General features: G+C 44.0%; 51 protein-coding genes, 7 tRNA genes, 1 pseudogene and 1 riboswitch (2 of these 60 running past the window's edge). Of the genes and pseudogenes, 19 read left to right on the plus strand and 40 right to left on the minus strand.

The features are described from left to right. The 3 genes from FC26_RS05795 to FC26_RS05805 form a co-directional block, all read right to left on the minus strand. A protein-coding gene (locus FC26_RS05795; RefSeq protein ID WP_057778668.1) for an ATP-dependent Clp protease ATP-binding subunit crosses the window boundary here: on the minus strand, positions 1-510 show its 5' end (the start). It extends 1,965 nt beyond the left edge of the window; the window shows 510 of its 2,475 coding nt (coding positions 1-510); its start codon is at positions 508-510; its stop codon lies off the left edge, out of view. 18 nt (positions 511-528) lie between these two features. After that, positions 529-996, minus strand: coding sequence for a CtsR family transcriptional regulator (locus tag FC26_RS05800; RefSeq protein ID WP_057778670.1), 468 nt, complete (start codon positions 994-996; stop codon positions 529-531). 148 nt (positions 997-1,144) lie between these two features. Further along, positions 1,145-3,970 (minus strand): YhgE/Pip domain-containing protein, encoded by a 2,826-nt coding sequence (locus tag FC26_RS05805; RefSeq protein ID WP_057778672.1) that lies wholly within the window; start codon positions 3,968-3,970, stop codon positions 1,145-1,147. A gap of 360 nt (positions 3,971-4,330) precedes the next feature. Between FC26_RS05805 and FC26_RS05810 the strand changes: the two genes are divergently transcribed. Both FC26_RS05810 and FC26_RS05815 read left to right on the plus strand, forming a co-directional pair. Beyond that, complete coding sequence (locus FC26_RS05810; protein ID WP_057778674.1) at positions 4,331-4,600, plus strand: ACT domain-containing protein; 270 nt, start codon at positions 4,331-4,333, stop codon at positions 4,598-4,600. A gap of 11 nt (positions 4,601-4,611) precedes the next feature. Continuing rightward, a complete protein-coding gene (locus tag FC26_RS05815; protein ID WP_057778676.1) occupies positions 4,612-5,955 on the plus strand; it encodes a PFL family protein in 1,344 nt (447 codons plus the stop codon). A 320-nt stretch (positions 5,956-6,275) separates the two neighbouring features. Here the strand turns inward: FC26_RS05815 and FC26_RS05820 are convergent, their stop codons facing one another. From FC26_RS05820 to FC26_RS05835, 4 genes are all read right to left on the minus strand, one after another. Beyond that, positions 6,276-7,649 (minus strand): sugar porter family MFS transporter, encoded by a 1,374-nt coding sequence (locus FC26_RS05820; RefSeq protein ID WP_057778678.1) that lies wholly within the window; start codon positions 7,647-7,649, stop codon positions 6,276-6,278. An 841-nt stretch (positions 7,650-8,490) separates the two neighbouring features. Next, positions 8,491-8,564: transfer RNA gene (locus FC26_RS05825), tRNA-Pro, on the minus strand. A 4-nt stretch (positions 8,565-8,568) separates the two neighbouring features. Further along, positions 8,569-8,642: transfer RNA gene (locus tag FC26_RS05830), tRNA-Arg, on the minus strand. Positions 8,643-8,657: 15 nt separating this feature from the next. After that, positions 8,658-8,729, minus strand: a tRNA-Gly gene (locus FC26_RS05835). 349 nt (positions 8,730-9,078) lie between these two features. Here FC26_RS05835 and FC26_RS05840 point away from each other — a divergent pair. Further along, positions 9,079-10,386, plus strand: a complete 1,308-nt coding sequence (locus tag FC26_RS05840) for an MFS transporter (RefSeq protein WP_191978882.1) — start codon at positions 9,079-9,081, stop codon at positions 10,384-10,386. A 116-nt stretch (positions 10,387-10,502) separates the two neighbouring features. Here FC26_RS05840 and FC26_RS05845 read toward each other — a convergent pair. The 8 genes from FC26_RS05845 to FC26_RS05880 all read right to left on the minus strand — a co-directional run bounded on the left by FC26_RS05845 (position 10,503) and on the right by FC26_RS05880 (position 16,212). Next, positions 10,503-10,575, minus strand: a tRNA-Thr gene (locus FC26_RS05845). 10 nt (positions 10,576-10,585) lie between these two features. Beyond that, a tRNA-Leu gene (locus FC26_RS05850) sits at positions 10,586-10,668 on the minus strand. A 37-nt stretch (positions 10,669-10,705) separates the two neighbouring features. Then, a tRNA-Val gene (locus FC26_RS05855) sits at positions 10,706-10,778 on the minus strand. Between the two features lie 91 nt (positions 10,779-10,869). Beyond that, positions 10,870-11,535: a potassium channel family protein gene (locus tag FC26_RS05860; RefSeq protein ID WP_057778682.1), complete on the minus strand. Its 666-nt coding sequence runs from the start codon at positions 11,533-11,535 to the stop codon at positions 10,870-10,872. 23 nt (positions 11,536-11,558) lie between these two features. Further along, positions 11,559-12,959 (minus strand): TrkH family potassium uptake protein, encoded by a 1,401-nt coding sequence (locus FC26_RS05865; RefSeq protein ID WP_083483761.1) that lies wholly within the window; start codon positions 12,957-12,959, stop codon positions 11,559-11,561. 103 nt (positions 12,960-13,062) lie between these two features. Continuing rightward, positions 13,063-13,704, minus strand: a complete 642-nt coding sequence (locus FC26_RS05870) for a deoxynucleoside kinase (protein ID WP_057778684.1) — start codon at positions 13,702-13,704, stop codon at positions 13,063-13,065. Between the two features lie 168 nt (positions 13,705-13,872). Next, positions 13,873-15,345 (minus strand): amino acid permease, encoded by a 1,473-nt coding sequence (locus FC26_RS05875; RefSeq protein ID WP_057778686.1) that lies wholly within the window; start codon positions 15,343-15,345, stop codon positions 13,873-13,875. A 120-nt stretch (positions 15,346-15,465) separates the two neighbouring features. After that, positions 15,466-15,643, minus strand: a riboswitch (Lysine riboswitch). Positions 15,644-15,687: 44 nt separating this feature from the next. Further along, positions 15,688-16,212, minus strand: a complete 525-nt coding sequence (locus FC26_RS05880; RefSeq protein ID WP_057778687.1) for a GNAT family N-acetyltransferase — start codon at positions 16,210-16,212, stop codon at positions 15,688-15,690. Positions 16,213-16,255: 43 nt separating this feature from the next. Here FC26_RS05880 and FC26_RS05885 point away from each other — a divergent pair, with 43 nt between their 5' ends. Continuing rightward, a complete protein-coding gene (locus FC26_RS05885; protein WP_057778689.1) occupies positions 16,256-17,068 on the plus strand; it encodes a lp_1002 family arylesterase in 813 nt (270 codons plus the stop codon). Between the two features lie 54 nt (positions 17,069-17,122). Here FC26_RS05885 and FC26_RS05890 read toward each other — a convergent pair whose 3' ends face one another. The 6 genes from FC26_RS05890 to FC26_RS05915 form a co-directional block, all read right to left on the minus strand. Further along, positions 17,123-17,302, minus strand: a complete 180-nt coding sequence (locus tag FC26_RS05890) for a PspC domain-containing protein (protein ID WP_057778691.1) — start codon at positions 17,300-17,302, stop codon at positions 17,123-17,125. An 82-nt stretch (positions 17,303-17,384) separates the two neighbouring features. Next, positions 17,385-18,050: a phosphatase PAP2 family protein gene (locus FC26_RS05895; protein WP_057778693.1), complete on the minus strand. Its 666-nt coding sequence runs from the start codon at positions 18,048-18,050 to the stop codon at positions 17,385-17,387. 73 nt (positions 18,051-18,123) lie between these two features. Beyond that, the gene (locus FC26_RS05900) at positions 18,124-18,588 is read right to left on the minus strand and encodes a threonine/serine exporter family protein (RefSeq protein ID WP_057778695.1); all 465 of its coding nucleotides are present in this window, start codon (positions 18,586-18,588) and stop codon (positions 18,124-18,126) included. Positions 18,589-18,597: 9 nt separating this feature from the next. Then, on the minus strand, positions 18,598-19,353 hold the full coding sequence (locus tag FC26_RS05905) for a threonine/serine exporter family protein (RefSeq protein WP_057778697.1): 756 nt from the start codon (positions 19,351-19,353) through the stop codon (positions 18,598-18,600). A 156-nt stretch (positions 19,354-19,509) separates the two neighbouring features. Then, complete coding sequence (locus FC26_RS05910; RefSeq protein WP_057778700.1) at positions 19,510-19,710, minus strand: cold-shock protein; 201 nt, start codon at positions 19,708-19,710, stop codon at positions 19,510-19,512. A gap of 183 nt (positions 19,711-19,893) precedes the next feature. Then, positions 19,894-20,553, minus strand: a complete 660-nt coding sequence (locus FC26_RS05915; protein ID WP_057778702.1) for a metal-dependent transcriptional regulator — start codon at positions 20,551-20,553, stop codon at positions 19,894-19,896. Between the two features lie 195 nt (positions 20,554-20,748). On the opposite strand from FC26_RS05915, the gene FC26_RS05920 reads away from it, so the two are divergent. Then, entirely contained in the window at positions 20,749-21,663 is a 915-nt protein-coding gene (locus tag FC26_RS05920) for a cation diffusion facilitator family transporter (RefSeq protein ID WP_057778704.1), read from the plus strand. Between the two features lie 84 nt (positions 21,664-21,747). Here FC26_RS05920 and FC26_RS05925 read toward each other — a convergent pair whose 3' ends face one another. Further along, positions 21,748-22,206 (minus strand): universal stress protein, encoded by a 459-nt coding sequence (locus FC26_RS05925; protein ID WP_057778706.1) that lies wholly within the window; start codon positions 22,204-22,206, stop codon positions 21,748-21,750. 184 nt (positions 22,207-22,390) lie between these two features. Here FC26_RS05925 and FC26_RS05930 point away from each other — a divergent pair, with 184 nt between their 5' ends. From FC26_RS05930 to FC26_RS05945, 4 genes are all read left to right on the plus strand, one after another. Beyond that, positions 22,391-22,621 carry a hypothetical protein gene (locus tag FC26_RS05930; protein ID WP_057778708.1) on the plus strand — a complete coding sequence of 77 codons (231 nt, stop codon included), beginning with the start codon at positions 22,391-22,393 and terminating at the stop codon, positions 22,619-22,621. Positions 22,622-22,990: 369 nt separating this feature from the next. After that, on the plus strand, positions 22,991-24,574 hold the full coding sequence (locus FC26_RS05935) for an Nramp family divalent metal transporter (RefSeq protein ID WP_057778710.1): 1,584 nt from the start codon (positions 22,991-22,993) through the stop codon (positions 24,572-24,574). A 19-nt stretch (positions 24,575-24,593) separates the two neighbouring features. Next, positions 24,594-25,052, plus strand: coding sequence for a universal stress protein (locus FC26_RS05940; protein WP_057778712.1), 459 nt, complete (start codon positions 24,594-24,596; stop codon positions 25,050-25,052). Positions 25,053-25,225: 173 nt separating this feature from the next. Then, complete coding sequence (locus tag FC26_RS05945; RefSeq protein ID WP_057778714.1) at positions 25,226-26,140, plus strand: glycosyltransferase family A protein; 915 nt, start codon at positions 25,226-25,228, stop codon at positions 26,138-26,140. A 76-nt stretch (positions 26,141-26,216) separates the two neighbouring features. On the opposite strand, the gene FC26_RS05950 is transcribed toward FC26_RS05945, so the two are convergent. From FC26_RS05950 to FC26_RS05975, 6 genes are all read right to left on the minus strand, one after another. Continuing rightward, positions 26,217-27,161: a Ppx/GppA family phosphatase gene (locus FC26_RS05950; RefSeq protein WP_057778716.1), complete on the minus strand. Its 945-nt coding sequence runs from the start codon at positions 27,159-27,161 to the stop codon at positions 26,217-26,219. Positions 27,162-27,163: 2 nt separating this feature from the next. Further along, positions 27,164-29,329, minus strand: coding sequence for an RNA degradosome polyphosphate kinase (locus tag FC26_RS05955; protein WP_057778719.1), 2,166 nt, complete (start codon positions 29,327-29,329; stop codon positions 27,164-27,166). Beyond that, the gene (locus FC26_RS05960) at positions 29,326-30,852 is read right to left on the minus strand and encodes a Ppx/GppA phosphatase family protein (protein WP_338045553.1); all 1,527 of its coding nucleotides are present in this window, start codon (positions 30,850-30,852) and stop codon (positions 29,326-29,328) included. The genes FC26_RS05955 and FC26_RS05960 overlap by 4 nt, the downstream gene beginning before the upstream one ends. 54 nt (positions 30,853-30,906) lie before the next feature. Next, positions 30,907-31,224, minus strand: a complete 318-nt coding sequence (locus FC26_RS05965; RefSeq protein ID WP_057778721.1) for a hypothetical protein — start codon at positions 31,222-31,224, stop codon at positions 30,907-30,909. A 373-nt stretch (positions 31,225-31,597) separates the two neighbouring features. After that, the gene (locus tag FC26_RS05970) at positions 31,598-32,305 is read right to left on the minus strand and encodes a VIT1/CCC1 transporter family protein (protein WP_057778722.1); all 708 of its coding nucleotides are present in this window, start codon (positions 32,303-32,305) and stop codon (positions 31,598-31,600) included. A gap of 42 nt (positions 32,306-32,347) precedes the next feature. After that, positions 32,348-33,034 carry a VIT1/CCC1 transporter family protein gene (locus FC26_RS05975; protein WP_057778725.1) on the minus strand — a complete coding sequence of 229 codons (687 nt, stop codon included), beginning with the start codon at positions 33,032-33,034 and terminating at the stop codon, positions 32,348-32,350. 221 nt (positions 33,035-33,255) lie between these two features. On the opposite strand from FC26_RS05975, the gene FC26_RS05980 reads away from it, so the two are divergent. After that, complete coding sequence (locus FC26_RS05980; RefSeq protein ID WP_057778727.1) at positions 33,256-33,717, plus strand: Fur family transcriptional regulator; 462 nt, start codon at positions 33,256-33,258, stop codon at positions 33,715-33,717. A gap of 58 nt (positions 33,718-33,775) precedes the next feature. On the opposite strand, the pseudogene rnjA reads toward FC26_RS05980, so the two are convergent. Both rnjA and FC26_RS05990 read right to left on the minus strand, forming a co-directional pair. Then, positions 33,776-35,461: pseudogene (gene rnjA / locus FC26_RS05985) on the minus strand (ribonuclease J1); the annotation flags it as partial. Between the two features lie 293 nt (positions 35,462-35,754). Then, entirely contained in the window at positions 35,755-36,195 is a 441-nt protein-coding gene (locus FC26_RS05990; protein WP_057778729.1) for a MerR family transcriptional regulator, read from the minus strand. Positions 36,196-36,446: 251 nt separating this feature from the next. Here FC26_RS05990 and FC26_RS05995 point away from each other — a divergent pair, with 251 nt between their 5' ends. Together FC26_RS05995 and FC26_RS06000 are read left to right on the plus strand one after the other, a co-directional pair. Further along, entirely contained in the window at positions 36,447-37,880 is a 1,434-nt protein-coding gene (locus FC26_RS05995; RefSeq protein WP_057779088.1) for an MDR family MFS transporter, read from the plus strand. Next, a complete protein-coding gene (locus tag FC26_RS06000; protein WP_057778731.1) occupies positions 37,880-38,602 on the plus strand; it encodes a DUF4811 domain-containing protein in 723 nt (240 codons plus the stop codon). Before FC26_RS05995 ends, FC26_RS06000 begins: the two co-directional genes overlap by 1 nt. 376 nt (positions 38,603-38,978) lie before the next feature. Here FC26_RS06000 and FC26_RS06005 read toward each other — a convergent pair whose 3' ends face one another. Beyond that, positions 38,979-39,857 (minus strand): RluA family pseudouridine synthase, encoded by an 879-nt coding sequence (locus tag FC26_RS06005; RefSeq protein ID WP_057778733.1) that lies wholly within the window; start codon positions 39,855-39,857, stop codon positions 38,979-38,981. Positions 39,858-39,959: 102 nt separating this feature from the next. Here FC26_RS06005 and FC26_RS06010 point away from each other — a divergent pair, with 102 nt between their 5' ends. Continuing rightward, positions 39,960-40,601: an SDR family oxidoreductase gene (locus FC26_RS06010; RefSeq protein ID WP_057778735.1), complete on the plus strand. Its 642-nt coding sequence runs from the start codon at positions 39,960-39,962 to the stop codon at positions 40,599-40,601. Positions 40,602-40,757: 156 nt separating this feature from the next. Next, the gene (locus tag FC26_RS06015; RefSeq protein ID WP_157061083.1) at positions 40,758-41,270 is read left to right on the plus strand and encodes a hypothetical protein; all 513 of its coding nucleotides are present in this window, start codon (positions 40,758-40,760) and stop codon (positions 41,268-41,270) included. Between the two features lie 78 nt (positions 41,271-41,348). On the opposite strand, the gene FC26_RS06020 is transcribed toward FC26_RS06015, so the two are convergent. From FC26_RS06020 to FC26_RS06045, 6 genes are all read right to left on the minus strand, one after another. Next, positions 41,349-42,323, minus strand: coding sequence for a beta-galactosidase small subunit (locus tag FC26_RS06020; protein ID WP_057778739.1), 975 nt, complete (start codon positions 42,321-42,323; stop codon positions 41,349-41,351). Next, a complete protein-coding gene (locus FC26_RS06025) occupies positions 42,307-44,193 on the minus strand; it encodes a glycoside hydrolase family 2 TIM barrel-domain containing protein (RefSeq protein ID WP_057778741.1) in 1,887 nt (628 codons plus the stop codon). Before FC26_RS06025 ends, FC26_RS06020 begins: the two co-directional genes overlap by 17 nt. A 101-nt stretch (positions 44,194-44,294) precedes the next feature. Continuing rightward, positions 44,295-45,635, minus strand: coding sequence for an MATE family efflux transporter (locus FC26_RS06030; RefSeq protein WP_083483764.1), 1,341 nt, complete (start codon positions 45,633-45,635; stop codon positions 44,295-44,297). A gap of 129 nt (positions 45,636-45,764) precedes the next feature. Beyond that, a tRNA-Asp gene (locus FC26_RS06035) sits at positions 45,765-45,838 on the minus strand. An 89-nt stretch (positions 45,839-45,927) separates the two neighbouring features. Continuing rightward, a complete protein-coding gene (locus tag FC26_RS06040) occupies positions 45,928-46,653 on the minus strand; it encodes an SDR family NAD(P)-dependent oxidoreductase (RefSeq protein ID WP_057778745.1) in 726 nt (241 codons plus the stop codon). A 15-nt stretch (positions 46,654-46,668) separates the two neighbouring features. Next, the gene (locus tag FC26_RS06045; protein WP_057778746.1) at positions 46,669-47,232 is read right to left on the minus strand and encodes a cysteine hydrolase family protein; all 564 of its coding nucleotides are present in this window, start codon (positions 47,230-47,232) and stop codon (positions 46,669-46,671) included. Positions 47,233-47,459: 227 nt separating this feature from the next. Here FC26_RS06045 and FC26_RS06050 point away from each other — a divergent pair, with 227 nt between their 5' ends. The 3 genes from FC26_RS06050 (at position 47,460) to FC26_RS06060 (ending at position 51,116) form a co-directional block, all read left to right on the plus strand. Next, a complete protein-coding gene (locus FC26_RS06050) occupies positions 47,460-48,881 on the plus strand; it encodes a DHA2 family efflux MFS transporter permease subunit (RefSeq protein ID WP_057778748.1) in 1,422 nt (473 codons plus the stop codon). Between the two features lie 127 nt (positions 48,882-49,008). Next, positions 49,009-49,545 carry a PadR family transcriptional regulator gene (locus tag FC26_RS06055; RefSeq protein ID WP_057778750.1) on the plus strand — a complete coding sequence of 179 codons (537 nt, stop codon included), beginning with the start codon at positions 49,009-49,011 and terminating at the stop codon, positions 49,543-49,545. A gap of 17 nt (positions 49,546-49,562) precedes the next feature. Beyond that, positions 49,563-51,116, plus strand: coding sequence for an MFS transporter (locus tag FC26_RS06060; RefSeq protein WP_057778752.1), 1,554 nt, complete (start codon positions 49,563-49,565; stop codon positions 51,114-51,116). 43 nt (positions 51,117-51,159) lie between these two features. Here the strand turns inward: FC26_RS06060 and FC26_RS06065 are convergent, their stop codons facing one another. Both FC26_RS06065 and FC26_RS06070 read right to left on the minus strand, forming a co-directional pair. After that, positions 51,160-51,630, minus strand: a complete 471-nt coding sequence (locus tag FC26_RS06065) for a glutathione peroxidase (protein WP_057778754.1) — start codon at positions 51,628-51,630, stop codon at positions 51,160-51,162. Positions 51,631-51,743: 113 nt separating this feature from the next. After that, positions 51,744-52,328: a peptidylprolyl isomerase gene (locus FC26_RS06070; RefSeq protein WP_057778756.1), complete on the minus strand. Its 585-nt coding sequence runs from the start codon at positions 52,326-52,328 to the stop codon at positions 51,744-51,746. Between the two features lie 295 nt (positions 52,329-52,623). Between FC26_RS06070 and FC26_RS06075 the strand changes: the two genes are divergently transcribed. After that, a complete protein-coding gene (locus FC26_RS06075; RefSeq protein ID WP_057778758.1) occupies positions 52,624-55,551 on the plus strand; it encodes an LTA synthase family protein in 2,928 nt (975 codons plus the stop codon). A 26-nt stretch (positions 55,552-55,577) separates the two neighbouring features. Then, positions 55,578-56,078 (plus strand): methylated-DNA--[protein]-cysteine S-methyltransferase, encoded by a 501-nt coding sequence (locus tag FC26_RS06080; protein ID WP_057778760.1) that lies wholly within the window; start codon positions 55,578-55,580, stop codon positions 56,076-56,078. A 184-nt stretch (positions 56,079-56,262) separates the two neighbouring features. Here the strand turns inward: FC26_RS06080 and recQ are convergent, their stop codons facing one another. Beyond that, positions 56,263-57,671, minus strand: the 3' portion of a protein-coding gene (recQ, locus tag FC26_RS06085; protein ID WP_057778762.1) for a DNA helicase RecQ. 349 nt of this gene lie beyond the right edge of the window; only the last 1,409 of its 1,758 coding nucleotides appear in the window; its start codon lies beyond the right edge, outside the window — the gene reads right to left on this strand; its stop codon occupies positions 56,263-56,265.

Raw genomic sequence — 57,671 nt, forward strand, 5'->3', positions numbered from 1 at the left:
CAAGGTTGGTGTGCCCTGTGGTTGAGGGTTCTTAGCCCGATTATTCTGATGACGTTTCGTCGTATCAGCAACCCCTAACCGTCGTAGCACGTTTTTACGTGTTTGGTTTAAATCGACATTTAAGTTTAATAGGATGCGTGAAGATAGAATGCTATCGTCGGTTAACAATGCAAGGAGCAAGTGCTCGGTGCCAATTTTAACAGCCCCTAAACGCTTGGCTTCATCCCCCGCCGCAGCCAAAATTTCCTTTGCCTTTGGTGAGTATGGGAGATAGGTATCCTTATCAATATTTGTTAAGGTACCATAACCGGTGAATCGCTCAATTTCTTCGCGGATATCATCTTCAGTAATCGAAAACTGTTGTAACACCTTATTAGCAATCCCGTTTTGTTCAATACTCAATGCTAGTAACAGATGTTCAGTTCCCACAGCTTGGTGCTTAAAATACTTTGCCTGTTCCTGTGCCAGTACCAAAACGTTTTTAGCACTTGGTGTAAATAGGTTATCCATCGCAATTCCCCTCTTTCTCTAACTTTCGTAACGCAGTCGATTCAACAACGAAATCAAAATGTTGGCTCGTAACGCATTCTCGAGTTGCCGATCACTAATTGAATAGGTGGACTTTTCAATCGCCACCACCATCAAATCAGCTTCACGACGACTCACGACCCCCTCATCATACAACGTTTGAATAATTGAGACGGCATCTCGTTCACTAATTGAATTGCCGATTACTTTAATTAATGAATTTAACACACTCACATCATCAAGTAAATTGACTTTCTCAATGCGAATATAGCCGCCACCGCCGCGTTTACTCTCAACCATGTATCCATTTTGAATCGTAAAACGAGTCTTTATCACGTAGTTGATTTGTGACGGGACAACGTCGAATAAGTTAGCAATCTCTGAGCGCCTGATTTCAACATGTTCTGAATCGGCCAAAATAGTCTTTAAGTAACGTTCAATGACATCAGAAATATTTTGACCTTCCATTATTGATTCCCCATTCTTTGACTAATGTTGACTAATATTATACAAAGTCTAACACTAAATGCAAATAGATTTGTCTCAATCCCGGAAAATAATAGCCGTACTCCCTAATTTAGCGAGTACGGCTACTGTTTTTCAAAGAACGTTTACTTTATTTTTCTTCAGGTTCTTCATTATCGGTTAATCGTTTTGCAACAAGGAAATCAATCAGGTACGCGATTCCGGCGAGCACTACGGTAAAGAGTAACAGGAAGGCAATGGCAAGTAAGACATTGTAGTTTGTTCCATTAATCAATGCATCGAAACCGTGGATTGCATGCGTCATTGGTAAGATGCTTGCGATACCTTGGTAGAAGCTCGAGAGCATTGCGTTAGGGAATACCTGTCCCGTAATAATGATCTGGAGAAGCGCCAGCAAGACCGCAAACAAGACACCAACACGGCCAAACATGTGATAAAGCGTCATGCAGATCGCGGTAAAGAGAACCGAAACGATCAACGAGAAGAACGTTAACCCAAACCAGCTAGCAACGCTCACACCGAGAACGGCCAACAAGACATCCGCAATCACGGCTTGCGCAACGGCCGTTAAGCCAATTGCCAGAAGTGGTTCTTCAAACAGTGTGTGACGTTTCCGTCTTTCTGGAGTGAAGAGTCCCAGTTGGGTCACCACAGCCCCTAAGAAGAGAACTAGGGCCAACATCAATGGTGCAAATGTGTTCTTCAGGCTTTCGCTTGTGGCCCCCTCTTCTTTATTGCTGATTGGCGTTGCGAGATGGTTAACATTGCTTGAACCAGCATGGATTGTTCCGATTTGATCGGCACCATCTTGTAAGGCCTTATTCAAGGTGCTAACACCATCTGCCGCTGTATCCGTTCCATCAAGTAATTGATGAGAACCACTTGCTAATTGATCGGCACCAGATTTCGCAGTGACCGTGGCGTCATAAATTTGACTCGTTCCACTACGAAGTTGTGAACTAGCACCCGTCAATTGGTTACCACCAGAAACAATCTGGTCGCCACCAGAAACAAGTTGCGCCACCCCAGAGATCAGAGCAGGAGCAGAAGCAGCAAGCGTTGCGTTCCCAGTTGCAAGTTGTGCCGCGCCACTAACTAATGCACTCGTATTTGCATTCAACTGATTACCACCGGCAACTACTTGTGAACTACCAGCAAATAGTTGCTTAACACCACTTGCAAGAGTTGGTGCTTGATTAGCCAGCTCTGAATTACCAGAAGCTAATTGTGAAGCACCAGAAGTCAATTTAGAAACCGTACTACTGTCGGTTAATTTATCGAATCCTTGTTCTTGCAATTGATTTAAGGCCGGTGTTAAGGCCTTTGAATTTGCCAAAACGGTGTTCAATTTTGAAATAGTATCCGATGAAAGCAGTGGATCCGTTTCATCAAATAATGAATTAGCTTCCGTTTCAATGTTTTGTACCTTTTTAAGCATCGCCTCGGCATCAGCAGTGGTTAAATTAGCACTCCCGAGTTCCGTACTAAATTCATCCAATGCAGTAGTTGACTTATCACTGACCATCTTGTAAGCATTGGCAGTATTCTTAGCATCGCTACCTAATGTAGTGGTAGCTTTCGTCTCAGCTGCCGCAGCGCTTTGTAAAGCAGCTTTCTGATCAGGATCTGAAACATTCGCAATAGCAGCTTGCAGGGCACTCTGCGCACTCGTAACATTACCCTGATCAGTTGCGATCTGTGTTGGTGTTTTCGCAATCATGTTGGCAAGCTTCATCTGTGCTTGAAGACTGCTAATCTGTGTTTTAGCCGAACTAATCTTATCCAAAAGTGGTGCTAGTTCAGTTAATGTGTTCAGTCCATCTTGCAAACTAGACATGTCCGACTTCAACTGAGCAGTATCTGTTTGCGCCTTTTGCATTGTCGACGTCATACTATCAATGCTGCTGACGATCTTATCATTAGCAGCAACTGCAGCACGAACCTTGGCAAATTCAGTATTAACTGAATTAACACCAGTCGTATACTGACTGATTCCATCAGACAACTGTGTCGATCCATCTGCCAATTGCTTCGTCCCACTGACTAATGAACCAGTCTTGCTGTTCAATTGCCCCAAGCCATCATAGATCTGTTGATTACCAGAAGTTAACTGTGAAACCCCATCAGTATACTGCTTAACCCCACTGGATAACGTCTTCGATCCAGTTGCCAGCTGTGCAGTACCACTAACCAATGGTTCCGCGCTTTCCTGCAAAGTATGCAGACCAGCAGCCAGTTGCTTATCCGCTGCTGTTAATGTATCTACCCCAGTGGTATACGTATCAACACCATCTTTGAGCGTCTTAGCACCAGATTCAAACGTGACCATATTAGTCGAAAGTAAATCTAAGTTCCGGGTAATTTCGGTTTGACCGTCTTTCAACTGCGTCATCCCATCATCAAGCTGTTGTGTCCCACTGGCAGCTTGCTTAGTCCCATTGCCAAGCTTCTTCAAACTACTCAACAGGGTCTGACTATAAACCTTTTGTACTTTGGTCTTCACTTGTGATTGAACGGTGTCTGCCACCGTTGTGGTCACCATTGAAGATAAAAAGTTATTCCGTTTTGATTCATGAAGCTTAATCAAGCTAACCTTCGGATTCTTTGCCATTAATGTCGTTGCATTCTCTGAAAAGTTCTTCGGTAGTTCGATTTCTAAGTAAGCATCCCCGTCTGCAAGTTGCTTCTTAGCCGTTTTTTCACTCACAAATTCCCATTTAACTTGGTGATCCTTCTTTAAGGTATTCACCACTTGTTGACCAACATCAATCAGTTGACCATTACTTTCTGCGGGTTGATCTTTGTTCACCACAGCAACCGGAATGTTCTTTGTCGCAGCATGTTGTTCGTATTGAATAAAGTTAAAAATTGCTATTAACAATACTGCGGGTACCAGCACAGCTAGTACAATATACGCAATCCGACGCATACGTGGAGTCCCAAAATTACTTAGCATTCTTTGTCCTCCGTTTTCTCAGTTCAAAATCTTCGTTTGACATTTCGATTAATGCCGTGAACCGTTTATTACATTATCGGTTCACCCCGTGAATGTCAATACTTGATTTAACGGGATTTAGTCACATATTTTTAATAGTTTCGTGTATCAATAATTATTTATCTAAGTTATATCAGTGCATTAAAATTTTACTAAGTCACAATAAAAAATTGTAAATTTATTCAAAAAAAATTCAAATTTCTGGGAAAGTCGTTCGCTTTAGAACGATTTCAAGATAATTTAATCATTTTCTCATTTTATGGTTTATCTTCGTCATTTTTTCTTTATAATGGTACTAATTCACATAAGGGAGCCTACATCATGAAAGTTATTATCACCGTCGTCGGCAACGATAAAGTCGGCATTGTTGCAGCCGTTAGTCAAGAACTTGCTCAATTGCACGTTAATATCATCGATATGTCCCAGACCCTCATGCATGGCAGTTTCACAATGATGCTGATGGGTGAATTCGCAGCAGACACAACTTCATTCGACAGTCTCCAAAAAGCACTCAATCAATTAGGAGACCAAATCGGTGTTTCCATCCATCTTCAACGTCAAGAATTATTCGACGCCATTCAAAAAATCTAAGGGGTTAACGCATGGAAACGAGACAAATTCAAGATACCATCCAGATGATTGAAGAAGAACACCTCGATATTCGTACAATCACCATGGGAATTTCACTTCTCGACTGCATCGATAGCAATAGCGATCGTGCTTGTCAGAGAATCTACGATAAAATCACAGCTAAGGCTCAAAATCTGGTACAAGTCGCTGAAGATATTCAAAAGGAATATGGCGTTCCGATCGTCAATAAGCGAATTTCGGTCACTCCAATTGCCCTCATTGCGGCGGCTAGTGAAACTACCAACTACGTTAAGTATGCACAGACACTTGATAAAGCGGCCACCGATTTAGGCATCGATATTATTGGTGGCTTTTCCGCACTGGTTCAAAAGGGGTATCAGTCTGGCGATCGCAACCTAATCAGCTCTATTCCAGAAGCATTAGACGCGACAAGCCGAGTTTGCAGTTCCATTAACGTTGGCTCAACGCGTTCCGGTATTAACATGGATGCCGTGGCCGAAGTCGGCCAAATCGTCAAACAAATTGCAGCAATCGATCCCCAAAAGTGCATGAATCTGGTGGCCTTTTGTAATGCCGTAGAAGACAACCCATTTATGGCTGGCGCCTTTCACGGTGTTGGCGAAGCCGATTGCGTGATTAACATGGGCATTAGTGGCCCCGGCGTTGTTAAACGGGCCCTTGAACAAGTTAAAGGGGCTTCCTTTGATGTCGTTGCTGAAACCATCAAGAAAACCGCATTTAAAGTTACCCGTGTCGGCCAATTCGTTGGTCAAATTGCTTCCCAACGGTTAGATGTCCCCTTTGGCATCGTCGATCTCTCCCTCGCACCAACTCCTGCTCGTGGTGACTCAGTAGCCGAAATTCTCGAAGAAATTGGGCTGGATAGCGTTGGTGCCCCCGGTACAACGGCCGCACTAGCCATGCTTAATGACGCGGTCAAAAAGGGTGGCATTATGGCCTGTAGCCATGTCGGTGGTCTCTCCGGTGCTTTCATCCCCGTTTCTGAAGATGCTGGTATGATCAAGGCCGTTCAAGCTGGCCGCCTTAGCATCGAAAAACTGGAAGCCATGACAGCCGTTTGTTCCGTTGGTCTCGATATGATCGCGGTTCCCGGTGATACTACCGCGCAGACCATCAGCGGTATCTTAGCTGATGAAGCGGCCATTGGGATGATTAACAATAAAACCACCGCTATTCGAATCATCCCCGCAACTGGTAAAAAAGTCGGTGATGATATTAACTTTGGTGGCCTATTTGGGCACGCACCGGTAATGGCGGTTAGCGAAAGTCAGCCAACCGCATTCATCGCTCGTGGCGGTCGAATTCCAGCTCCCATCCATTCATTTAAAAATTAACTTCGCTGCACGGCAAACAAATACGCCCGCTCTTCCTTACAGAAGAACAGGCGTATTTGTTTGGTTCCATTTTAGAAGCAAAAAGACCCGCGATGCGAGTCCTACAAAAGTTAGTTGATAATAAATGTTCTGAACAATAATGTGCTAAATCCTTGATATCAAGAAAACAGCAGATAGAAAAGTCCTTTCGCTCTAGACTTATCAATAGAGGAAAAGTTCTTTTTAGCGAAACATAATACGTCGTTACCGTACATCCTATTTAAGTCAATTAGCACAGAACACAAAAGGAGCTACATAGCGCGTTTCTCTCAGTTCACGTATTACTGCTTCACGTCTTCCTTGTTACGCATTTCCATTTCAATTTGCTCGAGGGTTTTTCCCCGTGTCTCAGGAACCATGTAAATAACAAAGAAAATCGAAACAATCGCAAAGAAGGTAAAGACGGCAAACGGGCCACCAACGTTATTGTGAAAAATACTCAACAGAACCAAAAAGAACTGTGACACAATGAAATTACCAATCCAGTTAGCCGCCGACCCAATTGAATTACCGACACCTCGGACGTTCAGTGGGAAAATTTCGCCGATCATTAACCAGCAAATGGGGCCCCATGATACAGCAAACCCGAAAATGTACACAGCAATTAGAATCATCGTGGGTATAGCAGCAGATTGGACACTCAACGTAAAATTAAGAACGGACAGTGTCCCAATCGCCAGTGCCATCACGATCGAACCGAATAGAAGAATCGTACGCCGATTGAACCGATCCATGATCTGGTAGGCTAAAATCGTGCAGACAAAGTTAACAATCCCAATACCTACTGAAATCCAAATAGCATTGCTTTCAGCAAATCCAAATCCCTTAATAAACACCTGTGGCAAAAAATAGATTACAGAATTAATTCCCACTAATTGCTGCAAAAACATCAAACCAATTGCCACGATAACCGCGGGCCGCGCAAATGTGAACAGTTCTTTTAGCCCGCCCTTCGGTTGGTTGGCAACCTGCTGAATATCAGCCAATTCTTGGTCTGGATCCTGGTCCGTGTTGGCACGTAGCCCTCTTAGAACATCATGGGCCTCACTGACCTTGCCTTTCTCCACCAAAAACCGTGGTGACTCGGGTAAAATTAATGATCCAACAAACAAAATAGCGGCAGGAATCAGTGCCGAACCAAGCATCCAGCGCCAGTCACGCATCCCGAGTAGGTTATGATGCAAAAATCCCAGATTAGAGACATACGCCAGCAAAATCCCAAGCGTTATCATTAATTGAAACATGGTCCCTAATGAACCACGGTGCGGGGCATCGGCCAACTCAGCCAGGTACGCCGGCGTTAAGGCTGATGCAGATCCTACGGCAAACCCAAGAATAATTCGTGCCACGACCATTGATACAAAACCGGCTGCCGTCATTGACAATCCCGAACCCATCAAAAACAAAATTGAAGCAAATAATAAAAGACGCTTACGACCGAACTTATCTGATAGCGAGCCAATTGATAGTGCACCGATTGACGAGCCAATCAACACCGACGACGTAATAAAACCAGTTTGTTCTACGTTCAGACTAAAATCGCTTTCGATCAACGATGATGCACCGGAAATAATACCAGTATCAAATCCAAATAATAATCCACCTAACGCACCAAAAACAAAAATAAAGAAAATACTCAAGTGTCGCGTTTGCATAAAATCTCTCCTCACGTTAGTTCCGCTACAACTTACTAACGAAGCATTATTATAATCACTTTTCACGTTTGTGCAACCGGTTTCATATTTAAGTCCATGCCATCCTGATTTTCACATCAGTTGGTATAGTTACAGACAATTTCGGAATTCAAATAATTGATTGAACACTGCTTTTTCATTATTTGCATATTCTTTCTACCATTATTTCAATTGTTTGCAAATGCCATTTTCGTGAATAATTACACTTGAGAGGACACACGCTTTTTAAATCCCTTTACTAGTAAAAAATAATTGATCTGATGAATTGTTTATTTTTTTATTTACCTGATCAATTATCCTTATTTATCAAGGTAAAGCACGTTTTATATTAGTTAAATTAATTGGTCTAGTATCGTAAAAAAATTTAATTTTAGTAAATTTAACGAAGCTGTCACCTAGTTTATCGTTTAAATTATGCAAATTTGGTAAAATATGCATTTTTCATGACAGTGGTGTCAAAAACCAATTTTTTGACAATACTATGAGAATTTATTCCGTGAACTACCGCTTGGTTCACGCAGTCACAAGATCCACATTCAAGCGAGCATTATACACGTGGGACGCAAAAAGAAAGCCAAACCGAAATCATCCAATCAACATATTCAAATTGGTATTGGTATTGGCAGTTGTTTATCTCAGTACGTACCGAAGCTTGCTTAGTATTTAGTTGCCGCTCTTAGCAATAATTGATACCCGCATTCATAGCGCCAATCCAATAATCAATTCACGTGCTTCACAAAAGCACAAAAAAACCGCCATTCCAACGTTTGTAACGTTGAATGACGGCTTAGGAATTAGCGTATCGGGAATACACGATTCGAACGTGCGACCTCAGCGTCCCGAACGCTGCGCTCTACCAAGCTGAGCTAATTCCCGATGATGCACCCAGTAGGAGTCGAACCTACAACCTTCTGATTCGTAGTCAGACACTCTATCCAATTGCGCTATGGGTGCATAAGAAAATAAAAAAGCGGAAGACGGGATTCGAACCCGCGACCCCCACCATGGCAAGGTGATGTTCTACCACTGAACTACTTCCGCATGAAATTAACCGTTTGTCAAACAATAACCATCCGACCTGTATAATATTACATTATTTCCTATGTATCGTCAATACTTTTTTAGAGAAAGTACGTATTTATTCTCAAAATCGAGTCTTTTTTTAAAGCAACCAACTAACAGTTGACGAAAAAGTAATGTAACCGTTTCACATTGTTATCTTAAGTTATTTACTACTGGGAACAAATTATTAATAGTTTCAGTCAAAAATTAACTCGTTTTCTAAAATTGTTTCTCCTGACATCCTCGTGTAAAATTGATTCTAATGCAATTTTAATTTTTCTAACAGTATTTTAATTCAGATTGGAGTGGTTCGATGGCATTACACGCTATCCGCAGTGAAAAACAAATTGCGGCAAATATCTTTAAAGGCTCTTTAGGAAACATGATCGAATGGTTCGATTGGTACGTTTATGCGTCCTTTGCAATCTACTTCTCCGCTGCTTTCTTTCCGGCAGAAAATAAAACTGCTGAGCTCCTTTCAACAGCCGCTGTTTTCGCCGTTGGCTTTTTCATGCGGCCCCTTGGCTCCTTTATTATGGGTCGTTATGCTGATCGCCACGGTCGGAGAAGTGCACTGACACTTTCCGTAATTATTATGGCCACCGGGTCGTTCGTGATTGCTCTGACTCCCGGCTTTGTCACAATTGGGATCTGGTCACCCCTCATTTTGGTGATCACCCGCCTATTCCAAGGCCTATCATTGGGCGGTGAATACGGTACCTCGGCCACTTATCTCTCCGAAATGGCCTCTCCCAGTCGCCGTGGATTCTATTCATCCTTCCAGTACGTAACCCTGATTTCCGGTCAATTGCTGGCGCTGCTCGTTCAAATCGTCCTCCAAAACGTCCTCACTAACGCCCAACTATTCGCCTTTGGTTGGCGGATCCCATTTGTCATTGGCGGATTTGGCGCCTTGATCGTCCTTTGGCTGCGACTTTCCATGGAAGAGTCTGATCAATTTAACACCGTCAAACGACAAAAGAATCGCCGTGCCGGCACACTGACACTATTAATGAGATACCCCAAACAATTTTTCACCGTCGTGGGGTTAACGTTTGGTGGTACGATTGGCTTCTATGCTTTCACCACCTACCTGCAGAAATTCATGATCAATACGACAGGCCTCAACAAAGAAGTCGTCGCCATCATTAACTTTGCGGCCCTGCTCATTATGCTAATCCTTCAACCGCTCTTTGGCATGTTGTCTGATAAAATTGGACGTAAACCACTCCTCCTCTGGTTCGGAATTGGTGGCACCATTTTTACCGTCCCCATCTTCACATTGCTCGCTAAAACGAACTCTCCATGGCACGCGTTCTTACTGATGCTGTTCGGTGTAGTCATCGTGTCCGGGTACACCTCAATCAATGCCATCGTTAAAGCTGAACTCTTTCCAACGGAAATTCGGGCACTCGGAGTCGGCCTCCCTTATGGACTCACAGTGGCGATTTTCGGTGGAACAGTGGAATACGTTGCCCTTTGGCTGCGTTCCGTTCATTTTGAATCGCTGTTCTTCTACTACGTTGCTTTTGCCAGTCTCATTTCACTGGTAGTCTACTGGCGGATGACCGAAACATCATCAATTTCAACCATTGGTGGCTCGGAAACGCAAACACCCCAGCCATCAGAAAACTAGCAGTCACGGAACTATGATGATCATAGTTCTTTTTTTGTGGGTAAATGAAAAAAGGCTAGGAATAACGTTGTGTAAACGTTCTTCCTAGCCTGATTGACTTGTAAAGTGTCGTATGATGCCGACTAGAGGATTCGAACCTCCGACCCCCTGTTTACAAGACAGATGCTCTGCCAGCTGAGCTAAGTCGGCAAAAAAATAGTGCGGATGAAGGGACTCGAACCCCCACATCACAAAGATACTAGAACCTAAATCTAGCGCGTCTGCCAGTTCCGCCACATCCGCATATTTAATAATAATTAACCGCCGTTCTAAACGGCAATGGAGGATACAGGGCTCGAACCTGTGACCCTCTGCTTGTAAGGCAGACGCTCTCCCAACTGAGCTAATCCTCCATAAATCAAATCGTTGATCAAAACAACTATTTAACTTTATCATCTAAAAAATTAATTGTCAATCACAATTTGACCCCATTCAATAAAAATCTCAATCTTCCGATAGTTTTTTATCAAGATATTCAACATCCATCGTTTCACCAACTACCGACAATGTATCACCAAGATCTATAACCGTGTGGGCACCGGGTGAAATGATGACCTTTTTACCATGCTTAATCGCAACAATCGTTAACCGATAATGCCGGCGAAAATCAAGTTCCGCTAACGTTTTACCACTAAACTTAGGATTTTGTACCTGTACTTCTGCCAAGGTGTACTCATCACTAATCGACAAAAAATTCAAAATATTATGACTTAACAACCGTCTTGCCAACCGTTGTCCCATATCTCGTTCAGGGAAGACCACTTCATCAGCACCAATTTTGCTGAGTGCTTTGCCATGCATCGCTGTTTCCGCCTTCGCAATGATATGCTTAGCACCCAATTCTTTCACAATCAAAGTCGCTAACATGCTCGCCTGAATATTTTGTCCCACGGCCACAATGACATGATCGAAACTTCCAATATCGAGATCACGCATTGCCTCTTCATCCTGGGCATCCGCAATGACAGCCTGAGTGACAATTTCCTTATAACTTTCAACTAGCTCTTCATTGTTATCAACTGCGAGGACGTCTTGCCCAGACGCAGTCAGTGATTGACACAAGCTTAGTCCAAAACGACCTAGTCCGATTACCGCAAATGATTGCTTCATTTGAATTCCTCCGTTTTATCACGTTATCCGATCATCACGCCTTCTTCGACGTACCGATAATGCCGTTGCCGCCGATTGGCATTGAGAATCGTGTACATCACCGTAAAAAGTCCCACCCGACCAATGAACATCAGCACCATAATAATGCTTTTACCAAAAAGCGTTAAGTGGGGCGTCAATCCCATTGATAGACCGGTGGTACTAAATGCCGAGAGAACCTCGAATAAAATATATTCCAGGCCCTGTCCTTTAGGAATCGGTTCCGAAATCGAGAGCAGCATTACTGCAATAATTACAATCATGGCACTAATAAAGACCAGCATTGAAGCCCGATAAATATTTTCCTGACTAAATCGTCGGTGTCCAAATTCAACGTCTTCTTGACCTCTCAGCGCCGCCCAACTCTGCATCCATAAAATCCCAAGCGTGGTTGTTTTGATTCCCCCTGCGGTTGATCCAGGAGTGCCCCCAATAAACATCAGCACCATCGTCAAGATAATGCCAGCCATCGAAATATGCGAGTATGACAACACCTGTAGTCCTGCCGTTCGCGGCGAAACCGCTAGTAGAAACGTATCCACCATTCGCGACCACAAATTCACGTGGCTCCCCAACGCCCGAAACCCATGCTCTGAAAACCATAAAATCAGCGTCGCGCTCACTGTTAATACTGCCGACGTAGTTAGAGAAATCTTGGTATGCAGTGAGACACGATGCCGGCGGCGCCATAATAACAGATCTCGCCACACTAGGAACCCCACACCCCCAGCAACGATTAACATCGAGATCACCAAAATGACGTAAGGGTCATTCGCAAAACTGGCCAAACTGTCACCAAACAGATCAAACCCGGCATTACAAAAACCCATTACCGAGTGAAAAAGGCTAAAGTAGGCCCCCTTCAGTAACCCAAAACGGGGTACCAGATCAACCATTAGTAAAAAAACGCCGGCGGTCTGGATCACAATCGATAACCCAATGACATATTTAGTTACCGTCTTAACATCAGCCAACGTTTCCAGGCTCAGTGACTCCTTCACCATCATCCGAGTCGTCAATGTCGGTCGCTTTCGGATCATCGAAAATAGCAGCACCGTAAACGTCATGTATCCAAGGCCACCAATTTCAACCAAGATCATAATGACAATTTGCCCAAAAACAGACCAGTGGGCTGCAGTACTAATGGTCGTCAATCCGGTAATACAGGTCGCAGATGTCGCGGTAAACAGGGCGTCCACGTAATCCGTTCCGGTAACGGTATCGGTCGCAATCGGGAGTGAAAGTAACACGCTTCCGATTAAGATAATACCGAGAAAGCCAAACGTTAACAATTGTGGTAATGATAATCGATGTTTCTTTTGATTAAGCGTGACAATCACTTCCCCGAGCCTTAATTTATCGATAATTAATGCAAACGTGTACATACGACTGTCCTATATCATAGATGATTTTCTCAAATAAGTCACCCTTTAGCCCATATTTTGATCAGAAAAAAAGCCTCTCAATAACTGAGAGGCTCAATTGGTGCTATTTCAATGATAATTGATCGAGTTTATCGTCAATCATCGTCAAGACTTTCTGTGCAGCCGCAGGATCCTCTACGAAATTAAACTGATCCCCATCAATGCTAATTTTAGGGCTTTGGTCATAGCTGTCATACCACTTAACGTACCGTTCATTGAGCGTCTTGTAGTAGTCGAACAAACTCGGATCCGTTTCAATTTGTTCGTAGTTCCGTCCACGCTTTTTAATGCGATCCAACATTGTTTCAAACGAAACATGAATATGAATCATCAAGTCTGGCGCCTTCTTATGTGGTTCGTCAGGTAGCTCTTCCATCATATTTTTGAGTAATGAATCGTAAATTTCAACCTCTGTCTGGGTTGCCCGACCAAGGTCGGCATTGAGCCCAAATAACAGGGAATCTTCAAAAATCGACCGATCTAAAACATCAGTATCGTTTGCAAAGGCGCCCTTGATTTCATCAAGTCGCTTATTTAAAAAATAAATCTGGAGTAAGAACGCATACTTCTTCGGATTTTTATAGAACAGTGGCAGAATTTCGTTGTCATCGACCGACTCATAAAATGCCTTACTTCCTAAGTGGTCAGCAAGCATTTGCGTGAGGCTGGTCTTGCCGGCTCCAATTGTTCCAGATAATACGATCATGAAAATTTCCTCCAAATGAATTTTATCGTCTTTAAAGACACGAGGTCTATTGTATCATCATATGACGAAAACTAAAATTAATAATTAATTACAAAACAGTGAAATTACAATTTTATATAAAACTGGTTCTTAACCCATTGGATTAAGAACCAGTCACAAAACTAAATGCTATCCTTCGTATGATTCACTCTTTGTCCGCGGGTTCAAGTCAACCTCTTGCAGCGGAATGACATGTGTCTTGTAGCGAATCTTGTAGTACAACCATAGAATAATAAACAATGGTACTCCGACATAGGTAATGGTAATTTGTTGCCAATTCAAATGAATGAACGAGCTTGGATTTTGTCCAATGATGACCACCAAACACAGTACTAAGGCCAGAATTGGGCCGAATGGGAATAATGTTGCATGGTACTTCAGTTCGGAAACCTTGTGCCCCTGAGCGATGTAGGCGCGCCGGAATCGCAAATGTGAAATTGCAATGCCGACCCAGGCAATAAATCCAGTCATCCCACTTGCATCAATCAAAAATTCATAAATCTGTGGGCCAAAAATTCCTGTTAAGAAGGTGAAGGCCCCGACTACCGTAGTCCCTAAAAGCGCATATACTGGAATGCCACGAAGATTGGTAATTCCAAAAATCTTCGGTGCATAGCCTTCAAGGGATAGCGAATACAGCATCCGGGTTGAGGCATACATACCAGAGTTAGCAGACGAAATCACCGCGGTTAAAATTACCGCATTCATGACGCTTGCAGCAGCAGCCAACCCGGCCCGCCGGAAAACCAACGTAAAGGGACTCATCGCAACGTCAGATACAGATGATCCGAGCAAGTTCTTGCTTGTGTACGGTAAAATACATGCAATCACGAAAATTGCGAGGATATAGAACAAGAGAATCCGCCAAAACGTTGAATGTATTGCCCGGGGAATACTTTTTTCAGGAGTTTCAGATTCACCAGCTGTCACCCCGATTAATTCGGTACCTTGGAATGAGAAGCCCGCAACTAAGAATACCCCAATAATTGAGGAGAAGCCGCCAACAAATGGGGCCTTCTTGTAAGTTAAGTTGTGAAATCCAACAGAAGTTCCACCTAAAATCCCAACAATAATGCAGACACCAGCAATTAAGAAGATGATAATCGTAATCACCTTGATAATTGCCATCCAGTACTCTGCCTCACCAAAAGAGCTAACAGACAATACGTTAATAATGAAAATAAACGCCATTGTAATTGCACTAAAAATCCAGCTTGGAACATTTGGTAACCAGAAATTCACGACCACACCGGCCGTTGTAATTTCAACGGCAATGGTAATCGCCCAATTAAACCAGTAATTCCAGCCCATTGCAAATCCCAGTGCCGGATCCACAAATTTTGTCGAGTAAGCGGCAAACGATCCCGTTAGCGGCATATACGTGGCCATTTCACCTAAACTTGTCATCAGAAAATAGACCATTAGTCCCATGACGGCATAGGCGACGATTGAGCCACCCGGTCCCGCCTGTGCAATCGTTGATCCACTCGCAATTAATAATCCTGTTCCAATTGAACCGCCCAAGGCAATCATTGATAAGTGACGCGTCTTCAACGACCGTCGCACACCATGATGTTGCTGTTTTGAATCTTGTGTTCCCATATTGATCTCCCTTACCTATTTAGTTATCAAAAGAGCCTCGCTTGCCAATTCAATAAAAAAAGGCCTCTTTGCTTGAGAACACCAAACAAAAAGACCCAATATCTATGTAATCTTGGTCAAATCGTCGATAGCGCCCCGCAATTATCACATTGCGACAGTCCCTGATTTATTCAACCAGGGCCCAACAGTTCGCTGAATAAGCAGCGTTCCATTTCGGCATGGCACCCTTTCATCATTGCTCCGGTTCTTAATCACCTAACAACGACTACTGATGAGTCATGCAACCTCTTCTTCCGATATGAGAGTATTATACACCACATCACCCAAACTACAAGTGTATTTTTATTTTTGTGCCCCCCGTTGTAGATGGATTTTCTCTTCGTCGTCATCAACCGTCAAGTAATTTGGCGCGGGGGTCACATCAAATCCATTCTTTTGCAGCACACGAATCGAACGAAAATTCCGCGGTAAAACATTCGCGTGGACCGTATGTTGCGGATCGTCCGCAATGAAATCCTGTACAAGTGGCCCACACGCCTCCGTCATTAGCCCTTGGTTCCATTGGTCCTTTTTTAGCGCATAGCCAATTTCACGATCATCAATGGCTGGCATCTCGTCGCGTAAATAGCAGGGATAAAATCCAACAACGCCCACCAATTCATTGCTTGCCAACTGACGCATGACATAAATATACGGTTTACTGCACATCATTTGAAATGCCATATACCGTTGAATCGGGTTCGATGGCAATAACAACCCACTCAAAAGTTCAATTTGACGGTCTTCGAACACCGCCATTAATGCCTCTGTATCAGTGAGCTGAACCTGACTAATGATTAATCGATTCGTTTTATATGTTTTTTGCATTATAATAGTCTCCAGAAAATAATTTTGCATAGGAGGAACAATTTTGCGTATCTTCAAACAGTCTTTATCCAGTCCTGAGTATCAAACTCAGGCGACCCTCACTTGCTACCTCAAAGATTTGGATCCCCGTAATGATCACCAACAACTTCCCGCTGTCATCTACGTCCCCGGGGGATCATATACGCATATCCAAACCGAGCAGGCTGAAAATATTTGTTTAGCTTTTGCCGCACGTCACTACCAGTGCTTTGTATTGCGATATAGTTTTGAAGATGAACAGACCCCATTATTACCCGCACCACTGATCGAGCTGGGTAAGAGTATCGCTTTGATCCGTGAAAATGCCGCCCAATGGCAGGTAGACCCTAGCCAAATCATCCCAATGGGCTTTTCCGTTGGTGGCCACGTCGTCAGCCTATACAATGATTATTGGCGTTCAGACTGGGTTGCAAAACAAACGCAAGCTACCGCTGATCAACTTAAACCCAACGCGGCCATCTTAGGATACCCGGTCATTGACCTTCAAATGGGCTTTCCCGACGATCAGCACCGTGCCCATCAATGGGCGGGAGATGATCTCGACCGGTTTGCTGCTCAAAAACACGTCAACGATTACAACGCCCCGACATTTACATGGGTCACCAGCGACGATCCGTTTGTCCCCGTTGCTAATTCGTTGGCGTACAGCACAGCATTGGCAGCTCATAACATCGCGCAAGAGCTCCATATTTTTCGTCATGGTCCTCACGGAATGGCACTCGCCACCGCTGCCACCGCGTGGAAACCAGATGCCGATCAACCACACGTTGCCCATTGGCTCACGCTCGCAGATGAGTGGTTAAAAGAAACTTTGTAAGCAGCTGAAAGAAAGACGACTGAACCGATTGATACAGTTCAGTCGTCTTTTTAATTAGTCTTCAGGCATTACAATTGCGGCTGCAATGTAGATCAACAGGCATGGGAAGAATCCTGTAAACACAGCCAACACAATGTATGCAATCCGGGTCAGCGAGACATCCCAGCCGAAATAATCTGCAAATCCCGCTAATACACCAGAAAATACTTTATTTTGAGAACGATGTAGTTTCATTAGCTCCACCTCCGTCAAACCAAAAGTAACCACACTACTTTACTTCTTAAAGTTACCAATTTTCACTATCTTTTGCAATTAATTAAATTTCAGAATTGGCTAAAAACGACCATCGTTGCAGAATCGGCGCCAACCAAACATATAACCATTGTGCAACCTGCAACCAAGTGTAAGCTAATAGCATTGCCCCAATGACATCGCTTGGATAGTGTGCGTACAGATAAACTCGTGAAATCGCAAGGATAATAATAAAGAGCACGAGCAAAATTTGACATAGCAAACGTAACCAGCTCTTCTTCAAGTTCGGGATAACAACCATAAACAGGATGGCCGCAACCAAGAAGAAACCAAATACATGACCACTAGGAAAACTGTACCCATCATCAGTAGCCATGTGTTGAGCTGGACGAGCCCGCTTCACAATATCTTTCACTACGTAGGCGACCACGTCTCCACCCGCAATGGTACCAAGTGCCCAAAGTGCGGGAATCTTATACTTAAAGCCCCACAGGAAAAAGGCAATGATAACCACATAGATAATCGACATTTTAGGACTACCAATAAATGAAACTAACTTCATTAGCATTGTCCGAAAGTCCGTTGTTGTGCCGGTAAAGAAAGCCTGTAACATTGAGTCGAATAGTTGAAAAACGACTGAATTCGAATAGACCATGGCGGCAATGATAACAAAAATAACACCGCAAATTAAAAAGCGTTTCAGTCGTTCTGAATCACGTTCCATATACATAAATGAGTTCCCCCGAAAATATTAGTCAGTCAAAGTATACCATATAACGAATACTTTAATTATTAAGACTCTACTATTTTGATTGCCGTTTCAATAAGCGATGCCAGTGATGCAATCCAATTTGGTGATACAATTCACCCAGCGCAAACCCCATTGCGAGGGCGCCAGCAATGACAACTACCTGCATTAAGAATCCCCAGGCCGTGGCCGTATGACCAATCGCGAAATTACGGATTGTCTGATAGGCCTGACCACCAGGTACGAATGAAACCAAGCTTGGAATATTAAAAATAATAACCGGCATTCTTTTGTACCGCGCTGCATACATACTCAAAATACTAATCAGCATGGCTGCCAACAGATTACCAAAGGCAATCCCCACTCCCAGATGTGAAATCACCCAGTAAAAGCCCCAAGAAATTCCACCGATTAGGCCAGCACTATTAAATGCTTGGTGCGGAATGTTCATAATCACCCCGAAGCAAATCGTCGCAACATAGGCCATTAACATTTCAAAAACAACCGTTAAAATATCCATTTCGTTCTCCTATAGGAAATGTAGCACACAGACTATCCCACACCCAATCGCAATCGACGACAATAGTGCTTCGACCGCCCGAGCCGGGCCACTAATTAAATTACCTGCTACCGTATCGCGCACCGCGTTCGTAATTGGTACCCCGGGAACCAGTGGCATAACCCCACCGATGATGATGTTATCGAGATAGACCCCCAAACCTAATTTAACCGCCAAAGCCGCCAAAATCCCAATTACCAATGATGCAAAGAACTCACTAATAAACTGAACCTTAAACTGGCGGTTAAAGAAGTAAAAGACGGCATAGCCGATCGCCCCAATCACAAATCCGGCGGGCGCATCAATAAATTCCTTGGTAAAAACAATTAATAGCACCGCACTCAGTAATCCCGACGCCAAGAGTTTCTGCCAAAACGGAAACGTTGGTGTATTATTGTCGATTTCATCGAGTCGTGAAACCATTTGAGAAAGTTTAATCTTATGTACCGCAAATTCACGGGAAAGCTCATTTACCCGAGCCACCTTGTCTAGATCAATTGTCCGATGACTAATTCCCGCGACCTGCGCATTCGGCTGATTATCAACCGACAGCATAATACCAGTGACCGTCACAAATAGTTGAACCGAATCCATTCCGGCATTTTTGGCAATGCGTTCCATGGTATCGACGGCTCGTGAAATTTCAGATCCATTTTCAACCAATATTCGGCCTGCTAACAAACACGCTGAAATCACTTCTGCCTGCTCCTGATCACTATTAACCACTGGTATCACCCCTTTTTATTTAACTCAATATTATTGGCATCCATTTACTAATTGTATTTCAACCAGATTATTATGAGCCATCATTGGCCGATTAGCAATACAAAAAAAGGTTCCCAAATCGAAATGATTTGGGAACCATATTTTCAATAATTAATCTTATTGCTTGTTAACGTTAACGGCTTGTGGTCCACGGTCGCTTTCTTCAACGTCGAAGCTAACTGCTTGGCCTTCTTCAAGAGTCTTGAAGCCGTCGCCTTGGATAGCTGAGAAGTGAACGAATACATCGTTGCCATCTTCACGAGTGATAAATCCAAAACCTTTGTCTGCGTTAAACCATTTAACTGTTCCTTGTTCCATGTTGAAAATCCTCCTGTGCTAATTTGCACATATTTATTTTGTAATTCATGTTCCGGTGCAAATTGGGGATATTCCAAACAATGAAACGATCGAACCAAAATTACCTTACCTAAACTACATGAATGAGTATAGCACACGATTTCAAAAAAAGATACTAATAATCAACAAAGCAACACATTCACGCTATTCGTTGGTATTTCTAACGAAAATGTTATGCGAGGCCTTATAGGAAATCGCAATTTCAGCTTGATCCGTTACCCGAATAACGTGAATTGGGCCTTCAAATGGGTCATGACTCACAACTTGGACAACATCATCAATTTTAAGATTTAAACTATTAATATAGATTAATAATTCGTGGTTATCTAGGAAGCGTTCAATTTCGACAGTCTGTCCGTCCTCAGCGTCTGCTAACATGGCATGACTGATATCCACAAAATTACCCGCTTCATCGGGAATGACGCCACCATGCGGGCAATGCTTAGGGTGTCCTAAGAAATCATCTAGCGAGTTAGCCAAACGATCACTGGTCTGATGCTCCAAAACTTCAGCCTCTGGGTGAACATCAGCAATATTGTACTGCAACTTATCAACAAGAAACGTTTCCCACAGTCGATGTTTTCGGACCAGCTCAGTCGCAAAGTGCAACCCTTTTTTTGTTAGTGAAATTCCTGCGTACGGCTCGTGAACAACTAGCTTTTCTTCCACCAATTTAGAAATCATTTCCGTCACTGACCCTGCCGCAACGTCCAGGCCAAGCGCAATTTCTTTATTTGATATTTTTTTATTTCTACCACCGAGTTCAAAAATTATCTTGATATAGTCCTCTTTCATCGGGGTCAATACCGTCACCTCAACTGACTTATTTCTTCTATATAATAAATTTACGTTACTGACTTCAATAATAGAACACTTTAAAATAAAACGATAGTGATTTATCTTAAATTTTCTCAGAAACATTGATTGAAAAGTAATAATAGTCTATCATTACTTTAATAGTTAGGATTGCCTAAAAATATTGTTTAAAGAAGTGATATTATGCATTCACACCGTGTCAATGGCATTCGATTCTTTTGGGTGACCATGTTAAATATTCTGATTACAATTGCTGAAATTCTCGGGGGCGTTTTTTCAGGCAGTTTAGCGCTTCTTTCAGATGCTTTTCATAATCTAGGAGACTCTGCTTCCATCTTAATGGGTTACTTCGCTCAAGTGATCGGCAGTCGTCCTGAAACCGAGCGCCGCACTTACGGTTATCGACGAGCTGAAATTCTGTCAGCCTTCTTAAATTCTTTATTTCTAATCGTTGTCTCAATCTTTTTAATGGTTGAAGCAGTTCGCCGGCTCTTCCATCCCCAACCTGTCGATGGTAAGTTAATGCTCATCGTGGCGGTTATCGGATTTATCGCCAACTTAGCATCAGCTTTACTCCTACAACAGGGCAGTAAAGATAGTTTAAACATCAAGGCAACTTATCTCCACATTCTTAGTGACGCACTCTCATCCATCGGTGTCATTATCGGTGCACTAGTAATTACATTTTGGAATATCTACTGGCTTGATCCGGTATTGACGATTCTTGTCGCCATCTATATCTGCTACGAAATTTGTCCTGTAATTCACCAAACACTGAGCATTCTGATGCAATCATCCCCCCATCTTGATTTTGATCAAATCAAAACCGATATTACCCAAATTGAAGGTGTCATTGGCGTCCATCACGTTCATGCGTGGATGATTGACGAGCATCGTATCATTTTTTCTGCGCATATCAATCTATCTGATCGACCATTAAGCTCTGTTGAACCAATTTATCGGCAAGTAGAAACACTTTTAAAAGAAAAATATCACGTCTGTCACATCACCATTCAGGCTGAAGTTGACCGTGGTATTGAAGAACCGTTATTCAATACTCCCGTTGATAAGGCCGCAACTTCCGATAACATCGATTAATCAAAAAAATTAGATACTTCCAAAAATGCTTCCTAAATGACTGGGCAACTGTCTAGCCATTTAGGAAGCACTTTATTTTCCAATTTACTTTCTCACAATCGTCACTGAAATACGAGCATTCTTGGCCATATAAGCCGCTTGCGAGCCAACTAATTTACGGCTATTTTCCTTACTAACTGAACCAATAACCAGTAGATCGGCGTGAAATGCGGGTAAAACATGATTAATAATTCGTTCTGCTGGTTTGGAGCCTTCATCAATAATTTTAGTGATTTTTTTTGGATCCACGCCATAATCAACGGCAGCTTGAATGTATTCATTCAAACGTTCATCAAGTTCATCACGCGAGCCATGCACAAAATCCTTACTTAGTGCTTGATAAACATTAATATCACTCGTTTCAAGAATCGAAACAATGCCAAGTTCTGATCCATCGCGTTTCGCTTTATCAACGGCATAGTCAAAAGCCATTCGAGCATCGGGGGCGTCATCTACCCCAACCAAAATTTTATTAAAATGTGGTACCGTAATCTCAATTGCCATATTGATCGACTCCCTCTGATTAGTAAATAAAACGCTTACCATATATTGATCATAAACGTAACGACTGTGAATGGCAAGATTGATTTCATTTCTCGTTTTTTAGGTATACCTAATATTTTTTACTATTAATATTGATTTCAATATCCTAATCACTTAGAATAACCATGAAAGGAGGTTTTAGATCATGATAGAAGTATATTTAAAATCTGGTATTTATCCACAACCAGTAACGTTATCCGACGGATCCTCTGGCTATCTTGATCGTCAGCGTCATCTCAATCAAAATCGCTATGTCTTTCACTTTGTCGATCACTTTGATCATAATTTCTGGCTCAATGAACAACCAGCAGACGGAATGACGATTAACGTCAATTCTGTTGATGGACTCACCTGCTATAAGTTACTTTGTGACTGATAATTTTATATTTTATCGCTTACAACGCCGCTATAAACCATAAAATATAAGATCTCCAGTTTCTCAACTCTAAATCTCACTCTCTTCAAAAAAATAATTCGCGCCTTTCAATCCCACTTGAAAGGTCATACGCTAACAAAGGTAATTAGCCCCCACTGCTAATCACCTTTGTTTTTTTGGTATTAGACTGAAAAAAGCTTAAAAAAATTATCAAGATTCTGCTTTACTATCGCATCAGCAAAGGAAACGATTACATTATGTAATCAACGTTAGTTAAAAGTTTAGGATATCCGAACTTTTTGTTTACACATGTGAAATACGTAGTATTATTGCATAGGAACAAAAAATATAAACAAGGGGAATCAAATAATGGATGAGACTCAAAATGTCAAAAAGAAGCATAAGTTAATTGAATATGCCAACGGCCGTTCACTTGAAGAAATTAACGGGACTGTCGTTGTACCACAAGGAAAGAGCTTCGCCCGAACCTTGCTTGCTTATTCCGGTCCTGGTGCCTTAGTTGCGGTTGGTTACATGGATCCAGGTAACTGGTCAACTTCAATCACTGGTGGTCAAAACTTTCAATACCTATTAATCTCTGTGATCCTCATGTCAAGTTTGATTGCGATGTTATTACAGTACATGGCGGCCAAACTTGGTATTGTCGGACAAATGGATTTAGCACAGGCGATCCGTGCTAGAACCAGTAAAGCCCTCGGGGTAGTCCTTTGGATCTTAACTGAATTAGCCATCATGGCAACTGATATTGCCGAAGTGATTGGGGCGGCAATTGCGCTATATCTATTATTTAATATTCCGCTAGTGATTGCAGTTTTCATCACCGTTTTTGATGTTCTGATATTGCTATTATTAACTAAAATTGGTTTCCGGAAAATTGAAGCCATTGTTGTTTGTTTGATCTTAGTTATCTTAATTGTTTTCTTGTACGAAGTTATTTTATCGTCACCAGCTTGGGGCGACGTCCTTCGTGGATTTGTTCCCAGTGCCGAAACTTTTTCAACGTCGCATAAAGTTGGTGGAGACACACCATTGTCTGGTGCCCTTGGTATCATTGGTGCCACCGTTATGCCACATAACCTCTATTTGCACTCCGCTATTTCTCAATCGCGTAAAATCGATCACGAAAAAAAGGATGAAGTAGCTCAAGCAGTTCGGTTCTCCGCTTGGGATTCTAACATCCAACTGAGTTTAGCTTTCGTCGTTAACTCACTTCTGTTAATCATGGGGGTTGCCGTCTTCAAGTCTGGTGCCGTTAAGGATCCTTCATTCTTCGGCTTATACCACGCTTTATCAAATTCATCGGTCCTCGCTAACGGCGCATTAGTCAACGTTGCCCACACCGGTATCCTTTCAATTTTATTTGCTGTCGCTTTACTCGCATCTGGTCAAAACTCAACTATTACCGGTACGCTAACCGGCCAAGTTATCATGGAAGGCTTCGTTCACATGCGGATGCCACTATGGGCGCGTCGCTTGGTTACTCGGATTATTTCCGTCATTCCTGTTTTAATCTGTGTTTCAATGAATGCCGGTAAAAGCGAGGTCGCAGAACACGTTGCCATCAACAATCTGATGAACAATTCTCAAGTCTTCTTAGCCTTTGCATTACCATTTTCAATGCTGCCATTACTCATGATGACCGATAGTAAGGTCGAAATGGGCAGTTTCAAGAATGCAATGTGGCTTAAAGTCTTAGGCTGGATCTCTGTTATTGGACTGATCTACCTTAACATGATCGGCCTGCCTGGTTCCGTGCAAGGATTCTTCGGTGATAACCCAACTGGTTCACAATTAGCACTTGCTAACGGCATCGCCTACGTTTTGATTGCTGGTGTGCTTGCTTTGCTCGCTTGGACAACTGTTGAACTTTATCGTGGTAATAAACGTTTCGCTGCTGCACAAGCTGATGGCGAAGTCGAACAAAAGTTTTAAGTAGGAGGAATGAATTCGCATGGCAATTCAAATTACACCAAAAAAATTTAACAAGATTCTCGTCGGTGTCGATGATGCCCCTGACGCACGTGCTGCTTTCGACTACGCTGTCGATAAGGCAAAACGTGATGGCTCCGAAATCGGTATCGTTTCAATCCTCGAGAGTAATGATATCAACGTCTACCAAGCGCTGGATAAGGACTACATCCACAGTACCCACGATCAGCTAAACGAACGGATTAACGAATACGTTCAAGCAGCCATCGACTACGGGGTGGATCCTAAAAAAATCACTGCCATCGTTGATGAAGGCTCTAAGCCTGCTGAACGAATTGTGAACCACGTTTTGCCTCAGTATGCTGCTGACTTACTTGTCATTGGTTCAATTGGTAAATCTGATAGTCGCAAAATTTTCGGTTCGCAAGCGGCTTACATGGCTAAGAATGCTGGTATTTCAGTCACTATCGTTCGCAACTAATTAAACACCCTTCTATTTTCACTCCTTTTCATCCTTGATAAAAACACTCGTGATTCTAAATTGCGAGTGTTTTTTTGATATTAAGAATAGTTATCATTTGTATTATCTTATGGATTAAATTAATATAATCTATAAGATAGTTTCTCGATCAAAGATAAGTGAGGCGAATCGATATGAAAGAAATTAGTATTATTATTCCCGTTAGTAACTGTGCTAGTACGCTGTCAGGTATTCTATCCGATCTCAAACGCCAATCATTTCGTAACTTCGAAGTTCTATTCGTTGATCATCATTCTTGTGATCAAACCCCACAACAAATCCGAGCTTTTCAACGGCTAAGCGGTATTCCGTGTCAAATTATCGAAAGTCGACACCGGACCAGTGTTTGGGAAAGTTTTAATCTCGCACTTCCGGCTGCCCATGGTCAGCACGTCATGTTTCTCCTACCGGACTGCCGCTTAAGTTCAACCTATCTTGAAACACTCATCGCCCAGGATACCCCCGTTACCGGCGTCCATACTGAGACGTTAACTTATCATCATCGGCAGGAACTTCTCGCCGGACTACTCAGTCAGCAAACACCCGAAACCGTGATTGGCCTCCTCATCGACCGCCAGCTAATTGGACAGCGACGATTTGACCCTGCATTAGGGAACCTAGCGCCGCGGCTATTTTTATACGATCTCTTTAACCTCACGGCTCGGGCAGCCTTTGTCGCCACTAATAACGCCTTTATCGTCACTCGGCAATCATCAGAGACAACTATTCCACCCTATCGGGAAACATTACAATATCTAGGACAGCTCCACCACGCCGTTCAAACATTCCACCCCGAGCTGACCGACCTTATCTGGTTCCATCATCATTACGCCTTGTCAGCCCTGTACCAACAGATTCGGCAATTATCTTTCAATACGCGTCAATTATATTCAGAGGAATTACGTGACCTGCAACGGGTCATTAAGGACATCGAACGGCAAAAACTTTCCTTCTCCAATCATCACCGCCTGCGTTCATGGCTTAATCGCCGTTACAACCGCCACATTATTTCATATGTTGTCCCCGTTACTCCGGTAACGGACCTATAATTTCGACAATATTAAAAAGCTTTCCAAGCAAACCTCATACGCATTGTGCGTAATCCCTTTGCTTGGAAAGCTTTTTCTATTCCTTTATTTGAACTTGCTCAACGGTCGCATTCAAATGTTCTTTGAGCACCCCGTCACGTAACGCACTTGCAGAAAAGACAACTCTATCCGAATCCAAAAACCGCAAGATTAGAATTATCGGAATCAAACCGCCAACGATAATGTCTGCTCGTACCTTACTTAACCCGGGCACTTCCTTGCGCTGTTCTTGATTCTTACCAATGATCTGAGAAAAAATATGATTAACCATTGATCGACTCATTCGATAACCATGAATATCATTCAAATTCTCAATTTGCGCACTTCGTTTATAAATTTTCGCCAAGGTTCGGTTGCTACCACCAACAGCAATAATAGGTAAATTTAGGCCTTCTTTCAGCCACCAAACACCACCCAACGCATCATTTACATAGGACATTGCATCAAATATATCCGTTGGGCTAACTTCATCTTCAAGATGAAACTGATGACTAATTCCAACACTACCGATAGGCAGGCTAGCGCGGTGGCTGACAACTCCATTTTGACATAGCACGATTTCCGTGCTGCCACCGCCAGTATCTAACATCACATAATTCTTAACTGGTAATGTGTTAGCAACGGCTAAATAATCATATTTAGCTTCCATTAGACCTGAAATAACATCTAACCGAATACCAAGTTTCTCCTGAATACAGGCTAAAAATTCGTTCCGATTAGTGGCTTTCCTGGTTGCTGCAGTGGCAACGGCCTTAACGTGAACGTTTTTGTACGTCTCATAAATGTCTTTAAAATCTGCTAAAGCTGCCAGCGTTCGATCGATTGCTTCTGGTTGTAGTTCTTGATTAGCATCCATTCCTTCAGACAATCGAATATATCTCTTGATTTGCTTAACCGTCTGGTATGAGCCATCATCATTAATTCGTGTAATTGTCATCCGGACCGCATTCGATCCCAGATCGATTACCGTAAAATGTTCCATCCTTACTCATCGCTTCCTTCATCTGACAACAAATTGGGTTGATTCTTAGGGCTAAGCAGCGGTTTAAAATTTTCCGACGTCGTGGGGCTCTCATCCTCTTTTTCCGCCTTCATTTGTCGCTCCGCATTCTTGATAAATACGTCTTGAGAGCTCATTTTCGCAATACCACGACGATCTATTCGTTGATAACTATCATCAGACTGTAAGATTCTGGACTTGACATTATCATTCCACATCGTATCAAAAATCTGATTTACTTTGCTTTTCGTTGGGATCGCATTGATTGGAAAAAGCAATTCAACACGCCGATTCAAGTTTCGCGTCATCATGTCTGCACTAGCTAAGTACGTTGAAACTTCATGATCAAGATCAAAAATAAATATTCGACTGTGTTCCAAAAAACGACCAACAATTGAATGAACTGTGATATTGTCACTGACACCCTCAATTCCAACCTTTAAACAACAAATTCCACGAACGATTAGTTCAATCTTAACCCCCGCACGAGATGCTTCATAAAGGTGTGCAATAATCTGTTGATCAGATAGTGAATTCATTTTCATTCGTACTAACGCTGTTTTATCCTGCTTGGCAACTGCAATTGCTTGGTCCAATCTATCATTAATAAAGTCCCGAATTCCTTGAGGTGAAATATGCAGCTGGTGAAAATATGGTGGCTTAGAATAACCTGATAACATGTTAAAAATGTTTGTAGCATCAATTCCCATGTCACTATTGGCAGTAAACAGCCCCATATCCGTATAAAAATGGGCAGTCGCATCGTTATAATTCCCCGTTCCCATATGCATGTAACGACGAATTCCTCCCTGTTCGCGCCGAACAACGAGTGATAGCTTACAATGCGTTTTCAATCCCAACAGGCCATAAATGACATGACATCCCATCTTTTCCAATTGCTGTGCCCAATGAACATTATTTTGTTCATCAAATCGTGCCTTTACCTCGACCAGCACGGTTACTTGTTTACCATTTTGAGCTGCCATTCCCAAATACTTAATAATTGGTGAATTCCCCGATACTCGATACAGTGTCATTTTAATCGCCAAAACAGCTGGATCAGTTGCTGCCTGACCAATAAAATTAACAACTGAATCAAACTTATCATATGGGTGTTGCATCACCCAGTCTTGTTGCCGAATTGCGGCAAAAATATCACCGTCTGATGACAAGGGCAACGCTTGATGGGCTGTGAATGCCGAATATTTTTGATCATCTAAACCCTTTATTTTTTTAACGAGTTCACTTAAGAAGGTTAGATTCACTGGACCATTAATCTCATATACTGCAAACCGTTTTGCCCCAAGCTCCTTAACTAACCGATTCAGAAGTTTTTGGCTACTATTATTTTCAACTTCAAGTCGGATCACATTACCATGTTCCCGCTTTTTTAATTGCTGTTGAACTTCTTTTAAAAGATTAGAAGTATCCTCTTCAGCAACATCTAGATCCATATCACGAATCACCCGAAAAACTGTTTGTTCTTTAATTTGATAATTAATAAATAATCTTGAAGCAAACATTTTAATAATATCTTCAAGTAAAATAAATTCATTGGTCTGTCCCGGTAACGCAATGATCCGTGGAAAGCTGTTTGGTACTGGAATTGTCGCGTATAGCTCCTTATCACGTTCGCCATCGTTCAATCGCAATGCAATATTCATGGTATTGTTAGCAATAAACGGGAAAGGTCGCGAACTATCATCTGCCATGGGGGTTAACACTGGATACAGTTCATCATGAAAGTAATTTTTTACAAATTGGGCTTGTCGTTCGTCCAATGTATCCCTGTTTTTAAGACGAACGCCTAATTGCTCAACTGCCGGAATTAACGATCGATTAAGTGTATTGTACTGTTTGATAAGCATCTTATGCGCCTTCAAATTAACCGCCTTTAGCTGTGCGTCCGCTGTTAGGCCAGATGCATCTGGTTTAGCGTAGTTAACCGCCGCAAGTTTGGCTAACGAGGCAACACGAACCATGAAAAATTCATCCAGATTACTTTGCGTAATGCTCAAAAATTTCAACCGCTCCAGTAGCGGATTTGTTTTGTCCTTTGCTTCCTCTAAAACTCGGTAGTTAAAGTCTAACCAGCTAAGTTCTCGATTGGTGTAAAAATCATGTTGTTTAAAATCAAATTTTTCACTCATTTTACTGATAGACTCCTTTGCTTCAATCGTACTTTTAACCCAAATGTTTCCTCAAAAAATCGACTCTTAAAGGTAAAAATCCAATTTTCCAATGCTAAATCACTATTACTAAATGCCGTGACAACAACGCTGTTCGGTTTAAGTGAAACTGAAATTCGTTTAATTTTTTGTTGTCGATCATCATCCAGGGCATCTGCCAATCGTAGAATAGCGGCCAGTTTAGCAATTAGTAATCGCTGCTCGGTTGGTAATTTTTGAAAACGACTTAAATCTGCACCTGGTGTTTGTGTACTATGATACCGTGTTACGGCAGCAATAATTTCACAATCATTATCTGAGAGGCCAATGATATCAGAATGTCGAATAATATAGTCAGAATGTAAATAATGCTCATGCGTATCAATATATGCCCCAACATCATGTAAAATCGCTGCAACCTGAAGCAGTAAACGTTCATGTCCATCAAGTCCATGCATTGATTTCAACTGATCAAAGAGATGTAATGCAAACTTAGTGACTAACTTACGATGGACTGGTTCAACACGGTAGTGATTTGCAATGTTTTCCGACATAATCACAATTTGCTCCGTAAACTGATGCTTATGTAATCCCAACTTGTCGGCCTCGTTAATTGCTAATCCATCCAAGACATTCGTATCGGAAAAAAGAACTCGCTTTGCATTCGTAAGCTGTAAAATTCGTCGGGACAGCAATAATTCGGGTAAGAGCAACGGAATTTCAGATTCTGGAATTCCAAACTCTTCATTGATGTACTGATCTGAGGCATCAATGATCTTATCAAAAAGGACCTCAAATTCTTTATCAGACAACAACGTTTTTTTACTAATTTTAATATGGCTCAACGGCATTGTGCCTAATAAAATAGCGTCACTGGCATCCGAAATCGTCTGTGTTGGCAGTGCCCGTTTAAAGTCCGCAAACTTACTATCAATATAGTCATTCAATACTTCGACTGAATTTGGAACATTCTGACGAAGGTTTTCCAGATCTTCTGCAATTCGTACAGGACCAAGTGGAAAGTACGTTGAAAATACAAATCTGTCTTGATTAAACTGTGTAATCGTCGTGTTGCCAGAATTAACGTTAATGAAGTGGATTAGCGGGTACTTTAATTTGACATGCCGTTTTTTTAAATTAACTAAAATTGCCTGGTTTTGGTAGTAAGTTTCTTCATTGACAGACAACCACTGAATTTTAATACCCGTTCGCAAAAAAATCTGGTCTGAGATAAAATCTGCGTTAACTGCGTGTGCGAGTGCTTCACTACCCCATAACTGATAGTTAATAATTTGGTAATCGTTTAATAGTTGCAAATAGCCTTGGATTGTTTGCGTAATTTGATCGACATCCTCCAAATCGACAGGTGTATCGTGGTAGATATCATCCCCGATTGCAATACTTTTATGAACACGTTCAATAGTCTCAAACTTTTTTAAATCGATGATTAATAAATCAATTCCCTGAACGGATACCATCATTGTTCCAAAATAATGACTTTTCACTGTTATTCTCCCCGCTAATTTTGGTTAAAACATGCGTTCCATTATTATCACATGCTATTTATGTTTATTTTCTGCGGCACTGATTTCAATTCCTTCACTAATACTAGTCATCAAATTAACCACAAACTGATAGCGTCGACTTTCCTTATGCCGATTCAGTCCATCAATCGCATAATCTAAGGCGGTATCAAAGACATCTCGATCACATTGATACGTGATAATCACCTCACGGGTTAGTTTGACAATATCTCCTTGCGAAAACAGTTCATGATGGACGTTACTTCGGTCTAAATAAAATATGAGTTGCTCGATATGCTCAATCAATTCATTTTGGTTGGGCACAATTTCATTATCAATGCACGGTTTTAGCATACTTACACCCCAAGACTTACCTTATTTTTTGCGTTTACTCATTAAGAAAATAAAAGGCCAACCCGCAAAAATAGGTTCGCCTTCTATTGAAACCTGGTTTTGGATATGCGTAGTCACCCGAAGGCTTTCAGACATAGATGCACTCAGTTTCATAAGTGCACCTATATTGTGACATTATTTTTAAATATATGCAATATTAAATTAAAACTATTTGAATAAAAATTTAATTTACAAAATATTTTTATTTGGCTTTCCTAACTTTATGTATCTGCCTATTGATAAATTACGAATTTTAGCTAAAAAAACACCTTTTCAACCTTTCAGCTAATCTATTAACCAGCTGGTAGTTTGAAAAGGCCTCTTTTAATTTTTTTTACAACATCGTCCCAACGTAGTAGTGAATGCACATTGTCACAATTCCAACGATCACGTTCCGAATAATCGCCGTTTTTGTCAGTCCATCACCCAGTTTAGCACTGAGATAACCGGTTAATGCCACCGATAAAATCACGGCAATAATCGTCCCCGGCCACTGAATTGAAACGGGGAGCATAGTCATTGCCACCAGTGGAAAGATCCCACCTGAAGATGCGGATACAAGTGACGAAAAGGCGGCATTCCATGGGTTCATATAGTGTCCCAATTCCAGCCCATACTTGATCCGGACAATGGTCTCCAAAGCATTTTTCTTCATCAACTCTTGTGCAATTTTAATGGATGTTGTTTCCGAAACACCTCTCATGACATAGTAAGTCGCAACCGTCTGCAACTCATCTTCAAAATTAGTTTTTAATAATTGCTTTTCACTTTCAACGGCTGCTTTTTCAGTATCCTTTTGTGAACTAACCGACGCATATTCACCAGATGCCATCGAAAACGCACAGGCTAACAAGTCTGAAAGACCTGCAATCATGATCGTAAATTGATTGGTGGTGGCCACGGCGACAGAAAATAATACCCCAACAACGGTTAAAATGCCATCATTCGCACCTAGAACACCAGCGCGTAACGTATTGGAACGTTCAGCCATTGTCATTTTGTTCTTTTTCGGTTTTCTTGTTAACCCTTTTAAACTATCCATGTTTTTAACTTCCATCTTTTATGCCTGACTTTCTCTTACATGCTATGCAAATAGTGATCCAATTAAAAACGTAATCGCCATTGTTAACAATCCGGAAATCACATTTCTCATCACGGCCTTCGTTTTATTCGCATTTCCGAGTGCTGCTGCCGTGCTTCCTGTAATTGCCAACGCGATCACGACCGCTGCGAACGTTGCCATAACCCGAATTTGAGGATCAAATAATGTAATTGCTAGTAGCGGTAATAGTGACCCAATTGGAAATGAAATCATTGACGCAATGGCAGCTGAAAACGCACTGGTTTTTACCTTGGGATCGAACCCATATCGCTCCCGGGTCGCAATGTCCAGTGAATCCTTAGACAGCATTTCCTTCGTCGCCTGTTTTGATAGCGCCTCTGAAATGCCGGTAGCCATATACTTGTTTTTAATAAACTCGAATTCACCCTGATAATCATCATCCAGCGCCTGCGCTTCTTTCGCAATTGCGCGTTTCTCAGTATCACGTTGTGTGCTAACCGAAACCCATTCGCCCATGGCCATTGAAATTGTACCCGCCAACATGCCCGCAATGCCGGCCAGAAAAATCGCGTAGGAACTCGCATTAGCACCCGCAACCCCAATAACAATCCCAGCGACGGATAAAATACCGTCATTGGCCCCCATGACGCTGGCACGCATCACGTTGATTTTGGCCGCTAAACTCATTTTTTGCTTTGCCTGTTCCATCATTTTTCTCCCTTGTTTAGAATCATTCTCAATTAACTTTCATACTGAGTATAATAATCTAAGCACCAAATGTAAAGAGATCTCGATGATTTAATCAATTTCTAATTAAAAAACTATAATCTTATTTAGAATTGTTACAAATAATTGAACTACTAGTAATTGACGTTCAAACGTGCTTTAATGTGGGTAGTCATTTGGTTAATAATGAAAGGAATTCAATTATGGGCTCTACTGATATTAATGAACAAACTAAAGCGGTTCTCAAAAAATATCACCTGCGGGTGACTGAACAGCGGCAAATTATTATTTCATACCTCGCAAGTCATCATAATCATCCGTCTGTTGAAATGATCCGCGAAGGATTAATCAAAAAGAATGTTAAATTGGGACCGGCCACCATCTACAATACTTTGAATACGTTCGTTGATCATGGCATTGTCATTGAACTAAAAAATGGTGACGGTAGCACCCACTACGACTACTTTGAAAATCATCACTATCATGCAATTTGTACCCACTGTGGCAAAATTGCCGACATCAATTTTCCCGAATTTAACCGCATTGAACATGAACTTGAAACCAAAGCAGCCGAGCAAGCTGGCTACTTGATGACCGGTAATCACTTTGAAGTTTATGGCATCTGTCCAGCCTGCCAAGCCAAGCTTCGCATCAAAGCCAAATAAAAAAGCAGTTTGCGTCAACTAATACTGACACAAACTGCTTTTTTATTTAGTCCTTATCGTTTACGATCGTGACCATTGGAATAATGACTGGCCGCCGACCGGTTTTAGCATAGAGTAATTTTTGTAACCGACTAACGATAGTCCGGTTCAAGACCCGTTCGTCAATCTTCTTTCGGTTCTTGAACGTATTCAAGATGGCCCAGAAGACTTCATGATTAGCTGCCTTAATCAGATCTTGTGACTCGTGCATGTAAACAAAGCCCCGCGAAACAATATCTGGTCCGGCCACAATCTGATGGTTCTTCAGATCAATAACCGCAATAGCTGTTACAACCCCTTCTTCAGAAAGTAGACGACGTTCCCGAATTTCAGGATTTCCAACACTGTCACCAACGTCACGACCATCAATGTACACATCTCCAGCATCGATATGATCCGCTACCCGCGCTGAATCCTTAGTCAATGCCAGCACGTCACCGTTAGCCAGAATAAAGCTGTTTTCTAGTGGCACACCTGTCATTTCGGCAAGATGCGTATGAATTTTCTGCATCCGGTACTCCCCGTGAACTGGGGCAAAATACTTCGGCTTCATCAAGCGTAGCATGAACTCTTCATCAATTTGACCACCGTGACCAGACGTATGGATATTATTGACATAGCCGTGAATAACATTGGCGCCCGCTTCATCCAACTTATTGATTAGCTGGTTCACACTAATCGTGTTCCCCGGAATTGGATTACTTGAGAAGACCACCGTATCATCTGGTTGAATCGTAATCTGGCGGTGAGTTCCGTTGGCAATTCGACTTAGCGCCGCCATTGGTTCCCCCTGAGACCCCGTACACATGATCAAAACTTTTTCTGGGGGATATGAATTAATTTCATTAGGATCAATTAGGTAATCTTCGGGAATATTTAAGTATCCCAATTCTTGCCCGGCACCGATCGCATTTTCCATGCTTCGCCCAAAGACGGCAATCTTACGTCCCTGCTTAATAGCCGCATCCGACGCTTCACGCAACCGATACACGTTAGACGCAAAGGAAGCAAAAATAATTCGACCCTTAATTTTTTCAAAAATGCGACGAATGTGTAAGTCAACCCACTGTTCCGACTTCGTAAACTCTGGCCGTTCGGCGTTCGTACTATCAGAAGTCAGTAATAGAACGCCGTCATCCCCAAGTTTTGCCATCTTTTGTAGATTAGGGGAAGGTAACCCGCCAACTGGTGTCAAATCAAACTTGAAGTCCCCGGTTTGAATAATCGTCCCTTGTGGTGTGTGAATCGCAACACCCAACGTATCCGGGATGGAGTGCGTCGTCCGGAAGAAACTAACTGACAACTTCTTAAACTTCAACACCGTGTCTTCGCTCACTTCATGTAGTTCAGCAGACCGTAATAGGTGCTTTTCTTCCAATTTACCTTTAATTAACGACAATGCAAAGGGGCCCGAATAGATCGGTGCCTTTACTTGTTGGAGGAAGAATGGCAGGCCACCAATATGATCTTCATGTCCATGGGTGATCACAATGGCTTTGATTTTATCCTGATTTTCAACGAGATATGAGAAGTCTTGGATCACATAATCGACCCCTAACAGCTCATCTTCTGGGAAAAGCACCCCACAATCGATGACAATGATTTCATCTTGGAATTGGACACAGTACATGTTCTTTCCGATTTCACCAAGGCCACCCATTGCGTAAAATGCCACTTCATTATTATTAACTTTTAACTTTCGCATAGTTCTCCTATTTCCTTTTCTAATTTCTATGTAAGTTGCGCTACCAGTTGCTTGCTTTATAAATAGAAAACATGACATTCAAAAAATGCCTAGCATTCACCCATTGGCTTCAAACTTATTGGTGCTATTAAGTTGTGATACTCGATCATACTCTCTATTTATCCGTACACGATTAAACCTTTCAATCATTGTACCACAGATTGTCCATAATATGTAAAAAAGGCTTTAGCTCCCCGAATTAGTTAAAGCCCTTGAAGTTTTCAATTAGAAAGCGTATATTTTGTGATTGTCTGTCAATCACAGGAATCCACAAGGTGCAGCTTTGTTTCCCCCTCTTCAATCACAGCAATCACTGACTGATGTGGCGCTTCACATACTGATCCCAAATTAATGGCGGGATTCCCCTCATATTCTTCGAGTTCACGGAATCGGTCAACCGCTACTTTGCTGACTAAATCCATAATTTCCTTATGTCGATCCGCTTTTTTTACGGCCATTGTCAGGGTAAATCCTTCATCTAGGTAATGACGAATCAAATGTACCTTACCAAGCATCATTAATGAATACTTGTGGTTTTGACCTTCATCATTTTGCGTGGACTGAATATATCCCTTTTGTTCCCAATACCGAATTTTACTTTGGGAAACGCCCGTCACCTTTGCGAGGTCGCCAATCCCGAGTTGGAGTTTGTGCTTGCCAAACAAGCCGCGCAATTCTTCTGGTAGACTACTCATGCTAGTCACTCCTTTCATTATATATGACACTATTTTTCATGAAAACGTTGTCAAAAAATATAGAATGTTCCCGTATTCTCTCGATAAAGTATATATTTTTTAATTTCTTTGTCAAGTTATTTGACAAAATGAAAACAAAGGATTATATTTGAACGCATGCGAAATTAATTCGAAATATAAGAAAAGAGGTTTTTTTGTTGAACAAAGCTAACCAAGCTGTCGACGTCAACGGCAAACCCTACAACCGGACAATGCTCATTGTCTTATTATTAGTTGGGGTTTTCTGTACCGTCTTAAATCAAACTATTTTAACAACTGCCTTCCCTGCTTTAATGAAGGCCTTTGATATTTCTACTTCTACTGTTCAGTGGCTTACAACTGGCTTCCTGATGGTCAACGGAATCATGATTCCAATCAGTGCTTTCCTAAGTAGTAAGTTTCCAACGAAATGGCTCTACATTATTGCAATGGCAATTTTTGAAGTCGGAACTGTTTTAGCGTGGACCGCACCTAACTTTGGTGTTTTGTTAGCCGGTCGACTTGTTCAAGCCGTTGGTGTTGGTATTTCAATGCCACTGCTTCAAACAATCATGCTGACAATTTTCCCTGCTGAAAAGCGTGGTTCTGCCATGGGGATGGCCGGGATCGTCATCGGTCTTGCACCTGCCCTTGGTCCAACGCTGTCTGGGTGGGTTATTGATAACTTTACCTGGCGTGACCTGTTCGGAATGATCGTGCCAATTATGGCCGTCGTGATTATTGGTAGCTTCTTCTTTATGAAGAACGTTATCGAAACTTCAAATCCAAAACTGGATATTCTATCAATTATTCTTTCAACTGTCGGTTTTGGTGGCTTACTTTACGGATTCTCATCCGTTGGTGACAAGGGCTGGACAGATCCAGTCGTTATTTCCACAATTTTAATCGGGGTTGTCGTTATTATTTTGTTCGTTTGGCGTCAACTACGTGTCGAACATCCATTCTTGGAAGTTCGCGTTTTCAAGTCATTTGAATTTACTATCTCCGCAGTCCTGAGCTCGATTGTTATGATGGCCATGGTCGGCGTTGAAATGGTTGTTCCACTGTACTTACAAATCATTCACGGCATGTCCGCCTTCCATTCTGGACTAACACTACTTGCTGGTGCCTTGATGATGGGTGTGATGAGTCCTGTTACTGGGACGTTGTTCGATAAATACGGCGCTCGTCGTTTAGCAATGTGCGGGATGTTTCTTCTGACAGTCGCTACTTTGCCATTCGTCTTCCTGTCACGGAACACACCAACCATTTATATCGTCTTCTTGTACGCCGTACGGATGTTTGGGATTTCCATGGTCATGATGCCCGTTACCACTTCTGGGATGAACGCTCTACCAATTAGTATGATTTCTCACGGAACGGCTGCTAACAATACCATTCGTCAAGTAGCCACTTCCGTTGGGACTGCCCTCTTGGTATCAGTGCTCACAAACGTTACTAAGAACAACATGCCAGGTAAGAGTCTACTTCACGCAACACCATTTGAATACAAGGTTAAGGCACTCAACGCAACAATGGATGGCTATCAATCAGCATTCTGGATTGCAGTCGGCTTTAGCGTTCTTGGCTTCATTTGTACTTTCCTGCTGACTCACAAAAAGCCAGCCACTCAAGATATTACGACTAATGAAGGAGGCGCTGAATAATGATTTTAATCTTACTTGTTATCGGAGCCCTCTGCTTCTTCTTAGCGTTCATGTTTACGAACCGGGCTGCCACCCGGGCCCTTGCACTCCTGATTTCCGGTGTCGTATTAATCGGTTCAATTGTGCTGATGGTTGCTAACTACCATGAACACTACGGTATGAAAAAGGTCACAACAACGACCACCCAAAAGATCTACTCCGCTTCAGGATCATCTTCAATGAACATGGCCCTATACAAGCAGGTGGGAACTTCTGGTAAAAACAACGTCTATATTTACGACGTCAAAGAAAACCAAAAGACGCCCAGCCATACTAAGGCTGACGAATATACAACAAACCACGTTAACTGGACTAATAAAGCCAACGCAACATTGACCACTAAGGTCACCCGTTGGGAATACAAGAGCGACTTTTACTCATTGCTCTTCAAGTGGTCTGGCATGGACGGTACCATGGTCAAACGGGTTTACACTTTCAACCTACCAAAGACCTGGGTTAAACTCAGCACGACACAAGCCGCAAAACTTCAAAAATTGATGGGTAGTAGCACTGCTAAGGCACAAATGGCTACGCAAGCTAAAGCTTACATTACCGCCAAGGTCCAAGCAGCGATGATGAAGAACCCTCAAATGACCGAAGTTCAACGGGCTAAAGTGACCCAACAGGCACAGGCTGAGTTCCAAGCACAAGCCCTTAAAAAGGCTGTTGCACAGCTTAACTAGTTTTACTTAATTAATTATTATCAAAACATGCCCCATCTAGCCGCTTGGTTGCGCAGCCGGATGGGGCATGTTTTTTGTTTGGTGCCTAATTTAGCGACGACCATCAGCGAAAAAGGGCCTCGGATCACAGTACTTCCTGACGAAGCATGTGATCCGAGGCCCTTTTTAGGCTGTTTCTATTAGTTACCGATTAGTGCAACTTAATCTAACTGAAAAAACTTTCTAAGTAAGCAATTGAGCTTACTATGTCGATAGCGTTTCTTCATTCAAATCCACCCTTCAACCATTGGCGTTACCGTCACACTTCATTGAATGAACGCCCCATCCAATTACTCTAGTAATACTTTATCATATTAATTCACCAAATTCATCACTTTTAGTGCTTTAGAATTTGCTGCATATCTGCGGGCAACGGGCTTTCAAAATGCAACGTCCGCCGACTAAACGGATCCTTAAACGTGAGCGAGGTCGCGTGAAGGGCCTGACGGGCGATTAAGTCTTGTGGTCCACCATAGAGTTCATCCCCTAGTAAGGGATGGCCCAAGGCCGCTAGGTGGACTCTAATTTGATGGGTTCGTCCAGTATGGAGCCGGACTCTGATAAGCGTCCACTGTGCAGTGGTTTGCTCACACCAATATTCAGTTTGCGCCGCTTGCCCGTCGGTTGTTATCATCCGCTTTGGTGAATCAGCGACCCGCCCAATGGGCCGATCAATGATGTCGTGATCGGGGGTTAGCTGCCCACTGACAATCGCGAGGTAGCGCTTATCAATCTCATGATTTTGTACCTGACTCGCAATCATGCTATGCGCCACCCGGTGTTTGGCAATCAGCACTAGCCCAGATGTAAATCGATCCAAGCGTGACACCAGATGGGGCCGTAAGTCATCGGCGCCCTGCTCCATCAGGTAGCCCTTTATCCGGTTCAACAGCGTATCCGTTTGATTCGTTGGTCCGGGAATCGATGATAAACCAGCCGGCTTATCGACCACCAGCCAATGCTCGTCCTCGTACACCACCGTAATGGGTTGATGATTCACCTGAACCGCTGGATCGCCCGGCTCAGGATTCACAATAATCGTTAATTGCGCCCCGCTCGGCACTAGCGCTGTCGGGGCTACTGTTTGACCATTAATTAAAAACTGTCCCTGTCCATGCTTAATATCACTAATCAGGCGGTGTCCCATTCCGAGCGCCTGTAAAAATGGTTTTATTTTTTCGGGTTGATTTCCTTGATTTGTCCACGTATATCGCATGATACGCTCCTTAATTGACTCATTTGCGAGAAGAATTAGTTGCTTTTTTTAACTGTCAGTATTAAAGTTACAATTGAAAGATAACGAAAGGGATGGAATATTATGACAAACGTATTAATTCTTGGTGCTGCTGGGCACATTGCCCGCCATGCAGAGGCTGATCTCTTGAAAAACTCACAGGCCCATCTCACCTACTTTTTGAGAAATGCCGGTCGGCTGACGATCACAGATGCCAGTCGGGAGACGCGCATAGAAGGTGATGTCACCGACGCGAATGCACTCAGTGCGGCCATGGCCGGGATTGACATTGTCTATGCTAATCTAAGTGGGCGTAACATTGAACAACTGGCTCAAGATGTGGTCACCGCAATGGATCACAACCAAGTCAAACGCCTGATTTGGATTTCCACACTTGGCATTTATGATGAAGTACCTGGGGCCTATGGTCGGTGGAATCATCAAATGCTCGACGGTGGCTACCTAGAAACGTATGGTGCTGCTGCAACCGTGATTGAGAATTCAGACCTTGATTATACCATCATTCGTCCCGCCTGGTTAACCAATCATGACGAAGTCGATTATGAAACCACTCAAAAAGGTGAAGCCTTCAAGGGAACCGAGGTCTCTCGTAAAAGTATTGGCGCCCTCGTTAGCCATCTGGTGACCCATCCGGATAAAGCCGTTCGGGGATCACTTGGAGTTAACAAACCAAACACCGACGGACCAAAACCAGCTTGGTACTAATTCCATTAGCGCACGATCATCATGATGATGATCGTGTTTTTTTATACATTAATCTAATGTTATGAATGATATTCGTTGAATATAATCAACTCTTTTCGTTATGATAGAGGTAATCCCGTCACTACCCTATTTATAGCAATCAGAAAGGATTCGCTCATGATGAAAAGAATTTTAACACTGCTACTGATTAGCTTTATCGTCACCCTGACGCTGATCGCTTGTGGGCAGCAGAACTCACGCTCATCAGAACCATCTTCCAGCAGTCAGTCCGACTCATCGGTCACATCAACCAGTCAGTCGTCCCAATCACAAGCCACCAGTTTAACCGACGATAACACCACCGTTGCGACTAACTGGCAGTTTGACGCGTTTACCATTACAAAAATAGCAGCTGAAAAAGACGATGGTGAGCTAGAACTTGAAATTCATTGGCAAAACACAAGTGCTCAGTCGGCTTCGTTTAATGACCTGGTCAAAGTCACCGTTAAACAAAATGATCAGGTTCTCAGTCCGACCGATACCGACGATACCAATGACGTCTTAGCTCATTCTCGCACCAACGATATCGACTTGAGTTACCACCTCACCAACACCAGTACCCCCGTTACCGTCACCGTAACACCAGCCGGTACTGATACTAGTAAGACTGTCACTCTTAACTTACAATAACCAAATAAATAGTGGCGAGGCGAAACTCACGTTTTTACCCCGTCACTATTGATTTCTCTAAATTTTAATCGTTGAACATTAACCCCGTGGCGAGGCCACTGGTCCTTCGATGATGACACTAACTTCATGATCCTCATCACTGGCAATATGGTAGGGCGCTTCCACATCAGCCCCCCAGCTATCGATGCCCCCCACACCGCGAACAGCACCAAAAATGGTCAACACTGTGCGCCGAGCAACCGGCAGTTCTTCAATATGCGTCGCATTTTCTAGTTCACTGGGCGTGTACGGCAGACAACTAAACGCAAATGGCGATTGGTCCTGCCGAATCGTGAGTTCAAAGGGGGACGTGTCGGTATCTGCATTATTCAGCGTAGTCTCTCGTGTTACCCGCAACCACTGCGTTGCCATATGCATCCCACATTCCTGAGGGACCATATATGGCGTAACTGGTAATCCGGCAACATGATACGTGCCAGCAACACCGCCCGCCATGCGGTCTGGATAAGTTTCACCCGACAATCCCTGATAGTCAAACCCAGTTGCCAATGTCGGGGTACACAATCGAATGCCAAACGCCGGCAATTCAGGTAATCCAGCAACTCCCCGATATCGACTCCGAACAACTAATTGTCCGTCCGCACCGACATGGTAGCTGATCGTAACCGTGGTACTGGGAACTGTCGGTGTCGTGTACGTAAATTGGACATCGACGGACTGTGCCGTTTCTATCGCCGAATACTGATTATTGACCGGTGCAATCGGCAATTCAATTGCGTGACCGTCGACTTTAACAGCGATCGCGGTACAGGCACTGAAGAGATCGGCGCCAAGCCACTGCGCGCTCTTTAGTGAAAACCCATTGCCACGATCATTATCAGTCGTTGCTCGCCAAAACGCTGGTTGAGGGACCCGGTAAAGCCACTCCTTACCATTTTGAACCAACGATTCCAGACCACCACGATCGTAGGCGAACAAATACCGAAAATTCGATCCACTTACGCCTAACGTCACATCACCATAAACAAGCTTTAATTTAGTCCCGGCGTCCATAATAGTAGCTCACCTCCTGCAGTGCTGGCTTGGGAGTTCGATCGGCAAATAAAAGGCCATCCCCCGAAAATTCGTAATCCGAATGGCGATCATCAAAATCGCCACCATATCTTAAGACTTGATTCCCCGTTACCTCATCTTGACACCAAAGTGCCTGATCGATAAAGTCCCAGATGAACCCGCCCTGATACATCGGATACCGATCAATCAAGGCATCATAACTGGCCATTCCACCTAGTGAGTTTCCCATGTCATGCATGTATTCACAATTAATGAAGGGTTTTTGCGGGTCATTTTCAAGGTAGGCCGCAATTGCCGCCGGGGGATCGTACATCATGCTTTCCATATCTGAAATACGATCTTCATACGCTCGATTACGGCAAACGCCCTCGTAATGCGTGAGACGGGTCGGATCAGCGTCATGATAATAACGGTCCATCGCGGCAATATCATCACCTGCGTAAGATTCATTTCCCAGTGACCAAAATAAAATTGCAGGATGGTTTTTGAACATTTGATAGTTGCTCCGGGCCCGATCAAGTACTGCGGCCTGCCATTGAGGCAAACTTCCCGGTACATTGTAAGACGGCTCTACTACTCCCATCTTTTGCCAGGTTCCATGCGTCTCCAAATTATTTTCCGCCATCATATAAATCCCATTTCGATCGCAGAGCGTGTACCACGCAACCTGATCTGGATAGTGACAAGTCCGGACGGCATTAATGTGATACTTGTGAAACACCTGCATATCACTATGCATATCGGCCAGCGTGACCGCCCGTCCCCGATGAGCATCCCACTCATGCCGGTTAACTCCGTTGATAATAAGGCGCTGCCCGTTGAGGATCATCACTCGATTCTGCAACACCAACCGCCGAAATCCCACCACGTAGGGAACGACCTCAACTAACTGATCGTGATCATCGAACAGTTCGATCTGGAGGCGATACAAATAGGGGTCTTGGTGAGACCAAAGACGTGGTGCGGCGACGGTGGTCTGTACCGTCACTGTCCGAGCTAGCGCTTGGTCCTGCGACCAAATTGACTCATTTTCTGCATTTAACAGTTGTAGCCGCATGTGTCCCGTCACGTGGTGTAACGCCGACAGCGTGGTCTCAACTTGAAGATGACCATGCTTAAGTGTGCCATCTACCGTTGCTCGAATGGTTAAATCCTCGACGTGCAATGCCGGCTTTGCAACTAGCCGAACACTGCGAAAAATGCCAGAGAACCGAAACATATCCTGATCTTCTAGGAAAGCAGCCGTACTATGCTTGAAGACTTCCACGGCCAGTAGATTATCTCCGGGGTGAATATAGGGCGTCAAGTCGAACTCTGACCGGCTAAAACTGTCTTCAGCATAGCCGACAAACTGCCCATTTAGCCAAACAAACATCGCCTGTTCAACGCCATCAAATTCAATGGCAATTCGATGATTGACCAGTGTTTGATTAAGCTCGAAGTGCTTCACATAGGCCCCAACTGTATTCTCCGGATCGGTGCTAAACATCCCTCGTTCACGTTTTTCGGCACCCATGGCGTATGCCGGCCGTCGGTAATGTTTGCCTTCCCATGGATAGGCGGTATTAATGTAGTGAATTTGCCCGTATCCGGCTAATTCAATGTGTCCCGGCACCTCAATATCATGAAATGTACTCCGATCAGTATCTGGTTGATAAAAGTCCCGTGGCCGGTGCATCGGATCTTTGGCAAAGGCAAACTGCCAAGGACCATCCAAGCTCTGAACCAAGCTACTGTGCTGCTGATCGGCTTCCGCAACGGTCGCATACCCCCGATGATCACTATGCGCGGGTACCTGATTAACCCGAAAAGTTTCCGGATCGTCTAGCCAAGTTAAATCTGCATCCAAGCGAGTCCCTCCTTCATCTAAAACGATTACATTATACACCCAAATCACCGGACTAAAAAAAGCATCTCAGCTAAGCCAGATGCTTTTATCTATTCATTGAATTACCAGTTTCGGATAGCCCGTCCGTTAGGGCCAAAATCTTTATAGTACAACCACAGGCCAATACCAGCGGTGATCACATCGGCAATGGGCTGTGATACAATGACCCCCTGATAACCGAAAAGATTGGCCACAATGAAGATCACGATCACAAAAACAACACCCTGCCGTGAAATTGACATCACAAAGGCATCCAAGGGTTGGTTGACCGACTGAAACATCGTGGTAAACACCATCGAAATACCGATAAACGGTGTCGTCAGGAGGAACCAGCGTAGCATGTAGCTGGCCGACCGCACCACGTCTTGATCCTTCATGAATAGCCCACATAGCAATGGCGCCACGGCAATTAAAACCAGTGCGATTGCAAACGCAAAACCGGCATTAACCAAAATATCAAAGCGAATAATTTTTTTGAGGCGTTCTTTATTTTTGGCGCCGTAATTATACCCAATCAACGCCTGTGACCCAAAACAAAAGCCAACTAGCACCATCGTCACGATGGTTTCTACCTTGGTTGCAATTCCAAAACCGGCGACCTTGCTGGCCCCATAACCAATTAAGAAATTATTCATTAACGCCGTTCCCAGCATCATCATAAAGTTTGTCACGGAGGCCGGAATACCGATCATCAAAACATCTTTAATTTCAATTGTCGGAATCTTCATCCGGTGCACATGAATATGGATATAGCGCGTCCGTCGAATCATATACCCAATCAAAATTGAATCGGTGACCAAGTACCCCACCACGGTAGCTAAGGCAGCCCCCGCCGCTCCCAAATGAAAGCCGAAGATAAACAGCGGATCAAGAAAAATCTTTAACACCGTCCCCGTAGCCGTCCCAATCATGGATTCCGTTGCCAATCCTTCCGTCCGGAGCGTGTTAATGGGAACCAACGAAACAATAATCAAAATACCGGCTGCAGCCATAATCTCGTAATAAACAGCAGCATACTGATAGGTCGCCGCCGTCACCCCTAACCAGCCAAGAACCTGCGTCTTGAAAATAAACAGGCCCGCCGTCACGATTACGGCCAACACAACAGCTGCGTAAAAACAAAAACTATTCACCCGGCCGGCGAGATCGTACTTTTTCTGACCAAGGAGCCGCGAAATGGCAGAGCTCCCACCTAATCCAAACATATCACCAAGGGCGATCATCATTGAAAACAGGGGCGTACATAGTGTAATCCCCGCCACTAGGTTGGCATTTTGCGTCTGCGCAACAAAGAATGTGTCCGTCAAATTATAAATCATGGATACCACGGTTCCTAGGACCACTGGTAGTGCCAACTTGAAGTACGCTTTATGTATTGGTGCCTTTTCAAATAACTCTAAAATATGATCACCCTCCGCTTATCAACAACATGGATTATAATACCATAGTTTCTGATGCCAATTGAACCATTGGCATGACAAAAAGCGACCAAATTCACCACAATTGGTAAACTTGATCGCTTCATCTATATACGGTCCGTACGAGACTCGAACTCGTGATCTCCTGCGTGACAGGCAGGCGTCCTAACCAGCTAGACCAACGGACCAATTCAAGCACAAAAACTACTATACTGGAATTTGTCCATGGCGTCAACGAAAAGTTGAAGAAAATAAGTTGGTAAGCGCCGATTTTTATCTATACGACCGAAATACCACCGTCTACGTTGATTACCTGTCCCGTCACAAATTGGTTTGTCATCACAAATAAGTATGCACTCGCTACTTCGTCAACTTGTGCCACGCGTTGAAGTGGAATCTGGGCCGTCATGTTAGCCTGGCTCTGCGTTAACTGTTCCGCATCCAAATCACGCCATAGTCCGGTCGGTGTCCAAGTTGGTGCCACCGCATTAACTCGAATCTGTGGCGCGGCTTCAACGGCCATCCCCGCGACCATCGTATTGATCGCTTGATTGCCAATGATGGCGCCCGAGGCATCATACGGGTGACCACCGGTGCCACTCGTCAACGTTAAGCTACCATGATCCCGAATGTAGGGCACCACCAGCTGACTTAATTTCAAATTCACAAAAAACTTTTGTTCAACAGCGTGGTAAATCTCCTCGTAAGATGCCGTCAGGAAACCGCCACCCATTGCGCCGCCGAGCATGGAAATCACGTGGTCAACCTGCCCTAACTGTTTTAAATAGGGAGCTAACTGATCTGGGTCGCTTGCATCCAATACAGCTCCTTCCACGCGATCACTCACGCGTTTCAACGTTGTCACCGCTTCAGCCACGCGTTGCTGATGGCGTCCGACAATCCTCACCGTCGCGCCTTGGCGCAAACTCATCTGGGCCGCCTGAAATCCAAATCCTGACGCACCACCAAAAATTAAAACTAACTGACCCTCTAACTGTGTCACAAATTTATGCCTCCATTAATCAGTAATCTCAGCGCCTAGCACGCTCTTAAAGTGTCCGATTCCCCATTGCTGCCCCGCCTCGTTGAGCGCTGCAACCGCAGTTTGTGGAACCGTGATTCGATAGTTTAAATTATACGCGTCCACGGCCGTATGGAGCACACAAATATCGGTACAAACGCCTGTTAAAATTACATGATTGATCTGCCGTGACCGTAGATCAATGTCTAAACTAGTCCCAGCAAACGCACTATACCGCGTCTTATCCATCATCCAAACCCGGTCATCATGTTGATGTTGCGTATACCAATCAGCAAGGGGGCCATAAAACTCACGTCCCCAGGTTCCACGGACATTATGACTCGGAAACAACTTTGTTTCTGGATGGTACGGATCATTAGGGGTGTGCACGTCGGTCGGTAAAATCACCCAACCACCCGCTGCCAACGTTTGATCGGCTAACGTAATCATCCGATTGGCCATTACCTGCCCCGGTTGACCACAGGTTAGGGCCCCCTGATCAGCAACAAAATCATTCGTATAATCAATCATTAGTAAGGCATCTTGACGACTCAATTTCATCAACTCCATTATTTTAATTGGCTAAAGCTTACCATCTTCATGCTCATTTGTCATGTCTTGACACCATTCATTACACAACAATTCCGTTATATAGTAGATTACGGAATCGTTTTCATACATATTTTCATGTTTTGGCAAGAAAAAACTTACGAGAAAAAATTTTTTGTGCTAATGTAATCACTTGTCTGGGAAAGAACATAAGTCAAATAAAGGAGCTTTATATTTTTATGGATACAACAAGTACAAAACAAGAACAAGTCGCCTCAGCCGCTGTGCCAGTCGCCCATCCATTCTTAGCAATGTTTGGGATGCTCATTGGTGGCTTTGTCGGCATGCTCAGTGAAACTTCACTGAACATCGCACTACCAAGCCTGATGGCACAACTCCACATTGCCGTGGGAACTGCTCAATGGCTCGTCACGGGCTACATGCTCATCATCGGGATCGTATTACCCCTTTCGAGTTTGCTCACTCGGTGGTTTACAACCCGTCAATTAATTATCTTTGCCCTTCTTGATTTCACAGTGGGCGCGATTATTTCGGCACTGGCACCAAGTTTTGCAATTCTATTGATTGGTCGAATGATCCAGGGAATCGCTACTGGATTAATTCTGCCACTCATGTTTACCGTCGCAACTTTGATTTACCCTCCTTACAAATTAGGTGCGGCCATGGGAATGATCGGGCTAGTTATCATGTTTGCCCCAGCCATCGGCCCAACACTATCAGGGATTATTTTAGGTAAATTAAACTGGCACTGGATTTTCTGGGCATTTGTCCCATTCTTACTCATTGGCCTCGCATTTGCGCTGAAGTATCTGCCAAACGTTGCCCAAATCACGAAACCTAAAATCGATGGTTTCTCAATTCTTCTCTCAACGCTAGGATTCGGTGGCCTAGTAACTGCCGTCAGCATGGCTAGTGACTACGGCTGGTCATCTCCAATCGTTTTAGGTCTACTAATCGTTGCATTGCTCATCTTGGCAGTCTACGTTCGTCGGCAACTCACATCATCCAACGCCATTTTAAACTTTAAGGTTTTCAAACGACGGAACTTCCGGATTGGGGCCGTTCTCGTCATGATCGACTTCGGGATTATCCTTTCATCAATGTACCTACTTCCAATGTTCTGGCAAAATGGGTTGGCTATTCCCGTTGCCTTAACTGGGATCGTCATGCTTCCGGGTGGGGTCGTGAACGCCATCTTCTCCGCCATTTCAGGACGAATGACAGAACAACATAGTACGCGGATGCTCGCTGTCCTCGGTTTTGGGATTGTGATCATTGCCGTGATCATGTTGCTATTAGCCTCATCAACATCCCCAATGTGGTACGTGATGCTAGCCCATATTATTCTAATGATCGGCGCACCACTGGCCATGTCACCAACTCAAACATTCGGTTTGAACGCCCTTGATCAGGAAACATCCAGTGATGGCAGCACCATTATGAATACCTTCCAACAAATCATTGGCGCCGTGGCCACTGCAGTTGCCACCAGCCTGCTTGCCGTTGGTCAGCACGCTTCATCCGCTGCCGCAACAACTCGGGTCGCCTTCACTAATGGGGTTCACTTAGGCTTAATCTTTACATTGGTTCTCGCAGTGATTGCATTTTGTCTATCATTTAGAATCAAACAAGAACACTAATTTTATTTCTTCATTACCATTGAATCACGTAGATCATCGTCTACGTGATTTTTTTTGCAATTAAGATTGACAAGTAGGTCATTTTGACCTATTATTCAATAGGTCAAAAAAACATATGGAGGTTACAATGTACGAATTACTTATTTTAGGATCCTTGGCATCTCATGACATGTCGGGCTACAAACTCCGTATTATCTTACAAAATATGATGATTCCACGGCATAAGGTTTCTAACAGTGCCATCTATCCCGTCTTGAAAAAGCTCAATGAATCGGGAAAAATCGAACTGTATGATCTTACCAATAGCGCTCGGGATGAAAAAATGGCGCACCTGACAGCAAAGGGGCAGGCTCGACTGGTCGAATTGATGGCCGAACCAATTCCCATTAATTCTAAGCTTGAAGCCGTTTATCGCTGCAAGTTTCGTGCGCTCCCAGCCGTTAACGTGGTTAAGCAAACCGAGATTTTAAGCGACTATGCCGCTCTGGTCAAAGAAGATCTTAGCTGCTACGAATCTGTTAAGCAGCACCTGATTGACCATCTCAAACGGCCTCACAACGACTACCTGCAGTGGGGCATCAAAAATCTTGAGCTGAATATCATGATTTGCCAAACCAAGCTCGACTGGGTTGAAAATGAACTCACTGAACTTCAAACACACTAAAAAGAAAAGAGTCTGCTATGAAACAAAATAAATGGATTGCCTTAATCGCGATGTCACTCGGCGTTTTCATGAGTCTTTTAGACGTAACCGTCGTTAACGTTGCCTTACCTACTATGGCAAAGGATCTCGACACCACCTTTACGAATTTACAATGGGTGCTTAACATCTACACCCTGATGATCGCCGTCACCCTATTAATCATGTCCAAGTTAGGTGACATGTACGGCCGTAAAAAAATCTTTATGATTTCCATGGCCATCTTCGTCATTGCCTCGGCCGTTAACGGCGTTGCCGGATCATTGACCGTCCTCAATATTAGTCGGGGTGTTCAAGCAATTGGGGGGGCTGGCCTCAGTTCACTCTCAATGGCGTTGACCGCTTCTAACTTCCAAGGCAAGTCTCGTGGTACCGCCCTTGGTATTTTGGGATCTGTAATCGGGCTTTCAACCGCGTCCGGTCCACTGGTCGGTGGCTACTTGGTCGAACAATTTGGTTGGTCATCAATTTTCTTCGTCAACATTCCAGTGGGGATCATTGCGTTTATTCTTTCCGCCGTTTACATTAAAGAAACGCCAAGCTACGGTGAACACCAACGCATCGATATTGCGGGAATGCTTCTATCCGCTGCCACCCTATTTTCGTTAATTTTTGGTCTGATTCAAAAGGAAAATCACGCCCAATGGGGGTGGAATGACATCCGCATTTACGGCTGGTTAGTTGCCGCCGTTGTCTTACTAGTCATTTTCATTTTGGTCGAAAAACGAATCACCTCACCAATGATGAACCTCGATATGTTTAAGCAACGACACTTTGTTGGCGCCGCCCTAGTGGCCCTCGCACTGGGAATGGGGATCTATGCCTTCTACGCCTTTCTCACTGCCCTGATGCAAAATTACATCGGTTATACGTCCCTGCAAACGGGGATTCGACAACTCACTATCAGTATGTGGTCCCTCATTTTAGGTCCCGTGACTGGGATTTTAGGCAATCGGTTCTCTAAAAAATGGTTAATCAGTATTAGCATGGTAATCGGGGGTCTCGGCTTCATCTTGATTGACCGGGCCCTTAGCCCGACCATTTCATTCGTTGACATGTGGCCTGGCATGGTGCTGCTTGGGATCATGAACGGGATGGTTAACCCCCTCATTAACAGCGCTGGGATGGAAGGCGTTAAAATGCACGAAATGGGAATGGCTTCCGGCTTACTGAATGTTTTCCGACAATTAGGAACCACCCTCGGCGTCGTAGTCTTGGGGCTTGTCCAAACTAGTCGCTACGAAACTTACCTTAACGGTCATATGAGCCAAGTCGGCATGCCCACCGCCATGGCAAGTAAATTACATGCGGCCCTCGTCGATGCCGGTCCCTTTTCGGGTCACGCCATCGCCTACAACGACCGTCTGAATGGTCTCCCATTTACCAGCCAGTTTCGTCATATGGTGGTCACGGCCTACGATCACGGCATGTCCGGAACCGTCTTAACTTCAGCAGGGATTGTCATTGCCGGTGGTATTCTAGCCGCGATTTTGATGAAGACCCAGTTTGAATCAGAGGAAATCAAAGCGCACTAACCAAAAAGTCTCCGCAACATTGCTGTTTGCGAAGACTTTTTTACTATAGTAAGCGTTCAATATCATCCGCCATCTTCAACGGATTGGTCTTGGGCGCAAAGCGTTTGACCACCCGGCCCTCACGATCCACTAAAAACTTAGTGAAATTCCACTTAATCGCCGATCCAAGGGTCCCAGGGGCCTGTTGTTTCAAAAACTCAAATAATGGTAGGGCATCCTTTCCGTTCACGTCATGCAAGGCGTGCATTGGAAAACTCACCCCGTACGTCATCCGACAAGCCTGTGCCGCCTCGGCCCCGTCCGCCAGTTCCTGGTGAAATTGGTTGGATGGGAATCCCAACACGACAAGGCCCTGCTCTCGATACGTTTCGTAGAGCTGTTCTAACTGGGCAAATTGTGGTGCAAAACCACACTTCGTCGCGGTATTGACAATTACGAGCGGATGACCCGCATACTGTGCCATCGTTTCTTCATCACCATTTTCGCGTGTTACCCGATAATCATAAATCGTCATCATCAGTCCCCCTTTGCCCTATTTTAGCGCAACTAATAACTTTAAGTAAGTAAAAAGTCTGTTGCTCAACGACCAGTCACTGGCTCTTGAACAACAGACTTTCATTCTACCTATTAATCTTCAATCGTCACGGTTTCCATCACAACATCTTCTGTCGGACGGTCAGACGCATCACGATCAACGCTGCCAATTTCCTTCACCACGTCCATGCCATCGAGTACTTGACCAAAGACAGTGTGACGGAAGTCAAGCCAAGGAGTGCCCCCATTTTTGTAGGCTTCCACGACTTCGGCTGGATAACCAGCGTCTTGCATTTGGCCAACCATTTGGGCCGGCACATTTTCATTAGAAACGATAAAGAACTGACTACCGTTCGTATTAGGACCAGCATTAGCCATTGATAGCGCCCCATTTAGGTTGAATACCTCTGGTGAAAATTCATCTTCAAATGAACCGCCAAAGCTACTTTCACCACCGGTACCGGTTCCCGTTGGGTCGCCCCCTTGAATCATGAAATCAGGAATCACCCGATGGAAAATAATGCCATCGTAGTAGCCATCTTTGGCTAATGCAACAAAATTTTCTACCGTTTTCGGTGCTTGTTCTGGGAATAATTGGATCGTAATATCCCCATGGTTGGTCTTAATCGTGGCCTTAGGCCCAGTAACACTTGCTAAATCAAGTTGTGGAAATGCCATAGTCGTTATCTCCTTGCGTTTTATTTATCTCATAGTTGCTATTATATCAATCAATCGTCGCAATTAACAACTAACTTATCCCGATCCGCTTGTTTTCACCCCTTAAAAGAAACACATTGCCCTTGTTTGTCTATACCCCTGATACCTGATTTCGCGTATACTGGTGCTAAACTGATCGCAATACGCGATCATCCGTGACATATTTGGAATCGTTGTCGCTTAAATTAATTGACACAGGCAATTGTTTCCAGATACACTATAATAAATTAAAACTAATCGAATTAAGGTGATCTTTTTGAAACATCTGCTCCACCCGAACCGGGGACTTATTTGGGCCGGTACCATCAGTGTCCTGATCCTGTTCGGGGTCTTAATTGTGGCCTCTGGTACATTCAGCCAGCTCCCCTACATGACCAGTGGCGCCTTTTGGGGCGTCTGGATACTGAAAAACATGGCGCTCATCGCCAGTCTCAGTATTCCAGTGGTCTTGGGAATGACATCCCCCAACGCACAACGACGACCTACCAAAGCAATCGGCATTCTCCTAGGATTCTGGATTCTAGTTATCCTGATAAAAGCGATAATGCCCGCCGTGCCAAATGGCGCTGCCAGCAGCTACCTGATTAAAAAATGTGGTCCGATGCTGCTTTGTTACCTCGGGCTCCTCTTCTTCGGTCCCCAACTCAGCCAACGCTTGTACCGCCTCTCTCTTTCCCAACTACGGCATCTGACTGGTGGGTTCACTGGTATCTACCTTCTTGCCAGTCTCACCACCGGGACTGACTGGCTCGGCATTGGTACCGGTCAAACGATCGTCATGTTTGGTTACCTATTTTTACTGGGACACTGGCTATTACGTGACCCGCTGTTATTACGTCTTCATCAGCTTTTGCTGGTGCTCGGAACTATCTTCAGCCTCGGTATTGCCCTTTTAATCTCGTGGTTCATGACCAACCGGGTTGCCTACGATCCCCACCACGGCCTCACTACTTCACAACACTACCTAGACGCCATCAGTTGGAACCAGCCCGTGATGATCATGGGGCTCGTCGGTATTTTAATCATTTTCAGACAGACACATCGGTTACCCCGTCAATTGTCGGTCATTGCTCAGAGCCTCCTTGGTACCAGCATTCTATGGCTGATAACCCCACAACTCTGCCAGGCGGGACTCACTGCGGTCTTTCGCTGGTCTCGTCAATTGCCAGTCCTCGGTCAGCTGAGTTTACTATTATTAATCGCCATTTTCCTGACCGGCATGTTAGCTGGTATCATTGGCGGCATCCTAACCCTCATTCAGCAAAGTCCCAAGACCGCCATTAACTGGCACGCCCTTTTGCTGCGCCTAACCGTTCATGCTTGGCGCACTTGGCTTTTGGTCGGTGTGACGTGGCTCATTACCGTGATCTCCATTTGGCACCTCTGGAATTGGCGTCTTAATATGATTCAATGGGTCATTTTACATCGTGAACTCATCATCTTTATCAACGTCCTGATGGTGTACGCCCTGTTTGCCATCTTAATGGCTATTTTTAATCGTTTTTGGTGGTCGGCAATCATCACACTCACCTGCTACACCGTATGGCTGGTAGTCAACGTGATCAAAATTTCGGACCGCAGTGAACCCGTGTTGCCGGCCGATACGTCGATGGTGACTTCGCTTTCTTCGATTCAAGATCTATTAAAGCTTGTCTCACCGGCCGTGATTGCCGGCGTCTTGATCCTCATAATCGCCACCAATTTACTCGCCTGGTGGCTGCAACGTCGTGATCCAAAAATTCGCTGGCGAACACCCCAACGGGTCATCATGATGCTACTCGCCGTGCTATTACTCTCCTCATTTCGCTTCGCCAACCATCCCGACTCCATTACCGCTAAAAGTTTGAGTGACGCTGGCGACCGGCCCTATTTTTATTCTCAGCTCCGGGCCGCCAAGCTTAACGGCACCCTCTTACAGTTCGCTAACAACATTGACGTGACCATCATGCATCAACCGCAGGGGTACTCTAAGATCACCATGCGCCGATTAGAAAAACGGTATCAACACACAGCCGCTCAAGTAAACGCACACCGTCGCTATGCGAGCATGGCTCACCAAAGCGTTATTTTCGTACTGAGTGAAAGCTTTGCTGATCCGAAAGACGTTCCTAACCTCCACGTTCAGGGTGATCCGTTACCGTATCTGCACCAACTTGAGAAAACGACGACCTCTGGCAAAATGATTAGTTCAGGGTATGGTGGGGGCACGGCTAACATGGAATACCAGGCGTTGACGGGCCTATCGCTGACTAACTTCTCGCCCACACTACCAACCCCCTATTCACAACTCGTCCCCTATCAAAAACAGACCTTCGCGATTTCGGATCTCTTTAACTACCGCGTCGCCATTCACCCTTTTACGGCGAACCTCTACAACCGCAAACAAGTGTATCAAAAACTCGGGTTCAACCAGTTTTACCATCTAGAAGGGGGCAATCATCTGAGCTACACGGCCAAGATTCAGCATAGTCCCTACATCTCAGATGCTTCGGCCTATTCGCAGACCATCAAGCAACTGAAAAGTCATGCAGGTGGCCAGTTCATTAACCTCGTCACCATGCAAAATCATATGCCGTTTGACAACTACTACGATCACGATGACTATCCCGTTTCCGGTACGGCCTATCTGGATGCCCAGCATAAACGTAACATTGAAAACTATATTCAGGGTATCCACTATACCGACACGGCACTAAAACAGTTCAATCATGAACTAGACCAGATCCATAAACCGGTGACCGTCGTTTGGTATGGCGATCATCTACCGGGAATTTACAATGGTGATAGTATGCAGCAGTATGGGATTGCGCTCCATGCTACCGACTATTTGATTTACGGTAACCGCTACAGTCCCGCCCATCATGTCCAACTGAGTAAGCATCGTGTGGTGACACCTAACGACTTCGCCGCCATGCTGCTGGCGCAAATGAACGTGAAGGTCTCGCCCTATTACGCCCTCCTCACCAAAGTCTACGAAGATCTGCCGGCAATGGCTTTAAACTCGTTTGACGGGGCCGCCAATAATACCGCCAATGGGAGTTCAGAGATGGTCGACGACAACGGTCAGCTCGTTTCACACCTCACTAAACATCAAAAACAGTTGCTTCACGACTATCGACTAGTACAATATGACTTAACAGCGGGGAAAGGTTACCTCGCTTCGCATGCATTTATGGATCGTTAACTTGTTTTGTCAATTGGAGGCCGCTCATGAACTATCAAACACAATATGTATCACCACTCGGAATCATCACCATCCTGACCGATGACCAGGCAATTCTTGGTCTCTGGTTTGAAAATCAAAAGCACTTCGGCGCTAAGTATGGGCTTGACCAGATTCCAACTGCAGCGACACCGCTCCACACTCAGGCTACTGCCTGGCTTGATCGGTACTTTGCCGGACAACACCCAGATCCTCGCGACCTGCCACTTGCACCGGCGGGGACGCCCTTTCAGCAGCAGGTCTTTACCATTTTACAAACCATCCCCTATGGTCAAACCTACACCTACCAACAAATTGCCGATCGCATCAGTGCCACTGACCATCACACGGCCCCCCGAGCCGTCGGCGGTGCGGTCGGCCACAACCCAATCTCGATTATTATTCCGTGTCATCGGGTCGTCGGCAGCGACGGTAATTTAACTGGGTATGCCGGTGGGATTGACCGCAAAATCTGGCTTCTGCATCATGAGTCTGCCCTGCTCGCGTAGGTTTTATGACAAACATGTTAAATTCTGACGCCTTGAGAAATAATAGTTAACAATACGAAATAGTAGCGTATAATTACTAATCGTGATAATGTTTTATCACTTCTGTGTTGACGCCCTCCTGCTGATGGGGCGTCTTTTTTTTGGACAAAAATAGGCGATCTCGATTTAAGATCGCCTATTTTGATTAAACTTCATCTTCGTGTTCAATCAAAATACTAAGAAACTGTTCGCCATACTTTTCAATTTTACTTTCGCCGATCCCGTGGACTGACAACATCTCATCAAGCGTTGTCGGCATCGTTGTACAAAGTTCACGGAGTGTTCGGTCAGAAAAAATCACAAATGGTGGCACGCCCTGTGATTCGGCCAACTCACGGCGCACCTGCCGGAGCTGTTCGAAAAGTTCATCATTAACCGGCAAAGATTGTTTGGCCTGCACGGCCGCCTTCCGGAAAACCTGCTGTTGCCCCCGTAAAACATCAATTCCCGCGGCCGACACTTTGAGGACCGGGTATTGACCACCATCGGCCACTAAATAATTGGAAGCCGTTAAAAAATCAATCAGTTCTGATACCTTTTTTTGTGAGTCGTTTTTCATCAAACCATATGTTGATAACCGATCAAACTGAAACTGCTTGACCCGTTCCACGCGTGAGCCTGTCAAAACTTGGGCAATCAAAGTCTTACCGAAACGCTCACCCATTCGTTTGACACACGATAGCACCTGCTGCGCCGCAACGGTAATATCTTGTGACTCGCGCTCATCCAAACAGTTACTACACTGACCACAAGCCGGTGCCTGCTCCCCGAAATAATTAAGAATATATTGCTGCAAACACTGCGGTGTATTGGCGTACTGCGCCATTAATTGAAGTTTATCGTACTCACGAGCCTTGGTCGCATCATCCATCTCGGATTGGTCAATAAAGAACCGCTGAATTTGCACATCGTTGAGCTTAAATAGCAGAATTGCTTCGCTCGGTAACCCATCACGGCCAGCCCGCCCGGCCTCTTGATAATACGCCTCCAAGCTACCGGGAATTTGGTCGTGAATGACAAACCGAACATTACTCTTATCGATTCCCATGCCAAACGCGTTGGTTGCCACCATCACGGGTAGCCGATCAAACAAAAAATCATCCTGATTCATTTGGCGTTCCTGCTTTGACAACCCGCCATGATACATGGTGACTGGAACGCCCTGCTTATCCAGCATCAGTGTCAGGCGCTCCACCTCCTTGCGGGTACTAGCGTAGATAATCCCCGACTGTTCCGTATTCATCTTGAGGTAGTCCAGCAAAAATCGATCGCTATCCTGATCCTTCACCACTTTAAAAGACAGATTTTCCCGAGCAAACCCCGTCTTAACCTCTCGTTGCAGATCCAAGCGTTGCATAATGTCAGCTGCCACTTTAGGGGTTGCGGTTGCGGTCAACGCCACAATCGTGGGGTGTGACGGCAACTGCTTGATAATCTCCGTTAGCCGTAAATAGCTCGGCCGAAAATCATGGCCCCATTGTGAGATACAGTGCGCTTCGTCAATCGCCACCAGCGAGACCGGTAACTGGGCAAGTCGCTCAAAGTAGCCGGAGT

This window comes from Paucilactobacillus vaccinostercus DSM 20634 (assembly GCF_001436295.1).
Lineage (GTDB): Bacteria > Bacillota > Bacilli > Lactobacillales > Lactobacillaceae > Paucilactobacillus > Paucilactobacillus vaccinostercus.

What these genes read in the sequence shown, in the direction of transcription:
- FC26_RS06015 (WP_157061083.1), top strand. Translation starts at nt 40,758, where the DNA reads ATGATGAAAAGAATTTTAACACTGCTACTGATTAGCTTTATCGTCACC.
- FC26_RS05975 (WP_057778725.1), bottom strand. Translation starts at nt 33,034, where the DNA reads ATGGAACAGGCAAAGCAAAAAATGAGTTTAGCGGCCAAAATCAACGTG.
- FC26_RS05965 (WP_057778721.1), bottom strand. Translation starts at nt 31,224, where the DNA reads ATGCTAAAACCGTGCATTGATAATGAAATTGTGCCCAACCAAAATGAA.
- FC26_RS05895 (WP_057778693.1), bottom strand. Translation starts at nt 18,050, where the DNA reads ATGTATATGGAACGTGATTCAGAACGACTGAAACGCTTTTTAATTTGC.
- FC26_RS05875 (WP_057778686.1), bottom strand. Translation starts at nt 15,345, where the DNA reads ATGGGAACACAAGATTCAAAACAGCAACATCATGGTGTGCGACGGTCG.
- FC26_RS05805 (WP_057778672.1), bottom strand. Translation starts at nt 3,970, where the DNA reads ATGCTAAGTAATTTTGGGACTCCACGTATGCGTCGGATTGCGTATATT.
- FC26_RS05900 (WP_057778695.1), bottom strand. Translation starts at nt 18,588, where the DNA reads ATGGATATTTTAACGGTTGTTTTTGAAATGTTAATGGCCTATGTTGCG.
- FC26_RS05935 (WP_057778710.1), top strand. Translation starts at nt 22,991, where the DNA reads ATGGATGAGACTCAAAATGTCAAAAAGAAGCATAAGTTAATTGAATAT.
- FC26_RS05810 (WP_057778674.1), top strand. Translation starts at nt 4,331, where the DNA reads ATGAAAGTTATTATCACCGTCGTCGGCAACGATAAAGTCGGCATTGTT.
- FC26_RS06010 (WP_057778735.1), top strand. Translation starts at nt 39,960, where the DNA reads ATGACAAACGTATTAATTCTTGGTGCTGCTGGGCACATTGCCCGCCAT.
- FC26_RS06020 (WP_057778739.1), bottom strand. Translation starts at nt 42,323, where the DNA reads ATGGACGCCGGGACTAAATTAAAGCTTGTTTATGGTGATGTGACGTTA.
- FC26_RS05970 (WP_057778722.1), bottom strand. Translation starts at nt 32,305, where the DNA reads ATGGATAGTTTAAAAGGGTTAACAAGAAAACCGAAAAAGAACAAAATG.
- FC26_RS05945 (WP_057778714.1), top strand. Translation starts at nt 25,226, where the DNA reads ATGAAAGAAATTAGTATTATTATTCCCGTTAGTAACTGTGCTAGTACG.
- FC26_RS05980 (WP_057778727.1), top strand. Translation starts at nt 33,256, where the DNA reads ATGGGCTCTACTGATATTAATGAACAAACTAAAGCGGTTCTCAAAAAA.
- FC26_RS05930 (WP_057778708.1), top strand. Translation starts at nt 22,391, where the DNA reads ATGATAGAAGTATATTTAAAATCTGGTATTTATCCACAACCAGTAACG.
- FC26_RS05860 (WP_057778682.1), bottom strand. Translation starts at nt 11,535, where the DNA reads ATGAAGCAATCATTTGCGGTAATCGGACTAGGTCGTTTTGGACTAAGC.
- FC26_RS06060 (WP_057778752.1), top strand. Translation starts at nt 49,563, where the DNA reads ATGAAACAAAATAAATGGATTGCCTTAATCGCGATGTCACTCGGCGTT.
- FC26_RS05995 (WP_057779088.1), top strand. Translation starts at nt 36,447, where the DNA reads ATGCTCATTGTCTTATTATTAGTTGGGGTTTTCTGTACCGTCTTAAAT.
- FC26_RS05925 (WP_057778706.1), bottom strand. Translation starts at nt 22,206, where the DNA reads ATGGCAATTGAGATTACGGTACCACATTTTAATAAAATTTTGGTTGGG.
- FC26_RS05820 (WP_057778678.1), bottom strand. Translation starts at nt 7,649, where the DNA reads ATGCAAACGCGACACTTGAGTATTTTCTTTATTTTTGTTTTTGGTGCG.
- FC26_RS06050 (WP_057778748.1), top strand. Translation starts at nt 47,460, where the DNA reads ATGGATACAACAAGTACAAAACAAGAACAAGTCGCCTCAGCCGCTGTG.
- FC26_RS05870 (WP_057778684.1), bottom strand. Translation starts at nt 13,704, where the DNA reads ATGATCGTATTATCTGGAACAATTGGAGCCGGCAAGACCAGCCTCACG.
- FC26_RS05815 (WP_057778676.1), top strand. Translation starts at nt 4,612, where the DNA reads ATGGAAACGAGACAAATTCAAGATACCATCCAGATGATTGAAGAAGAA.
- FC26_RS05880 (WP_057778687.1), bottom strand. Translation starts at nt 16,212, where the DNA reads ATGCAAAAAACATATAAAACGAATCGATTAATCATTAGTCAGGTTCAG.
- FC26_RS05920 (WP_057778704.1), top strand. Translation starts at nt 20,749, where the DNA reads ATGCATTCACACCGTGTCAATGGCATTCGATTCTTTTGGGTGACCATG.
- FC26_RS05990 (WP_057778729.1), bottom strand. Translation starts at nt 36,195, where the DNA reads ATGAGTAGTCTACCAGAAGAATTGCGCGGCTTGTTTGGCAAGCACAAA.
- FC26_RS05910 (WP_057778700.1), bottom strand. Translation starts at nt 19,710, where the DNA reads ATGGAACAAGGAACAGTTAAATGGTTTAACGCAGACAAAGGTTTTGGA.
- FC26_RS05940 (WP_057778712.1), top strand. Translation starts at nt 24,594, where the DNA reads ATGGCAATTCAAATTACACCAAAAAAATTTAACAAGATTCTCGTCGGT.
- FC26_RS06005 (WP_057778733.1), bottom strand. Translation starts at nt 39,857, where the DNA reads ATGCGATATACGTGGACAAATCAAGGAAATCAACCCGAAAAAATAAAA.
- FC26_RS06065 (WP_057778754.1), bottom strand. Translation starts at nt 51,630, where the DNA reads ATGACGATTTATGATTATCGGGTAACACGCGAAAATGGTGATGAAGAA.
- FC26_RS06080 (WP_057778760.1), top strand. Translation starts at nt 55,578, where the DNA reads ATGAACTATCAAACACAATATGTATCACCACTCGGAATCATCACCATC.
- FC26_RS05950 (WP_057778716.1), bottom strand. Translation starts at nt 27,161, where the DNA reads ATGGAACATTTTACGGTAATCGATCTGGGATCGAATGCGGTCCGGATG.
- FC26_RS05800 (WP_057778670.1), bottom strand. Translation starts at nt 996, where the DNA reads ATGGAAGGTCAAAATATTTCTGATGTCATTGAACGTTACTTAAAGACT.
- FC26_RS05890 (WP_057778691.1), bottom strand. Translation starts at nt 17,302, where the DNA reads ATGAAACTACATCGTTCTCAAAATAAAGTATTTTCTGGTGTATTAGCG.
- FC26_RS05865 (WP_083483761.1), bottom strand. Translation starts at nt 12,959, where the DNA reads ATGTACACGTTTGCATTAATTATCGATAAATTAAGGCTCGGGGAAGTG.
- FC26_RS05955 (WP_057778719.1), bottom strand. Translation starts at nt 29,329, where the DNA reads ATGAGTGAAAAATTTGATTTTAAACAACATGATTTTTACACCAATCGA.
- FC26_RS06055 (WP_057778750.1), top strand. Translation starts at nt 49,009, where the DNA reads ATGTACGAATTACTTATTTTAGGATCCTTGGCATCTCATGACATGTCG.
- FC26_RS06070 (WP_057778756.1), bottom strand. Translation starts at nt 52,328, where the DNA reads ATGGCATTTCCACAACTTGATTTAGCAAGTGTTACTGGGCCTAAGGCC.
- FC26_RS06045 (WP_057778746.1), bottom strand. Translation starts at nt 47,232, where the DNA reads ATGAAATTGAGTCGTCAAGATGCCTTACTAATGATTGATTATACGAAT.
- FC26_RS06000 (WP_057778731.1), top strand. Translation starts at nt 37,880, where the DNA reads ATGATTTTAATCTTACTTGTTATCGGAGCCCTCTGCTTCTTCTTAGCG.